The 56,071-nt window shown below is 55.5% G+C and carries 57 protein-coding genes and 2 tRNA genes (2 of these 59 running past the window's edge); 29 read left to right on the top strand and 30 right to left on the bottom strand.

The annotated features are described in order from the left end of the window. Positions 1 to 716, top strand: partial view of a copper homeostasis protein CutC gene (gene cutC / locus F9C28_RS03225; RefSeq protein ID WP_199013797.1) — the 3' portion only. The gene continues 19 nt to the left of window position 1, outside the view; only the last 716 of its 735 coding nucleotides appear in the window; its start codon lies off the left edge, out of view; the stop codon is at positions 714 to 716. Positions 717 to 1,434: 718 nt separating this feature from the next. Here cutC and cmoB read toward each other — a convergent pair. From cmoB to F9C28_RS03250, 5 genes are all read right to left on the bottom strand, one after another. Continuing rightward, positions 1,435 to 2,406 carry a tRNA 5-methoxyuridine(34)/uridine 5-oxyacetic acid(34) synthase CmoB gene (gene cmoB, locus F9C28_RS03230; protein ID WP_199013798.1) on the bottom strand — a complete coding sequence of 324 codons (972 nt, stop codon included), beginning with the start codon at positions 2,404 to 2,406 and terminating at the stop codon, positions 1,435 to 1,437. Next, on the bottom strand, positions 2,403 to 3,146 hold the full coding sequence (gene cmoA, locus F9C28_RS03235; protein ID WP_199013799.1) for a carboxy-S-adenosyl-L-methionine synthase CmoA: 744 nt from the start codon (positions 3,144 to 3,146) through the stop codon (positions 2,403 to 2,405). Before cmoA ends, cmoB begins: the two co-directional genes overlap by 4 nt. A 42-nt stretch (positions 3,147 to 3,188) precedes the next feature. Next, positions 3,189 to 3,584 carry an MAPEG family protein gene (locus tag F9C28_RS03240; RefSeq protein WP_199013800.1) on the bottom strand — a complete coding sequence of 132 codons (396 nt, stop codon included), beginning with the start codon at positions 3,582 to 3,584 and terminating at the stop codon, positions 3,189 to 3,191. A gap of 112 nt (positions 3,585 to 3,696) precedes the next feature. Next, positions 3,697 to 4,512, bottom strand: coding sequence for a DUF72 domain-containing protein (locus tag F9C28_RS03245; RefSeq protein ID WP_233148887.1), 816 nt, complete (start codon positions 4,510 to 4,512; stop codon positions 3,697 to 3,699). Between the two features lie 2 nt (positions 4,513 to 4,514). Further along, the gene (locus tag F9C28_RS03250; protein ID WP_199013802.1) at positions 4,515 to 5,081 is read right to left on the bottom strand and encodes a hydrolase; all 567 of its coding nucleotides are present in this window, start codon (positions 5,079 to 5,081) and stop codon (positions 4,515 to 4,517) included. Between the two features lie 277 nt (positions 5,082 to 5,358). On the opposite strand from F9C28_RS03250, the gene aspS reads away from it, so the two are divergent. From aspS to ruvB, 6 genes are all read left to right on the top strand, one after another. After that, a complete protein-coding gene (gene aspS / locus F9C28_RS03255) occupies positions 5,359 to 7,125 on the top strand; it encodes an aspartate--tRNA ligase (protein WP_199013803.1) in 1,767 nt (588 codons plus the stop codon). A gap of 5 nt (positions 7,126 to 7,130) precedes the next feature. Then, positions 7,131 to 7,574, top strand: coding sequence for a dihydroneopterin triphosphate diphosphatase (gene nudB / locus F9C28_RS03260; RefSeq protein ID WP_199013804.1), 444 nt, complete (start codon positions 7,131 to 7,133; stop codon positions 7,572 to 7,574). Positions 7,575 to 7,597: 23 nt separating this feature from the next. Further along, positions 7,598 to 8,344, top strand: a complete 747-nt coding sequence (locus F9C28_RS03265) for a YebC/PmpR family DNA-binding transcriptional regulator (RefSeq protein ID WP_199013805.1) — start codon at positions 7,598 to 7,600, stop codon at positions 8,342 to 8,344. A 106-nt stretch (positions 8,345 to 8,450) separates the two neighbouring features. Continuing rightward, positions 8,451 to 8,972: a crossover junction endodeoxyribonuclease RuvC gene (gene ruvC / locus F9C28_RS03270; protein ID WP_199013806.1), complete on the top strand. Its 522-nt coding sequence runs from the start codon at positions 8,451 to 8,453 to the stop codon at positions 8,970 to 8,972. A gap of 73 nt (positions 8,973 to 9,045) precedes the next feature. Then, on the top strand, positions 9,046 to 9,657 hold the full coding sequence (ruvA, locus tag F9C28_RS03275; protein ID WP_199013807.1) for a Holliday junction branch migration protein RuvA: 612 nt from the start codon (positions 9,046 to 9,048) through the stop codon (positions 9,655 to 9,657). An 8-nt stretch (positions 9,658 to 9,665) separates the two neighbouring features. Then, positions 9,666 to 10,679, top strand: coding sequence for a Holliday junction branch migration DNA helicase RuvB (ruvB, locus tag F9C28_RS03280; RefSeq protein WP_199013808.1), 1,014 nt, complete (start codon positions 9,666 to 9,668; stop codon positions 10,677 to 10,679). A gap of 64 nt (positions 10,680 to 10,743) precedes the next feature. Here the strand turns inward: ruvB and znuB are convergent, their stop codons facing one another. Further along, on the bottom strand, positions 10,744 to 11,529 hold the full coding sequence (gene znuB / locus F9C28_RS03285) for a zinc ABC transporter permease subunit ZnuB (protein WP_199013809.1): 786 nt from the start codon (positions 11,527 to 11,529) through the stop codon (positions 10,744 to 10,746). Further along, entirely contained in the window at positions 11,522 to 12,280 is a 759-nt protein-coding gene (gene znuC, locus F9C28_RS03290) for a zinc ABC transporter ATP-binding protein ZnuC (protein ID WP_199013810.1), read from the bottom strand. The genes znuB and znuC overlap by 8 nt, the downstream gene beginning before the upstream one ends. 79 nt (positions 12,281 to 12,359) lie before the next feature. Between znuC and znuA the strand changes: the two genes are divergently transcribed. The 3 genes from znuA (at position 12,360) to lpxM (ending at position 15,785) form a co-directional block, all read left to right on the top strand. Beyond that, positions 12,360 to 13,304 carry a zinc ABC transporter substrate-binding protein ZnuA gene (gene znuA, locus F9C28_RS03295; RefSeq protein ID WP_199013811.1) on the top strand — a complete coding sequence of 315 codons (945 nt, stop codon included), beginning with the start codon at positions 12,360 to 12,362 and terminating at the stop codon, positions 13,302 to 13,304. Positions 13,305 to 13,319: 15 nt separating this feature from the next. Beyond that, on the top strand, positions 13,320 to 14,648 hold the full coding sequence (gene mepM, locus F9C28_RS03300; protein WP_199013812.1) for a murein DD-endopeptidase MepM: 1,329 nt from the start codon (positions 13,320 to 13,322) through the stop codon (positions 14,646 to 14,648). A 168-nt stretch (positions 14,649 to 14,816) separates the two neighbouring features. After that, positions 14,817 to 15,785, top strand: coding sequence for a lauroyl-Kdo(2)-lipid IV(A) myristoyltransferase (gene lpxM, locus F9C28_RS03305; protein WP_199013813.1), 969 nt, complete (start codon positions 14,817 to 14,819; stop codon positions 15,783 to 15,785). Positions 15,786 to 15,863: 78 nt separating this feature from the next. Here the strand turns inward: lpxM and pyk are convergent, their stop codons facing one another. Together pyk and F9C28_RS03315 are read right to left on the bottom strand one after the other, a co-directional pair. Beyond that, on the bottom strand, positions 15,864 to 17,306 hold the full coding sequence (pyk, locus tag F9C28_RS03310) for a pyruvate kinase (RefSeq protein ID WP_199013814.1): 1,443 nt from the start codon (positions 17,304 to 17,306) through the stop codon (positions 15,864 to 15,866). 172 nt (positions 17,307 to 17,478) lie between these two features. Next, a complete protein-coding gene (locus F9C28_RS03315) occupies positions 17,479 to 18,363 on the bottom strand; it encodes a MurR/RpiR family transcriptional regulator (protein WP_199013815.1) in 885 nt (294 codons plus the stop codon). Positions 18,364 to 18,732: 369 nt separating this feature from the next. Here F9C28_RS03315 and zwf point away from each other — a divergent pair, with 369 nt between their 5' ends. The 3 genes from zwf (at position 18,733) to F9C28_RS03330 (ending at position 22,959) form a co-directional block, all read left to right on the top strand. Beyond that, positions 18,733 to 20,208, top strand: coding sequence for a glucose-6-phosphate dehydrogenase (gene zwf, locus F9C28_RS03320; protein WP_199013816.1), 1,476 nt, complete (start codon positions 18,733 to 18,735; stop codon positions 20,206 to 20,208). 237 nt (positions 20,209 to 20,445) lie between these two features. Next, positions 20,446 to 22,257 carry a phosphogluconate dehydratase gene (edd, locus tag F9C28_RS03325; protein WP_199013817.1) on the top strand — a complete coding sequence of 604 codons (1,812 nt, stop codon included), beginning with the start codon at positions 20,446 to 20,448 and terminating at the stop codon, positions 22,255 to 22,257. Between the two features lie 60 nt (positions 22,258 to 22,317). Beyond that, the gene (locus tag F9C28_RS03330) at positions 22,318 to 22,959 is read left to right on the top strand and encodes a bifunctional 4-hydroxy-2-oxoglutarate aldolase/2-dehydro-3-deoxy-phosphogluconate aldolase (protein ID WP_199013818.1); all 642 of its coding nucleotides are present in this window, start codon (positions 22,318 to 22,320) and stop codon (positions 22,957 to 22,959) included. An 85-nt stretch (positions 22,960 to 23,044) separates the two neighbouring features. On the opposite strand, the gene purT is transcribed toward F9C28_RS03330, so the two are convergent. After that, positions 23,045 to 24,223 (bottom strand): formate-dependent phosphoribosylglycinamide formyltransferase, encoded by a 1,179-nt coding sequence (purT, locus tag F9C28_RS03335; protein ID WP_199013819.1) that lies wholly within the window; start codon positions 24,221 to 24,223, stop codon positions 23,045 to 23,047. A 133-nt stretch (positions 24,224 to 24,356) separates the two neighbouring features. Here purT and F9C28_RS03340 point away from each other — a divergent pair, with 133 nt between their 5' ends. The 3 genes from F9C28_RS03340 to F9C28_RS03350 all read left to right on the top strand — a co-directional run bounded on the left by F9C28_RS03340 (position 24,357) and on the right by F9C28_RS03350 (position 27,239). Beyond that, complete coding sequence (locus F9C28_RS03340) at positions 24,357 to 24,677, top strand: YebG family protein (RefSeq protein ID WP_199013821.1); 321 nt, start codon at positions 24,357 to 24,359, stop codon at positions 24,675 to 24,677. Positions 24,678 to 24,749: 72 nt separating this feature from the next. Continuing rightward, positions 24,750 to 25,115, top strand: a complete 366-nt coding sequence (yebF, locus tag F9C28_RS03345; RefSeq protein ID WP_408641433.1) for a protein YebF — start codon at positions 24,750 to 24,752, stop codon at positions 25,113 to 25,115. A gap of 66 nt (positions 25,116 to 25,181) precedes the next feature. Further along, positions 25,182 to 27,239, top strand: a complete 2,058-nt coding sequence (locus tag F9C28_RS03350; protein WP_199013822.1) for a prolyl oligopeptidase family serine peptidase — start codon at positions 25,182 to 25,184, stop codon at positions 27,237 to 27,239. A 33-nt stretch (positions 27,240 to 27,272) separates the two neighbouring features. Here the strand turns inward: F9C28_RS03350 and exoX are convergent, their stop codons facing one another. The 3 genes from exoX to F9C28_RS03365 form a co-directional block, all read right to left on the bottom strand. Further along, the gene (gene exoX / locus F9C28_RS03355) at positions 27,273 to 27,941 is read right to left on the bottom strand and encodes an exodeoxyribonuclease X (protein WP_199013823.1); all 669 of its coding nucleotides are present in this window, start codon (positions 27,939 to 27,941) and stop codon (positions 27,273 to 27,275) included. A 23-nt stretch (positions 27,942 to 27,964) separates the two neighbouring features. Beyond that, complete coding sequence (locus F9C28_RS03360) at positions 27,965 to 28,693, bottom strand: carbon-nitrogen hydrolase family protein (protein ID WP_199013825.1); 729 nt, start codon at positions 28,691 to 28,693, stop codon at positions 27,965 to 27,967. Between the two features lie 132 nt (positions 28,694 to 28,825). After that, positions 28,826 to 29,059: a DNA polymerase III subunit theta gene (locus tag F9C28_RS03365; protein WP_199013826.1), complete on the bottom strand. Its 234-nt coding sequence runs from the start codon at positions 29,057 to 29,059 to the stop codon at positions 28,826 to 28,828. Between the two features lie 190 nt (positions 29,060 to 29,249). Between F9C28_RS03365 and F9C28_RS03370 the strand changes: the two genes are divergently transcribed. Continuing rightward, a complete protein-coding gene (locus F9C28_RS03370) occupies positions 29,250 to 30,062 on the top strand; it encodes a Cof-type HAD-IIB family hydrolase (protein WP_199013827.1) in 813 nt (270 codons plus the stop codon). 11 nt (positions 30,063 to 30,073) lie between these two features. Here F9C28_RS03370 and F9C28_RS03375 read toward each other — a convergent pair whose 3' ends face one another. The 4 genes from F9C28_RS03375 to mdtK all read right to left on the bottom strand — a co-directional run bounded on the left by F9C28_RS03375 (position 30,074) and on the right by mdtK (position 33,600). Continuing rightward, on the bottom strand, positions 30,074 to 31,684 hold the full coding sequence (locus tag F9C28_RS03375) for an FAD-NAD(P)-binding protein (protein WP_199013828.1): 1,611 nt from the start codon (positions 31,682 to 31,684) through the stop codon (positions 30,074 to 30,076). A 203-nt stretch (positions 31,685 to 31,887) separates the two neighbouring features. After that, positions 31,888 to 31,964 (bottom strand) — tRNA-Val (locus F9C28_RS03380). Between the two features lie 16 nt (positions 31,965 to 31,980). Beyond that, a tRNA-Val gene (locus F9C28_RS03385) sits at positions 31,981 to 32,057 on the bottom strand. A gap of 169 nt (positions 32,058 to 32,226) precedes the next feature. Continuing rightward, a complete protein-coding gene (gene mdtK, locus F9C28_RS03390) occupies positions 32,227 to 33,600 on the bottom strand; it encodes an MdtK family multidrug efflux MATE transporter (protein WP_199013830.1) in 1,374 nt (457 codons plus the stop codon). Between the two features lie 277 nt (positions 33,601 to 33,877). Here mdtK and F9C28_RS03395 point away from each other — a divergent pair, with 277 nt between their 5' ends. Beyond that, the gene (locus tag F9C28_RS03395) at positions 33,878 to 34,534 is read left to right on the top strand and encodes a riboflavin synthase subunit alpha (RefSeq protein WP_199013831.1); all 657 of its coding nucleotides are present in this window, start codon (positions 33,878 to 33,880) and stop codon (positions 34,532 to 34,534) included. Positions 34,535 to 34,616: 82 nt separating this feature from the next. Here F9C28_RS03395 and cfa read toward each other — a convergent pair whose 3' ends face one another. Further along, a complete protein-coding gene (cfa, locus tag F9C28_RS03400; protein ID WP_199013833.1) occupies positions 34,617 to 35,765 on the bottom strand; it encodes a cyclopropane fatty acyl phospholipid synthase in 1,149 nt (382 codons plus the stop codon). Positions 35,766 to 36,065: 300 nt separating this feature from the next. Beyond that, positions 36,066 to 37,265 (bottom strand): purine nucleoside transporter PunC, encoded by a 1,200-nt coding sequence (gene punC / locus F9C28_RS03405; RefSeq protein ID WP_199013876.1) that lies wholly within the window; start codon positions 37,263 to 37,265, stop codon positions 36,066 to 36,068. A 130-nt stretch (positions 37,266 to 37,395) separates the two neighbouring features. Between punC and punR the strand changes: the two genes are divergently transcribed. Next, positions 37,396 to 38,325: a DNA-binding transcriptional activator PunR gene (gene punR, locus F9C28_RS03410; protein WP_199013835.1), complete on the top strand. Its 930-nt coding sequence runs from the start codon at positions 37,396 to 37,398 to the stop codon at positions 38,323 to 38,325. Positions 38,326 to 38,337: 12 nt separating this feature from the next. On the opposite strand, the gene purR is transcribed toward punR, so the two are convergent. Beyond that, positions 38,338 to 39,363 carry an HTH-type transcriptional repressor PurR gene (gene purR / locus F9C28_RS03415; protein WP_199013836.1) on the bottom strand — a complete coding sequence of 342 codons (1,026 nt, stop codon included), beginning with the start codon at positions 39,361 to 39,363 and terminating at the stop codon, positions 38,338 to 38,340. A 296-nt stretch (positions 39,364 to 39,659) separates the two neighbouring features. Between purR and cydH the strand changes: the two genes are divergently transcribed. Together cydH and F9C28_RS03425 are read left to right on the top strand one after the other, a co-directional pair. Beyond that, on the top strand, positions 39,660 to 39,749 hold the full coding sequence (gene cydH / locus F9C28_RS20450) for a cytochrome bd-I oxidase subunit CydH (RefSeq protein WP_199013837.1): 90 nt from the start codon (positions 39,660 to 39,662) through the stop codon (positions 39,747 to 39,749). Positions 39,750 to 40,032: 283 nt separating this feature from the next. Next, positions 40,033 to 41,199 carry an MFS transporter gene (locus tag F9C28_RS03425; protein WP_199013838.1) on the top strand — a complete coding sequence of 389 codons (1,167 nt, stop codon included), beginning with the start codon at positions 40,033 to 40,035 and terminating at the stop codon, positions 41,197 to 41,199. Between the two features lie 64 nt (positions 41,200 to 41,263). Here the strand turns inward: F9C28_RS03425 and sodB are convergent, their stop codons facing one another. Beyond that, positions 41,264 to 41,845 (bottom strand): superoxide dismutase [Fe], encoded by a 582-nt coding sequence (gene sodB / locus F9C28_RS03430; RefSeq protein ID WP_199013839.1) that lies wholly within the window; start codon positions 41,843 to 41,845, stop codon positions 41,264 to 41,266. A gap of 484 nt (positions 41,846 to 42,329) precedes the next feature. Then, positions 42,330 to 43,241 carry a C40 family peptidase gene (locus F9C28_RS03435; RefSeq protein ID WP_408641434.1) on the bottom strand — a complete coding sequence of 304 codons (912 nt, stop codon included), beginning with the start codon at positions 43,239 to 43,241 and terminating at the stop codon, positions 42,330 to 42,332. A gap of 378 nt (positions 43,242 to 43,619) precedes the next feature. Here F9C28_RS03435 and F9C28_RS03440 point away from each other — a divergent pair, with 378 nt between their 5' ends. Further along, complete coding sequence (locus tag F9C28_RS03440; RefSeq protein WP_199013841.1) at positions 43,620 to 43,958, top strand: Grx4 family monothiol glutaredoxin; 339 nt, start codon at positions 43,620 to 43,622, stop codon at positions 43,956 to 43,958. A gap of 64 nt (positions 43,959 to 44,022) precedes the next feature. Here the strand turns inward: F9C28_RS03440 and rnt are convergent, their stop codons facing one another. From rnt to F9C28_RS03460, 4 genes are all read right to left on the bottom strand, one after another. Beyond that, entirely contained in the window at positions 44,023 to 44,685 is a 663-nt protein-coding gene (rnt, locus tag F9C28_RS03445) for a ribonuclease T (RefSeq protein WP_199013842.1), read from the bottom strand. Positions 44,686 to 44,777: 92 nt separating this feature from the next. Next, positions 44,778 to 45,185 (bottom strand): lactoylglutathione lyase, encoded by a 408-nt coding sequence (gene gloA / locus F9C28_RS03450; protein ID WP_199013843.1) that lies wholly within the window; start codon positions 45,183 to 45,185, stop codon positions 44,778 to 44,780. Positions 45,186 to 45,278: 93 nt separating this feature from the next. Continuing rightward, positions 45,279 to 46,376 carry an alkene reductase gene (nemA, locus tag F9C28_RS03455; protein WP_199013844.1) on the bottom strand — a complete coding sequence of 366 codons (1,098 nt, stop codon included), beginning with the start codon at positions 46,374 to 46,376 and terminating at the stop codon, positions 45,279 to 45,281. A 66-nt stretch (positions 46,377 to 46,442) separates the two neighbouring features. Then, positions 46,443 to 47,039 (bottom strand): TetR/AcrR family transcriptional regulator, encoded by a 597-nt coding sequence (locus F9C28_RS03460; protein ID WP_199013845.1) that lies wholly within the window; start codon positions 47,037 to 47,039, stop codon positions 46,443 to 46,445. Positions 47,040 to 47,217: 178 nt separating this feature from the next. Between F9C28_RS03460 and F9C28_RS03465 the strand changes: the two genes are divergently transcribed. Beyond that, positions 47,218 to 47,457, top strand: a complete 240-nt coding sequence (locus F9C28_RS03465; protein ID WP_199013846.1) for a DUF1289 domain-containing protein — start codon at positions 47,218 to 47,220, stop codon at positions 47,455 to 47,457. Between the two features lie 51 nt (positions 47,458 to 47,508). Then, the gene (locus tag F9C28_RS03470) at positions 47,509 to 48,405 is read left to right on the top strand and encodes an aldo/keto reductase (RefSeq protein WP_199013847.1); all 897 of its coding nucleotides are present in this window, start codon (positions 47,509 to 47,511) and stop codon (positions 48,403 to 48,405) included. Positions 48,406 to 48,419: 14 nt separating this feature from the next. Here the strand turns inward: F9C28_RS03470 and F9C28_RS03475 are convergent, their stop codons facing one another. The 3 genes from F9C28_RS03475 to F9C28_RS03485 are packed head-to-tail and all read right to left on the bottom strand — an operon-like array spanning position 48,420 to position 51,549. Then, positions 48,420 to 50,450 (bottom strand): FUSC family protein, encoded by a 2,031-nt coding sequence (locus F9C28_RS03475; protein ID WP_199013848.1) that lies wholly within the window; start codon positions 50,448 to 50,450, stop codon positions 48,420 to 48,422. Next, positions 50,450 to 51,310 carry an efflux RND transporter periplasmic adaptor subunit gene (locus F9C28_RS03480; RefSeq protein ID WP_199013849.1) on the bottom strand — a complete coding sequence of 287 codons (861 nt, stop codon included), beginning with the start codon at positions 51,308 to 51,310 and terminating at the stop codon, positions 50,450 to 50,452. The genes F9C28_RS03475 and F9C28_RS03480 overlap by 1 nt, the downstream gene beginning before the upstream one ends. Before the next feature lie 2 nt (positions 51,311 to 51,312). After that, positions 51,313 to 51,549, bottom strand: a complete 237-nt coding sequence (locus F9C28_RS03485; protein WP_199013850.1) for a DUF1656 domain-containing protein — start codon at positions 51,547 to 51,549, stop codon at positions 51,313 to 51,315. Positions 51,550 to 51,725: 176 nt separating this feature from the next. Between F9C28_RS03485 and slyA the strand changes: the two genes are divergently transcribed. Then, positions 51,726 to 52,166, top strand: coding sequence for a transcriptional regulator SlyA (gene slyA, locus F9C28_RS03490; RefSeq protein WP_269846406.1), 441 nt, complete (start codon positions 51,726 to 51,728; stop codon positions 52,164 to 52,166). 113 nt (positions 52,167 to 52,279) lie between these two features. Here the strand turns inward: slyA and slyB are convergent, their stop codons facing one another. Beyond that, positions 52,280 to 52,747 carry an outer membrane lipoprotein SlyB gene (gene slyB / locus F9C28_RS03495; RefSeq protein ID WP_199013852.1) on the bottom strand — a complete coding sequence of 156 codons (468 nt, stop codon included), beginning with the start codon at positions 52,745 to 52,747 and terminating at the stop codon, positions 52,280 to 52,282. Between the two features lie 274 nt (positions 52,748 to 53,021). Here slyB and anmK point away from each other — a divergent pair, with 274 nt between their 5' ends. From anmK to tyrS, 4 genes are all read left to right on the top strand, one after another. After that, positions 53,022 to 54,146 (top strand): anhydro-N-acetylmuramic acid kinase, encoded by a 1,125-nt coding sequence (anmK, locus tag F9C28_RS03500; protein WP_199013853.1) that lies wholly within the window; start codon positions 53,022 to 53,024, stop codon positions 54,144 to 54,146. Positions 54,147 to 54,237: 91 nt separating this feature from the next. Beyond that, a complete protein-coding gene (mliC, locus tag F9C28_RS03505; RefSeq protein WP_199013854.1) occupies positions 54,238 to 54,573 on the top strand; it encodes a C-type lysozyme inhibitor in 336 nt (111 codons plus the stop codon). A gap of 58 nt (positions 54,574 to 54,631) precedes the next feature. After that, complete coding sequence (gene pdxH / locus F9C28_RS03510; protein ID WP_199013855.1) at positions 54,632 to 55,291, top strand: pyridoxamine 5'-phosphate oxidase; 660 nt, start codon at positions 54,632 to 54,634, stop codon at positions 55,289 to 55,291. A gap of 133 nt (positions 55,292 to 55,424) precedes the next feature. Continuing rightward, positions 55,425 to 56,071, top strand: partial view of a tyrosine--tRNA ligase gene (tyrS, locus tag F9C28_RS03515; protein ID WP_199013856.1) — the 5' portion only. 628 nt of this gene lie beyond the right edge of the window; only the first 647 of its 1,275 coding nucleotides appear in the window; it begins with the start codon at positions 55,425 to 55,427; its stop codon lies beyond the right edge, outside the window.

Below are 56,071 nucleotides of genomic sequence, written 5' to 3' on the forward strand. Positions count from 1 at the left end.
GCTGTTATGGACTGGATAGTGCGCTAACGGCACAGCAGGCGGGGGCGGACCGGCTGGAACTGTGCAGCGCCCCGGCAGAAGGCGGGCTGACCCCGTCGGCGGGCTTACTCCAGGCCGTGCGGCAACAGGTGACTATCCCGGTGCACCCGATAGTGCGCCCCCGGGGCGGTGATTTTTGCTACACCGGCGCAGAGTTTCAGACCATGCTGGCTGACGTGGCCTGGCTGCGCGATCTTGGCTTTCCGGGGCTGGTGGTGGGGGTGCTGGATGAGGATGGCCAGGTTGATATGGCGCGGATGGCACAAATAATCGCCGCCAGTAATGGGATGGCTGTCACATTTCACCGCGCTTTTGATATGTGCGCGGATCCGTTTTATGCCCTTGAACAACTTACAGATTTAGGTGTTGCGCGCATTTTAACCTCTGGCCAGCAGGCCAGCGCAGTACAAGGAGTTTCACTTCTCAGGGAACTAAATGCCTGTTCCCGTGCTCCAATCATTATGGCCGGTGCGGGAGTACGCCCTGATAATGTCCGGTTGTTTCGCGAGGCAGGCTTGCAGGAGGTGCACAGCTCTGCCGGGCATCAGGTGAATTCACCGATGCGCTATCGCAAAGCCGGGGTGTCCATGTCATCGGGTCCCGGTAATGATGAATATAGTCGCTATTGTGTCAGTGCGAAAACAGTAGCGGCGCTGAAAAACGCCCTCGCGGGATGACGCTTTTTGCCGCGCATCATGTCGCCCAATGTGATGTTTGCATGTACCAGACCCCGGCCTTTCTTGTCGGGGTTCTTTTTATCTGTCGGTTACTGGCCCGGCGTAAGGGAATAACGGATAACTAATAACGCTGTGCGCGGGTATTACCCCGGACAGTTAACTACTGTCTGACTGGCCGTGCGAATAATAACGTAGCGATAGCAATAAAAGGTGAATAATATCATCCAGACGGTTGTGGATGTCCGGGTGTCAGCGATGGTCTGTGGTGGCGATATAATATTTCCGCCTGATGTGGCGTGGGGTGTTTATTGGCTCAGGGTGATGGTGGCGTGCGGAGGGTATCAGGTGGCTAACAGCATTATTTTTATTGTAATTACAGTAAATACATTGAGTTAGGTTGTTTTCTCCATTAAAAACCACGGGGGGTACGCTGTCTGGTAATACGTTGCCCGGTTAACGTGAACAACTACAGGATGGTGTATTTATATTATCTGTTTCGCACAGTAATAATGTAACTGTCGCGACATCGTTAATCAATAATACCCTTAAAGGCGTAATCCAGCGTGGCCGGGAAAAATAAACTGACTGGAAATTTAATAATTATTTATATCCGCCAGACGAAACATGACAAAGGGTATGGTGTAATTCACTCACCCAAGAGGTAGTCAATGAAGTAAATGCCATTTGCCGCCAGTTTCCCTGCTGAGCGGCATTTTTTTTATGGCTTACGGGCAATTAACACCGCGCGTAATGGGGCGGGGTAGCCTTCAATGGTTTTGGTGGCGTCTGCCGGGTCGAGAAAGTCCCCAAGCGATTCCGAGGTCATCCAGGTTGTCCGGCGCTGCTCTTGTTGGGTGGTGTAACACTGGTCGGCGATACGCACATCCACAAAGCCGCATTTCTCCAGCCACTTTTTCAGCGCCAGGGCGGAGGGGATAAAATAGACATTACGCATCTGGGCATAACGATCCCCCGGTACCAGCACGGTATTTTCGTCACCGTCCACCACCAGCGTTTCCAGTACCAGCTCGCCGTCTTTAACCAGTTGATCTTTTAGCTGCCATAAATGATCGAGGGGAGAGCGGCGGTGATACAGGACCCCCATCGAGAACACGGTGTCAAAGGCGTTGAGTGGCGGGAGCTGTTCGATACCCAGCGGCAGAACATGGGCGCGCTGGTCATCCCCCAGCAGCTTACGCACTGCTTCGAACTGGCATAAAAAAAGCTGGGTTGGATCAATACCTACCGCCAGGCTGGCACCGGCACCCACCATGCGCCACAGGTGATAACCACTGCCGCAGCCAACATCAAGAATGGTACGGCCCGCCAGCGGGCTGATATGGGGCAGCACCCGATCCCATTTAAGGTCGGAGCGCCATTCGGTATCAATATGAATGCCATAGAGATCAAACGGCCCTTTGCGCCAGGGCATCAGGTTGCGCAGCAGCTTTTCAATCCCGGTTTTTTGTCCCTCGCTCAGCGGCGTGGCCGCTTCTGCCTGTACCCCGTTCAGTATATCAAGGCGGGCAGGGGTTATCTCCGGCAGGAAGCTGACACTGCGCATCCACTGCTTAAATTGCCCGTGAAGGGCGTCCCGCTGCCAGCTACCCACCTGGGCGGGCAGCGTTTCCAGCCAGTGGGCGAGGGGGCCGGTGGCAATCTGCTGATAAAATTTACCAAAGTCGATCATGACGGTGAACCTGCTTTGATGGCCACCAGGGAACCGAAGTTAAAACACTGGAACCACAGTTCGCTGTGGGTGAACCCCGCCTGACGCAGCCGTTTTTTATGGGTTTCTACCGAGTCAGTCAGCATGACATTCTCCAGCATGCTGCGTTTCTGGCTGATTTCCAGCTCGCTGTAGCCGTTGGCCCGCTTAAAATCATGATGCATATTAAACAGCAGCTCACCTACTTCGGCGTCTTCAAAACTGAACTTCTCCGATAACACCAGGGCGCCACCGGGGTTCAGCCCCTGGTAGACGTTATTCAGCACTTGCTGGCGCTCGGCGGGTTCGAGGAATTGCAGGGTAAAGTTGAGCACCACCAGCGAGGCGTTTTCGATGGTGACCCGGCGGATGTCATCTTCCTGTACCTCAACCGGGGTCTGGGCTTTGAAGGCGGTAACATGGCGGCGGCAGCGTTCCACCATCGCCGGTGAGTTATCCACGGCGATAATCTTACAGCCGGGTTGCTGAATATTGCGCCGTACCGACAGGGTGGCGGCCCCCAGGGAGCAACCGAGGTCATACACCTGGCTGTCCGGGGTGACAAAACGCTCGGCCAGCATGCCGATCATCGAAATAATATTGGAGTAACCAGGGACAGAGCGCTGGATCATATCCGGGAAGACTTCGGCTACTCGTTCATCAAAAGTCCAGTCCCCCAGTTTGTCAATCGGGGCGGAGAAAAGCATATCGCGGTTCGACATAAAACCTAAAATCCGGGAATAACGAAAGTGGAGTATTGTGCGTTAATGGAGACTGAAAACCAACTCCCACGGCATATACCAGAGATTTGACAGTACCATTAGCAGCAGTGCAGCCCAGGTGGCGCTCATTCCGGAGCGCCGCCAGCGTATCAGGCGGTGGTGAAAGCCATAATAATGCATCAGGCGTCCGGCAGTCAGTAATAGACCGCAAACATGGACCATCCATGTTTCGGCACCGTCCATTTCCATCAGTAATAATAACAGTAGCCCAACGGGGATATATTCCACCGCATTGCCGTGGATACGAATGGCGCTTTGTAATTCAGTAAAGCCACCGTCGCCATAGGAGACGTGATATTGCATACGCAGGCGCACCACATCAAAGGAGAACTTTATCAGCAACAGGGCACCCAGCACGGCATAAAGCGCGCTTACCATATTCACTCCGTGTAAACCTGATTCTTTGCCTGCACATCATAGCCGCTCCCCCGCACGCTGTCGCCTGTATGACGATGGATAACGCCCGGTATCAGGTAGCGGCGGTGAACAATTAGAACAGTTGATCCTGCTGAGGAATCGCCGGCAGGGGGCCAATATCGGGGAAGCGCTGCTGTAACGCGGGCCATAAGGTGCGCACCAGCGCCGGCGCCTGGGCAATATCCGGGGTATGTAAAAACAACCAGGGGGAGCCGTTCTGGTACCACTGCCCGAGTTTTTCCAGCCAAACCGCAAACAGCGCCTGATTGCTGGCCATATCGTCGCTGCCGATAAAGCGCACCATCGGCTGATCGGCGGTGGCGATGGCATGCACCGGCAGGCGGGGTTTTTTACGCTGAGCCTCACGCAGGGCTTCACTGTCGGGGCGGGCAAGATGCACTGGCCTGCTGTCGAGGATTACCCGGTTAATCTGGTGCTGATGCAGCCCGCGGTTCAGGGCCTGTTCGGCGTCCCCTTTGGCAAAAAAGGACGGATGGCGGACCTCAACACCGTAGCGAAACGCCCCGGGCAGGCCGTCAAGAAATTGCCACAGGGCCGGGAGGTCCTCCGGGCCGAAGGTGGCCGGTAGCTGGAGCCAGTATTGGCCGGTGCGGGACGCCAGCGGGGCCAGACGGGTAAAAAATTCGCAGGTCAGATCATCACAGTGGCGCAGGGCCGCCTGATGGGAAATGGTGGCCGGGAATTTAAAGCAAAAGCGGAAATTATCGTGGGTCTGTTGATACCAGCGCTGTACCACCTCCGGTGACGGCAGCGCGTACAGCGTGGTATTGCCCTCCACACAGTTAAAGTGGCGGGCATAATCTTCCAGCGAGGTGATCCCCAGGCGCCCCCATTTGGGGTGCGACCACTGGGGCAGGCCAATAAACAGACTCACAGTGCGGCGAGGATCTCAGCGCAACGGCGCACCCGGCCAATGCGCGGGAAAATATTGCTGATGCTGCTCTGGTGCTGTTCGGCACTTGCGGCACTGCAGGCGTCTTCGGCAAATACCAGCGCGAACCCCCGTTCCCAGGCATCACGGGCGGTGGATTCCACCCCGATATTGGTTGAGATCCCGCACAGCACGATGGTGTCAATACCCCGGCGGCGTAACTGAAGCTCTAAATCGGTGCCGTAAAATGCCCCCCACTGGCGTTTGGTGACTTCGATATCGCTGTCTCTTTTACCCAGCGCCACCGGGTAGTGCCACCACTCGGCGGGGAGCGGGGCCGCAGGGGCGGTCATATCGGTGGGCTGTTTTAGTGCCTCGGCATAATCCGGGGACCAGCCCACGCGCACCATCACCACCGGGGCGTGCAGGCTGCGGAATTTTTCCGCCAGCAATGCCGCCTGGCTAACCACCTGTTCGGCGCTGTGGGGGCCTTTGGCAAAAGGCAGGATCCCCTCTTGCAAATCAATGATAACCAGGGCTGAGGTGGCGGGATTCAGTGCTAACATAAAAACTCCGAAACAAAAGTTTGTCTTAACGACCTGTTAATTACACCTTAAACGGGAATAGCATTAGAAGCGTTTACAATTTTTGTTAGTTTTTGTGAGAATAATTACCCCCTGATGCGCAGCAAACGCGCAGTAAGGGTAAGGGCGGACTTATCTCAACGTGGAATTTCCAGTATGATAAGCCCCTTTTTAATTTGTTGTGACATTCAGTGCAGCCGCGGTAAGGCCCTCTGTAGCAACAGAGTTGTGCAGCCAGCGGCTGGCTAAGGGATATCTCATGCGTACACAATACTGTGGGCAGCTCAATCTGTCCCATGTAGGGCAACAAGTGACTCTGTGTGGTTGGGTCAACCGTCGTCGCGATCTGGGTAGTCTTGTTTTCATTGATATGCGGGACCGTGAAGGCATCGTTCAGGTCTTTTTTGACCCGGATCGTCAGGATGTTTTCAAGTTTGCCTCAGAGCTGCGTAATGAGTTTTGTATTCAGGTAACCGGCACTGTACGTGCCCGTGACGAAAAAAACATCAATCGTGATATGGCCACCGGTGAAGTCGAAGTCTTCGCGACCGATCTGAACATCATCAACCGTTCTGAGCCGCTGCCGATTGACTCTAACCATGTCAATACCGAAGAAGCGCGCCTGAAATACCGTTATCTGGACCTGCGTCGTCCGGAAATGGCCCAGCGACTGAAAACCCGGGCGAAAATTACTGCTTTTGTGCGCCATTTTATGGACCGCCACGGTTTTCTGGATATTGAAACCCCGATGCTGACCAAGGCAACCCCAGAGGGTGCCCGCGATTACCTGGTGCCGAGCCGCGTGAACAAAGGTAAATTTTACGCGCTGCCGCAGTCCCCTCAGCTGTTTAAACAACTGCTGATGATGTCCGGGTTCGATCGCTACTATCAGATAGTGAAGTGCTTCCGCGATGAAGACTTACGCGCTGACCGCCAACCTGAATTTACCCAGATAGACGTTGAGACCTCCTTCATGACCGCCGCCCAGGTGCGTGAGATCATGGAAGAGATGATCCGCGGTTTGTGGATGGAAATTAAAGGTGTTGATCTGGGCAAATTCCCGGTGATGACCTTCGCTGAAGCGGATCGCCGTTACGGTTCTGATAAACCGGATCTGCGTAACCCGATGGAACTGGTTGATATTGCCGATTTGCTGAAAGACGTTGAGTTTAAAGTCTTCTCCGGCCCGGCCAATGATGCGAAGGGCCGTGTTGCGGCACTGCGTGTACCGGGCGGTGCCCAGCTGAGCCGTAAACAGATTGATGAATACGGTAAATTTGTTGAAATTTATGGCGCCAAAGGTCTGGCCTACATGAAGGTCAACGAACGCGCCAATGGCCTGGAAGGGATCAACAGCCCAGTGGCTAAATTCCTGACGGCGGAGATAGTGGAACAGATCCTGTCCCGTACTGCGGCCCAGGATGGCGATATTATCTTCTTCGGTGCGGATAAAGGCCGGATCGTTTCCGATGCGATGGGTGCTCTGCGCCTGAAGCTGGGTAAAGATCTGGGCCTGACCGACGACGCCAAATGGGCGCCGATGTGGGTGATTGACTTCCCGATGTTCGAGGAAGATGGCGAAGGTGGCCTGACTGCCATGCACCATCCGTTCACCTCACCGCGCGATATGTCCCCGGAACAGCTGAAAGCACAGCCGGAAACCGCCATTGCTAACGCGTACGACATGGTCATTAATGGCTATGAAGTGGGTGGTGGTTCAGTGCGTATTCATAACAATGCGATGCAGCAGACCGTGTTCGAAATCCTCGGGATTAACGAACAGGAACAGCGCGAAAAATTCGGCTTCCTGCTGGATGCGCTGAAATACGGTACTCCGCCACACGCTGGCCTGGCGTTCGGTCTGGACCGTGTCACCATGCTGCTGACCGGCACCGAAAACATTCGTGACGTTATTGCGTTCCCGAAAACCACGGCTGCCGCGTGTCTGCTGACCGATGCGCCAAGTTTAGCTAATCCGGTTGCGCTAAATGAGCTGGGTATCGCCGTTGTGAAGAAAGGCGAATAACAGACATGGCCTGGAAGCAACCCGTTTCGGTACTGGTGGTGATTTTTGCCCGGGACACGAAGCGGGTGCTGATGTTGCAGCGGCGCGATGATCCTGATTTCTGGCAGTCGGTTACCGGCAGCCTGGAGGCAGGTGAAAGCGCCCTGCAGGCTGCGCAGCGCGAAGTAAAGGAAGAGGTTGCTATTGATATTGCCGCTGAGCAATTACCCTTAGTTGACTGCCAGCGCTGCGTAGAGTTTGAAATTTTTACTCATTTTCGTCATCGCTATGCGCCGGGTGTGGTGCGTAATACCGAATATTGGTTCTGTCTTGCGCTCCCTCACGAACGCCAGATTGAGATCAGTGAACATCTTGCCTGGTATTGGGCTAATGCAGCGGAGGCCGCCGCATTAACCAAATCGTGGAGCAACCGGCAGGCGATTGAAGAGTTTGTAATTGATGTCGCCTGATACAGGCGCTTTTGGAGATATTTATGGCAGGTCATAGTAAATGGGCCAACACGAGACACCGTAAAGCGGCGCAGGATGCCAAGCGCGGTAAAATTTTCACTAAAATCATTCGCGAGCTGGTCACCGCTGCCCGTCTGGGCGGTGGTGATGCGGACGCTAACCCGCGTCTGCGCGCCGCGGTGGATAAAGCGCTGTCTAACAACATGACGCGCGATACCCTGAACCGCGCCATTGCCCGCGGTGTGGGTGGCGATGATGATGCGAACATGGAAACCATCATCTACGAAGGGTACGGCCCTGGCGGTACCGCCGTGATGATTGAGTGCCTGAGCGATAACCGTAACCGTACCGTAGCTGAAGTGCGTCACGCCTTCACCAAATGCGGCGGCAACCTCGGCACTGATGGTTCTGTGGCTTATCTGTTCAGCAAGAAAGGGGTTATCTCCTACGCGCCGGGCGTTGACGAAGATGCCGTCATGGAAGCAGCCCTGGATGCCGGTGCTGAAGATATCGTTAACTACGATGACGGTGCTGTTGACGTGTACACTGCCTGGGAAGAACTGGGCAAAGTGAAAGATAAACTGGATGCCACCGGCCTGGTCGCGGAAAGCGCTGAAGTCGCCATGATCCCGTCAACCAAAGCGGATATGGATGCGGAAACCGCACCGAAACTGATGCGGATGATCGATATGCTGGAAGATTGTGACGACGTGCAGGAAGTTTACCATAACGGTGAAATTTCTGACGAAATCGCAGCAATGCTGGATTGATCCGAATATAACGACAATATCACCTGCGTCAGCGGGGGATTAATGCGTTAATGTGGGCTGCACGCTTTTGGGCGAGCAGCCTTCTTATTTAACGACAGGATGTAATATGGCGATCATACTCGGTATTGACCCGGGATCGCGGATTACCGGTTATGGCGTGATCCGCCAGACTGGCCGGCAGCTAACCTATCTGGGCAGTGGCTGTATTCGTACTCAGGTAGTGGATTTACCCTCGCGCTTAAAACTGATTTATGCCGGGGTGTCAGAAATTATTACCCAGTTTCAGCCTGATTATTTTGCCATTGAGCAGGTCTTTATGGCCAAAAATGCTGACTCAGCCCTCAAGCTGGGCCAGGCGCGCGGCGCGGCGATTGTTGCCGCCGTGAATCAGGAATTGCCGGTGTTTGAATACGCCGCCCGCCAGGTGAAACAAACGGTGGTGGGCATTGGTAGCGCGGAGAAAAGCCAGGTACAGCATATGGTGCGTACCTTGCTCAAGCTGCCTGCTAATCCTCAGGCAGATGCGGCGGATGCGCTGGCCATCGCGATTACCCACTGCCATATCAGCCAGAATGCTATCCAGATGAGTGAGTCCCGGCTCAATCTCGCCCGGGGCCGGTTAAAGTAATTAAGGCTGGATAAACATCCAGCCTTTTTTATATCATAGGCAATTCATCAAGAACCGAATACAGGAACATAACGTGATAGGTCGCTTAAGAGGTATCGTCATTGAGAAACAGCCCCCTCTGGTATTGCTGGAAGCGGGTGGCGTAGGCTATGAAATTCATATGCCGATGACTTGTTTCTATGAGCTACCGGCGCTGGGCAAAGAGGCCACGGTGTTCACTCACTTTGTGGTGCGTGAAGATGCGCAGCTGCTGTTCGGTTTTAGCAGCAAGCAGGAACGCACACTGTTCCGCGAGCTTATCAAAGTTAACGGTGTCGGGCCAAAACTGGCGCTGGCTATCCTGTCCGGTATGTCGGCTCAGCAATTTGTTAATGCGGTGGAACGCGAAGAGCCGGCCTCACTGGTGAAATTACCGGGGATCGGTAAAAAAACCGCGGAACGGCTGGTGGTTGAGATGAAAGACCGCTTTAAAGGGATGCATGGCGATCTGTTTACGCCGGCGGCCGATCTGGTGCTGACATCCCCCGCCAGCGGCGTGGCGGACGATGCCGAAGCCGAGGCAGTTGCTGCGCTGGTGTCGCTGGGGTATAAACCTCAGGAAGCCAGCCGGATGGTCAGCAAAATTGCCCGGCCGGATGCAGACAGTGAAACCCTAATCCGCGACGCATTGCGCGCGGCGTTGTGAGGTAAAGGATGATAGAAACAGACCGTCTGGTCTCCGCGGATACCTTAACGGTAGAGGATGTTGCGGACCGGGCTATTCGCCCGAAACTGCTCAGTGAATACGTTGGGCAGCCCCATGTCCGCTCCCAGATGGAAATATTTATCCAGGCGGCGAAGCTGCGTGGTGATGCGCTGGACCATTTACTGATCTTTGGCCCCCCGGGGCTGGGGAAGACTACCCTTGCCAATATTGTTGCCAATGAAATGGGGGTCAACCTGCGCACCACGTCTGGCCCGGTACTGGAAAAGGCCGGCGATCTGGCGGCAATGCTTACCAATCTTGAACCTCACGATGTGTTGTTTATTGATGAGATCCACCGGTTATCGCCGGTGGTGGAAGAGGTGCTGTATCCGGCAATGGAAGATTACCAGCTGGATATTATGATTGGGGAAGGGCCCGCGGCCCGCTCAATTAAAATCGATCTGCCGCCGTTTACCCTGATTGGCGCCACCACCCGGGCCGGCTCGTTAACGTCGCCGCTGCGGGACCGCTTCGGCATTGTGCAGCGGCTCGAGTTTTACCAGGTGGCGGATTTACAGCATATCGTCGGGCGTAGCGCCAGTTGCCTGGGGCTGACCATGGACGAGGCCGGCGCGCTGGAAGTGGCTAAGCGCGCCCGGGGAACGCCGCGTATTGCCAACCGTCTGTTGCGCCGGGTGCGGGATTTTGCCGAAGTACGCTACAACGGCGAGATTTCTGCCGATGTCGCCGCCCAGGCGCTGGATATGCTGAATGTGGATGTCGAGGGCTTCGACTATATGGACCGTAAACTGCTTCTGGCGGTGCTGGATAAGTTTATGGGGGGCCCGGTCGGGCTGGATAACCTGGCCGCCGCCATTGGCGAAGAGCGGGAGACCATCGAAGATGTGCTGGAGCCGTTCCTGATCCAGCAGGGTTTTTTGCAGCGCACGCCGCGCGGGCGTATGGCCACCCCGAGGGCCTGGCAGCACTTTGGTATTATCCCCCCGGGTAGCGGGGAGTAACCCCGCGTGGATGCACCATAAAAAAAACCGCCATCTGGCGGTTTTTTGGCCTTCAGCGCTGGCATTACACCGGCTGTTTGCGGGCCATACTGATAATAAACAGTACCGCTGCCGCCAGCACCACGGACGGGCCTGCCGGGGTGTCGTAGAAGGCGGAGAACGTCATCCCGCCGCTGACGGCAATCATACCGATAATCACGGCGATACCGGCCATTTGCTCCGGGGTGCGGGCAAAACGGCGGGCGGTGGCGGCCGGGATAATCAACAATGAGGTAATAATCAGCGCGCCGACAAACTTCATTGCCACCCCGATAGTCAGCGCGGTCACCAGCATCAGTAGCAGTTTAACGCGCTGCAATTTCACGCCGTCCACAAAGGCCAGGTCGGCACTGATGGTCATGGCCAGCAAGTTGCGCCACTGCCAGCCCAGCACCGCCAGGACGATAACCACACCAACACCAATCCCCCACAGATCCTGCGGAGTAACGGACAGCAAATCCCCGAACAGATACGCCATCAGATCTACCCGGATACCCGACATCAGGCTCACCACGACCAGGCCAAGGGACAAGGCGCTGTGGGCGAAAATCCCCAGCAGGGTATCAATGGCTAAATGGGGGCGTTTTTCCAGCCAGACCAGCCCGGTAGCCAGCAACAGGGTGACGGCAATCACCGTCCAGAACGGGTTAACATTCAGCAGTAACCCGAAGGCCACCCCCAGTAATGAGGCGTGGGACAGGGTATCACCGAAATAAGACATCCGCCGCCAGACCACAAACGAGCCCAGCGGCCCGGCGGCACAGGCCAGTAACATCCCGGCCAGCCAGCCGGGTAACAGTAATTCAATCATGGGTCCCGGTACCTCTGCGCAGCACGATACGGCCACGTAAATCGTGACGATGGTTGTGGTTATGCCGGTAAATACCGAGCTGTTCCGCACCGCGCAGGCCGAACATGGCCTGGAACTCGGGATGGGTGGAGACCACCTCAGGGGTACCGGAACAGCAAATATGGTGGTTAAGGCACAGCACATCGTCTGTCTTGGCCATGACCAGATGCAGATCGTGGGACACCATCAGCACGCCGCAATTAAGCTCGTTACGTAATTGGTTAATCAGATCGTAGAGCGCCAGTTGGCCGTTAACATCGACCCCCTGGGTGGGTTCATCCAGCACCAGTAACTGCGGCTGGTTCAGTAACGCCCGGGCCAGCAATACCCGCTGGTTTTCCCCGCCGGACAGTTTTTGCATGGGGGCATCCATCAGGTGTGCTGCCTGTACTCGCTTCAGGGCCGGCAGAATATCGGCCTTTTTCACCCCGGGGCGCAGGCGCAGAAAACGTGACACAGTCAGGGGGAGGGTGACATCAAGATGCAGCTTTTGCGGCACATAGCCGATACGCAGTTTCGGATCGCGGGTGATTACCCCGGCATCCGGCTTAATCAGCCCAAGCACAATCCGTACCAGGGTGGATTTCCCGGCCCCGTTTGGCCCCAGCAGGGTCAGAATACGGCCCGGTTGCAGGGTAAGTGAGATATCAGCAAGGACGCGTCGCTGCCCGAAGGAGACCGACACTTTTTCCAGGGTAACCAGATTAGTCATTTACATTTATAGGCTTGAAAGAGTAGGCGAATGTTATAATATCACAGCGCCTACATATTACCGGGGATTATTTCGCATTATGACACAGAAAAATACGTTTCTTTACGCTACGGCCAGCGCAGTCTTGCTGATGAGCGCTTCCTTCGCTGCACAGGCCGCCGTATTAACCTCAATTAAGCCATTGGGGTTCATTGCATCGGCGATTACCGATGGGGTAACGGACACCCAAATACTGCTGCCGGACGGCGCCTCTGAGCATGATTATGCATTGCGGCCGTCTGATGTAAAACGCTTACAGGACGCTACTTTAGTGGTATGGGTCGGCCCGGAAATGGAAAGCTTTATGACCAAATCCGTCGGCCAGATGCCGGCGAGTAAACAGCTTTCACTGGCCGCACTTCCGGCGATTAAACCACTATTAAGAAAAGGCAGTGATGATGACGACCATGATCATCACGACCATGACCATGGTACAGAAAATCGTGACGAAGATCACCATCATGGTGAATACAATATGCACATCTGGATGTCACCCCCTATGGCCCGCCTGTCGGCGGTTGCAATCCACGATAAATTAGTGGAACTTATGCCGCAAAATAAGGCCAAACTTGACGCGAATCTGCATGCTTTTGAGGCAGAATTAGCAACCACTGATCAGCAGATCAAAACAGCGCTGGCACCGTTGAAAGGAAAGGGGTATTTCGTTTTTCATGACGCCTACGGCTATTATGAAGAACACTACGGATTGACGTCTCTTGGACACTTTACCGTGAACCCGGTTATTCAGCCCGGTGCTCAGCGTTTACATGAAATCAGGACACAGTTGGTTGAGCAAAAAGCAGTCTGTGTTTTTGCTGAACCGCAGTTCAGGCCAGCGGTTATTGATGCTGTCGCCAGGGGGACCAATGTGCGCATGGGAACCCTTGATCCGTTAGGGACTGCAATTAAACCCGGTAAAGAGAGTTATATGCAGTTCCTGACCCAATTGGCGGACCAGTATCAACGTTGCCTGAAAGGAGAATAACGAGGAAGTGAATACGTGCAACAGATAGCCCGCGCTGTCGCCCTGGCGTTTAATAATTTGCCAAGACCCCACCGTGTGATGCTGGGGTCCCTTTCAGTTCTTACGTTGGCCGTCGCAGTATGGCGGCCTTATGTTTACCATCCGGACAGCACCCCGCTGGTCCGCGCTATTGAGCGCGACGTCCACGAAACGCGGACCCTGCTGCCCGATGCCAGTGAACCCATCGATCAGACCGCCGACACCGATGACGGCGACGACACCCTGCCGCAGGATGGGCTGGATGATAAGTCCACCGGGGCCGACACCGGCCATGACTATGTGGTCTCCAGCGGCGATACGCTCAGCAGTATTCTTAACCAGTACGGTATCGATATCGGCGATATCAGCCAGCTGGCTAATGCCGACAAAGATCTGCGGAACCTTAAAATCGGCCAGCAGCTGACCTGGACCCTGAACAACGACGGGGATTTACAGCAACTGACCTGGGAGATGTCCCGCCGCGAAACCCGTACCTACCAGCGCACGACCAGCGGTTTTAAAGTGGACCGTGAAACCCAGCAGGGCGATTGGGTAAACCATGTGCTCAATGGCCGGGTGGGCAGTAACTTTGTGGCCAGCGCCCGTAGCGTCGGCCTCACCAGCAATGAGGTGAGTGCGGTGATAAAGGCGATGCAGTGGCAGATGGATTTCCGCAAACTGCGCAAAGATGACCAGTTCGCGGTGTTGATGTCCCGGGAAATCCTCGACGGCAAACGCGAACAGAGCCAGCTGCTGGGGGTGCGGTTACGCGCCGCAGGTAAAGATTATTATGCGATCCGCGCCGAAGACGGCAAATTCTACGATCGCAACGGGTCCGGGCTGGCAAAAGGCTTTATGCGCTTCCCGACGGTAAAACAGTTTCGGGTATCGTCCAGTTTTAACCCGCGCCGTCTGAACCCGGTTACCGGCCGCGTGGCGCCCCATCGCGGGGTGGATTTTGCCATGCCGCAGGGCACGCCGGTGCTGGCGGTTGGTGACGGTGAGGTGGTGATGGCGAAGCGCAGCGGTGCGGCCGGGAACTATGTGGCTATTCGCCACGGCCGCAGTTATACCACGCGCTATATGCATCTGAAAAAGCTGCTGGTGAAACCGGGGCAGAAGGTGAAGCGCGGCGAGCGTATTGCGCTGTCGGGCAACACCGGGCGTTCTACGGGCCCCCACCTGCACTATGAAGTGTGGATCAACCAGCAGGCGGTTAACCCGCTGACGGCGAAATTGCCGCGCAGCGAAGGGCTGGCCGGGAGCGATCGTCGCGATTATCTGGCGCAGGTTTCCCAGGTGGTGCCGCAGTTGACCCTTAACTGACAGGCAGGAATCGTCTGACTCTGTAAAAGCCGGTGCCCTTGCACCGGCTTTTATTTTTGTCTGCCGGCCCGCCTGCCGCTAAAATAGCCCTCAGGTGGTCGCAAAAAATCAGCTGAACCTAGATGCTGAAATAAATAAAGGATTGATCGGCGCAAGCCGGGAATAAGCATGGCACAAGAAAAAAAATCCAACATCGAATTTATCCCGCAGTTTGAGCGTGCGTTTTTCCACCCCAAATATTGGGGCTCCTGGCTGGGGATCGCGGCATTTGCCGGTCTGGCATTGACGCCCGCCGCTTTCAGGGACCCGATTCTGGGCAAGATTGGCCGTATTGCCGGGCGGCTGGCAAAAAATGCCCGCCGCCGGGCGCAAATTAATCTGCTGTATTGCTTTCCTGAACTGACCGAGGCGTATCGGGAAGAGATTATTGATGAGATGTTTGCTACTGCGCCCCAGGCCATGAGCCTGATGGCGGAGCTGGCGATGCGCGGCCCGGCCACGGTACTGGCGAAAGTTGACTGGCACGGCAAAGAGATTATTGATGCCATGCAGCGTAACGGTGAGAACGTTATCTTTCTGGTGCCCCACGGCTGGGGGGTGGATATCCCGGCGATGCTGATGGCGGCCAGTGGTCAAAAGATGTCCGCCATGTTTCACAACCAGAGCAATCAGTTGCTGGACTATGTGTGGAATACGGTGCGTCGCCGGTTTGGCGGCCAGCTACATGCCCGCAATGACGGTATTAAACCGTTTATTAGTTCGGTGCGTAAAGGCTACTGGGGCTACTATCTGCCCGATCAGGATCACGGGGCAGAACACAGCGAGTTCGTGGACTTTTTTGCCACTTATAAAGCCACGTTACCGGCCATTGGCCGGCTGATGAAAGTGTGTCGCGCCCGGGTGGTTCCGCTGTTTCCGGTCTATGACGCCCGCACCCACCGGCTGGCAATTTATGTCCGCCCGCCAATGGATGATTTGCTGGACGCGGACGACAACACCATTGCCCGGCGAATGAACGAAGAGGTGGAGGTTTTTGTCCGGCCCCACCCGGAACAATACACCTGGATCCTGAAATTGCTGAAAACCCGTAAGCCTGGGGAGATCCAGCCTTATAAACGCAAGGATCTCTACCGCTAACCGGCGGATGCGGCAGTATAAAAAAGGGCGCATGTTCAACATGCGCCCTTTTTGCTGTGCCGGTAACAGACCGCGGTATTATTCCACCGTCATGATACGGGTCGTATTGGTGGTACCAATGGTACCCATGACATCACCCTGGGTAACGATAACCAGATCGCCGGTCATCAGATAGCCTTTATCGCGCAGCAGATTAACCGCGTTATGGGCTGCGGCCAGGCCGTCATCATCACCGTCAAAATAGACCGGCGTTACCCCACGGTACAGCGCCGTCAGGTTCAGGGTGCGTTCGTGGCGGGACATGGCGAAGATTGGCAGCCCGGGGCTGATACGGGAAGTCATCAGCGCGGTACGGCCAGACTCGGTCATGGTAATGATGGCGGTCACCCCTTTGAGGTGGTTGGCGGCATACATCGCCGACATGGCAACCGCCTCTTCTACGTTATCGAACTGCACATCAAGGCGGTGTTTCGATACGTTGATGCTGGGGATTTTTTCGGCACCCAGACAGACACGGGCCATGGCGGCCACTGTTTCTGACGGGTACTGACCGGCCGCCGTTTCAGCAGACAGCATCACCGCGTCGGTACCATCCAGCACGGCGTTAGCCACGTCCATGACTTCTGCGCGGGTCGGCATCGGGTTGGTTATCATCGACTCCATCATCTGGGTCGCGGTGATCACCGCACGGTTCAGGCGACGGGCGCGACGGATCAGGGTTTTCTGAATACCCACCAGTTCCGGATCGCCAATTTCAACCCCGAGGTCACCACGGGCAACCATCACCACGTCAGAGGCGAGGATAATATCGTCCATCGCTTCATCGCAGCTGACCGCTTCTGCACGCTCTACTTTGGCAACGATTTTGGCGTCACAGCCTGCATCCCGGGCCAGGCGACGGGCATAGTGCAGATCTTCGCCGCAGCGCGGGAAAGAGACCGCCAGGTAATCAACGCCAATTTTCGCCGCGGTCAGAATGTCCGCTTTGTCTTTCTCGGTCAGGGCTTCGGCTGATAACCCACCGCCCAGTTTGTTGATGCCTTTATTGTTGGACAGCGGGCCACCGACGGTGACCTCGGTGAAGACTTTCATGCCCTGAACTTCCAGGACTTTTAACTGCACGCGGCCGTCGTCCAGCAGCAGAATGTCCCCTGGTACGACGTCGGCAGGCAGGCCTTTATAGTCGATACCGACTTTTTCTTTATCGCCTTCGCCTTTGCCGAGGTTGGCATCCAGCAGGAATTTATCACCAATGCTGAGGAATACTTTGCCTTCTTTAAAGGTGGACACCCGGATTTTTGGGCCCTGTAAGTCGCCGAGAATTGCCACATGGCGACCCAGTTTGGCGGCGATCTCGCGGACTTTATTGGCGCGGATTTGGTGATCTTCCGGTGAGCCGTGAGAGAAATTCATCCGCACAACGTTAGCCCCGGCGGCGATAACTTTCTCCAGATTATTATCGCGATCGGTAGCCGGGCCTAAAGTGGTAACGATTTTGGTTCTACGTAGCCGTCTGGACATGTGTTACTCCATTGTCTGACAAGTTTTGGTGTTGCATGAACAAAACCGGTTAAGGGCAACATGCGGGATGTCGAACCCATCACTAACCGAATGAAAAATCATTTCTTGTATCATGCCCTGCGGCTTTCAGGTGGCAACCGGTAAAGTTACTACCTGAAAGCCCGTAGAGCGTTTAGCTATCTTTTCCTGAAACAGGTTTCTCTGTAACGGACAGCGCTTTATCAAAACGCGATTCTTTGAGTGCTTCCTTGACCCGCTTCAAGTTATCCCTGAATTTTGCGCCGCGGCGCAAGGTGAACCCGGTGGCGAGGACATCAATAACCGTCAACTGCGCAAGCCGGGAGTTCATCGGCATATAAATATCGGTATCTTCCGGCACATTAATGAAAATCGGCAGCGTCACTTCCCGGGCGAGGGGGGTATCCTCCCCGGTAAGCGCAATCACCATCGCGTCATTTTCCCGGGCCAGCTTCGCCAGTTCAACCATATGTTTTGTCCGGCCGGAGTGGGAGATAAGCACCACCACATCGCCGTCGCTGCTGTTCATACAGCTCATTCGCTGGAGTACTGAGTCATCGGAGTAGATAACCGGCACATTGAAGCGGAAAAATTTATTCATGGCGTCGTGGGCCACGGCGGCAGAAGAGCCCAGCCCAAAAAAGGCAATTTTCTTGGCCTGGGTTAATAAATCCACCGCCCGGTTAATGGCCAGCAGATCCAGCGATTGATGCACCAGATCAAGACATGCCATCGCCGATTCAAAGATTTTACCCGTGTAAGCATCAACGCTATCATCTTCATTAACATTGCGGCTGACATATGGCGTACCATTAGCCAGGCTTTGGGCAAGTTGCAGTTTGAAGTCCGGGAAGCCTTTGGTTTCCATGCGGCGACAGAAGCGGTTGACGGTCGGTTCGCTGACGCCTGCCTCGCCGGCCAGGGCGGCAATGCTGAGATGGATGGCCGTTTGCGGTGCGGAAAGAATGGCTTCAGCCACTTTGCGTTCTGACTTGCTCAGGTGTTCCAGCTGCGACTGGATTTGTTCCAGCATATTCATAAGGCAGGATACTCACTCATAGTCATGATTCACTGCTCATCAGCGAATCATCTGACAGACAAGCAAGAATATACTTCTGCCCCCTGGAAAGGGAGGTAAAAACAGCCAAAATATGTTGTTTTTTTTCATAACATGATCGACGTCGGATTTTAGCAACGGAATAACGTTGCACGTGAAAGCCACTATTTGTCATGTATGGTGATTTACATCACGTAAAATGACCGAAAACTCGCTTGTCGCGCGCTGGTAATGCGGTGTCACGGAATTAGGGTTTCATGGCCACCGCAAACCAGATACATTGAGCCGTAATAAAATTACAAGCAGGGCCTGGCAGACAACTGCCGGGATATCCGAAACGAGGAGAGTAACATGGCGGTAATGCAAACAGCCCAGGCATGTGATCTGGTTATCTTCGGGGCGAAAGGCGACTTAGCGCGCCGGAAGTTATTGCCTTCGCTGTATCAACTGGAAAAAGCGGGCCAGATCAACAAAGATACCCGGATCATCGGTGTTGGCCGTGCTGACTGGGATAAGGACGCCTATACCAAAGTGGTGCGTGAGGCGCTGGATACCTTTCTCAAAGAGAAAATTGACGAGTCACTCTGGGAAACCCTCAGTGGCCGGCTGGATTTCTGTAACCTCGATGTCAATGACGTTAAGGGCTTCTCCCGTCTGGCAAAAATGCTGGATCAGAAGAACCGCGTCACCATTAACTACTTTGCCATGCCGCCATCAACGTTCGGTGCCATCTGTAAAGGTCTGGGGGCGGCCAAACTGAACGCCAGCCCGGCCCGGGTGGTGATGGAGAAGCCACTGGGACGATCTCTGGTGACCTCCCAGGAAATCAACGACCAGGTGGGGGAATACTTCGACGAATCCCAGGTTTACCGTATAGACCACTATCTGGGAAAAGAGACGGTACTCAACCTGCTGGCGCTGCGCTTTGCCAATGCGCTGTTCTCCAATAACTGGGACAACAGCACCATTGATCATGTGGAAATCACCGTCGCGGAAGAAGTGGGCATTGAAGGGCGCTGGGGGTATTTCGATACCGCCGGTCAAATGCGCGATATGATCCAGAACCACCTGTTACAGATCCTGTGCATGATTGCCATGGCGCCACCATCTGATCTGACGGCGGACCATATTCGTGACGAAAAAGTCAAAGTGCTGCAATCCCTGCGCCGTATCGATCGCAGCAATGTCCGGGAGAAAACCGTACGCGGGCAGTACACCGCCGGGTTTGTCCAGGGTGAAAAGGTGCCGGGCTATCTGGAAGAAGAGGGTGCTAACAAAACCAACTGCACCGAAACCTTTGTTGCCATCCGGGTGGATATTGATAACTGGCGCTGGGCGGGGGTTCCGTTCTACCTGCGTACCGGTAAACGCCTGCCAACCAAATGCTCCGAAGTGGTGGTGTACTTCAAGAGCCCGGCAATGAATCTTTTTAAAGATTCCTGGGCGGAGCTGCCGAACAACAAACTGACGATTCGCCTGCAGCCGGATGAAGGGGTGGATATCCAAATCCTGAATAAAGTCCCGGGTCTGGACCACAAACATAACCTGCAAACGACTAAACTGGATCTGAGCTATTCGGAAACCTTTAATCAGACCCATCTGGCGGATGCCTATGAACGTCTGTTACTGGAAACCATGCGCGGCATTCAGGCGCTGTTTGTGCGCCGTGACGAAGTCGAAGAAGCCTGGAAATGGGTGGATTCCATCACCGAAGCCTGGACTTTGGATAACGAAGCACCAAAACCGTATCAGGCGGGTACCTGGGGCCCGTTAGCCTCGGTGGCGATGATCACCCGTGATGGCCGCTCCTGGAATGAGTTTGAGTGATCTGTATCAGATAAATGCGGGTAATTATTTTACCGGTAACATGATCTAACACAGCCTCAGCAAAAATATTTTTAACTTAAAGCCCCGTTCTGGATTAACCAGCGGGGCTTTTTTAGTTACACTAGCTGAAGCGATTTTGCCCCTATGGCCCGGTAAACATAGCGCCAAAGGTGTTTTATACTTACTGCTTGTGAGACTGTGCCGTCTGCTTCGGCAGGAATTTTATGAGGATCTATTATGAACCCGAGTTTGTTACGCGTAACAGAACGCATCATTGAACGCTCTCGTCCGACTCGTGAAGCCTACCTGGCGCGCATAGAGAAAGCGAAGACCAACACTGTCCACCGTTCTGAACTGGCTTGTGGCAACCTGGCCCACGGTTTTGCCGCCTGCCAGCCGGAGGATAAAGCCTCTCTGAAAAGCATGTTGCGCAACAACATCGGGATCATTACCGCCTACAACGATATGCTCTCTGCGCACCAGCCCTACGAGCACTACCCGGAGCAAATCCGCAAAGCTCTGCACGATGTCGGGGCAGTAGCCCAGGTTGCGGGCGGCGTACCGGCAATGTGTGACGGTGTTACCCAGGGCCAGGACGGGATGGAGTTATCCCTGCTGAGCCGTGAAGTGATAGCCATGTCTGCGGCGGTTGGCCTGGCCCATAACATGTTTGATGGCGCGCTGTTCCTTGGGATTTGCGATAAAATCGTCCCCGGGATGGCCATGGCGGCGTTCTCTTTTGGTCATCTGCCTGCGGTGTTCATTCCTGCCGGTCCGATGTCCAGCGGCCTGCCGAACAAAGAAAAAGTCCGTATCCGCCAGCTGTATGCGGAAGGTAAAGTGGATCGCGCGGCGTTACTGGATGCCGAAGCGGCGTCTTATCATGCGCCGGGCACTTGTACTTTCTACGGCACTGCCAACACTAACCAGATGGTGATTGAATTTATGGGGATGCAGCTGCCAGGCTCGTCCTTTATTCACCCTGATGCCCAGTTGCGTGCTGAACTGACCGCCGCCGCGGCCCGTCAGGTAACCCGCTTCACCGGTAACGGTAACGAGTGGATGCCAATCGGTAAAATGGTGGATGAAAAAGTCTTCGTCAACGGTATCGTCGCGCTGCTGGCGACCGGTGGCTCTACCAACCACACCATGCATATGGTGGCCATGGCGCGCTCAGCCGGCATTATCATCAACTGGGATGATATCTCTGAAATTTCCGATGTGGTTCCGCTGCTGGCGCGGATCTACCCGAACGGCCCGGCAGACATTAACCACTTCCAGGCAGCCGGTGGTATTCCGGTACTGGTCCGTGAGCTGCTGAAAGGCGGCCTGCTGTTTGAAGACGTTAACACCGTGGCCGGGTTCGGCCTGCAACACTACATGATGGAACCGTGGCTGGATAACGGCAAACTGGCATGGCGTGACGGCCCGCAGGCGTCTCTGGATAAAGACGTTATCGCGTCAATCGAGCAGCCGTTCTCCCATCACGGCGGCACCAAAGTAATGAGCGGCAACCTTGGCCGTGCGGTCATGAAAACCTCTGCGGTACCGGCTGAAAACCAGATTATCGAGGCTCCGGCCGTGGTATTTGAAAGCCAGCACGATGTGGTTCCGGCCTTCGAAGCGGGCGAACTGGACCGCGATTGCGTGGTTGTCGTGCGCCACCAGGGGCCAAAAGCCAACGGTATGCCAGAATTACATAAACTGATGCCGCCACTTGGTGTATTATTGGACCGCCGTTTCAAAGTTGCGCTGGTCACCGATGGCCGTTTATCCGGCGCGTCCGGTAAAGTGCCTTCTGTTATCCACGTAACACCAGAAGCTTACGATGGCGGCCCGCTGGCAAAAGTACAAAATGGCGACATGATCCGTGTTAACGGGCAAACCGGTGAATTGACCTTACTGGTTGATGACGCCGAGCTGGCGAAACGCACAGCGTTCCACCCTGATTTCAGCGCTGAACGCGTGGGGATGGGCCGTGAATTGTTCGGCGCGCTGCGTGAAAACATGTCTGGCGCAGAACAGGGTGCAACCTGTATTAAATTTTGAGTTAACAGCGCCCCGGAGCGGGCGCAATAACCGATTAAAATTCACGGGAGAGAGTCTCTGATGAAAAACTGGAAAACAAGTGCGGAACAGATCCTGAAAAGCGGTCCGGTTGTTCCTGTTATCGTTGTAAAAAAACTGGAACACGCGGTACCGATGGCTAAAGCACTGGTTGCCGGTGGCGTTCGCGTTCTGGAAGTTACCCTGCGTACTGAATGTGCCCTGGAAGCTATTCGCCTTATCGCCAAAGAAGTACCGGATGCCATCGTTGGCGCGGGTACAGTTACTAACCCGCAGCAGCTGGCAGACGTCACCGCAGCGGGCGCGCAGTTCGCCATCAGCCCGGGTCTGACTGACTCTCTGCTGAAAGCGGCAGCCGCAGGTACTATCCCGCTTATCCCGGGTATCAGCACCGTGTCTGAGCTGATGCTGGGTATGGATCACGGCCTGAAAGAGTTTAAATTCTTCCCGGCTGAAGCAAACGGCGGCGTTAAAGCCCTGAAAGCCATTGCTGGCCCGTTCGCGCAGATCCGTTTCTGCCCGACTGGCGGTATCTCTCCGGCTAACTACCGCGACTACCTGGCGCTGAACAGCGTCCTGTGTGTTGGCGGCTCCTGGCTGGTACCGGACGACGCAATGGAAGCCGGTGATTACGATCGCATCACCGCGCTGGCAAAAGAAGCCGTTGCAGGCGCCAAACTGTAAGTCTGGCCCTGAATAAAAAATCCCCCTGTCCAGGGGGGATTTTTTTTGCCCGCGCGCCGTGGGCTGGCGGTTAGCGGGCCGGTTATCAGGGTACGACCTCAACGGTTTCTGCTGCCTGCTTCGCCCGGGCAACCGCGTCGTCAATGGTCTCGCCGCTGGCGAGCGCCACACCCAGCCGCCGGGTACCGTCAATATCCGGTTTGCCGAACAGCCGTATCTGGATACCCGCCCCCAGGGCCTCTGGCACCCGGGCAAATTTGACATTATCGCTGGTCAGGGCCGGCAAGATAACCGCCGAGGCGGATGGCCCATATTGGCGGATACCGCCCACCGGTAGCCCGGTAAAAGCCCGCACGTGCAGGGCAAACTCCGACAGATCCTGAGAGAGCAGGGTGACCATCCCGGTATCGTGGGGACGGGGGGACACTTCGCTAAAGATAACGTCATCGCCGCAGACGAACAGCTCAACCCCAAACAGGCCGTGTCCCCCCAGGGCATTGACCACCTTCGCCGCGATGGCTTCGGCCCGGGTGCGCGCCAGCGGGCTCATCTGCTGGGGCTGCCAGGACTCACGGTAATCGCCATCTTGCTGGCGGTGGCCAATTGGGGCGCAAAAATGGATGCCGTCCACGGCGCTGACCGTAAGCAGCGTGATTTCAAAATCAAAATTAACCACCCCCTCCACAATCACCCGTCCGGCGCCGGCACGTCCCCCTTGCTGGGCATATTGCCAGGCCGCCTCCAGTTGCCCGGCGCTGCGAATAAAGGTTTGCCCTTTACCGGAGGAGCTCATCACCGGTTTAACGATACAGGGCAGGCCAATCTCACTGACCGCCTGGCGGAAGCTGACGTCATCGTCGGCAAAACGGTAGCTGGAGGTCGGCAGCCCGAGGGTTTCCGCCGCCAGGCGGCGAATGCCTTCCCGGTTCATGGTCAGACGGGTGGCGTTGGCGCAGGGCACCACGCACTGGCCGCGGGCTTCCAGTTCGGCCAGCGCATCGGTGGCAATCGCTTCGATTTCCGGCACGATATAATCCGGCATCTCGCGGGCCACCAGCGCTTTCAGGGCTTCGCCGTCCAGCATATTGATAACGTAGCTACGGTGGGCGACATGCATGGCGGGGGCATCCGCGTAGCGGTCCACCGCGATCACTTCCAGCCCGAGTCGCTGGCACTCAATGGCCACTTCTTTGCCTAATTCACCGGAGCCTAACAGCATAACGCGCGTGGCTGCCGGGCGCAGTGCGGTTCCCAACATAGACATAAATTCTGTACCTGCGGTAGTTAACGACCGGCGCAGTATATACGAAAACGATTGCGTATGGGGAGTACACCCCGCTTGAGTCACCACAGATAATTACTTATACTGGATAAAAACACAGTTAATGGAGTGTGTGATGGCAGTTGTTGTTAAGTATGTAGTCACCAGAGAGGGCGAGGAAAAAATGGCTTTCACCAGTAAAAAGGAGGCCGACGCCTACGATAAAATGCTCGATTTGGCGGACACGCTGAACGGCTGGCTGGCCCAGGGGCCGGTTGAGCTTGAGGCCCGGCAACAGGATACCCTGGCCATGTGGCTGGCGGGGCAGCGGGAGACATTAAGTGCGATCCTGAAAACCGGACAGTTGCCGGATGCGGCGTTAACCGCCACCCCTGGCGCTGAGCCTGCGCCGGTCGTGCCTCACCGTCCGGCCACCAAAAAGCCCCGGGCCGCCTGATCCGCGGTTTGCAGTTCGGCGATTTTGTACCAGAGTTTCTGTAAGCGTTGTTGGTATTACAGGAGCCTTGCTATGCGCTACAGGATGCTGATGTCCGCCGTCATGTTACCTCTGTTGGCTTTCCCCGGGTTATCTGCCGCGGCGAGCCCGTCCCGCGATACTCCCCGTGAGGTGACTATCCCCCCTTGTACCGGCGTGGATGCCGCCGGTATTGCCGCCCTGGTGAAACAAGACTATCTGACCAACCGGGTGGTTGCCTGGGCCGCTGATCGGGATATTCTTGGCCAGGACGATCCGGTTGCCTGGGTGAATACGGCGGATATTGTCGGCCAGGGTGACCACTGGCAGGTGCCATTAATGGTACGGGGTAAACAGGGCGATATTCACTACTCGGTGGTGGTGGAATGTAAAACCGGGACGGTGCACTATATGTCTTAAGCGGCCGCGGTATTTGTTGCGGCGACAGATATTCCCGTTAGATATTCCCGTTAATAGTGAAGTGACATGCCACCAAAAGCGAAAAAAATACCCCACACCATGACTTTGCATGGTGACACCCGGGTTGATGACTATTACTGGCTCAGGGACGATTTCCGCACAGACCCCGAGGTACTGGCTTATCTGGAGCAGGAGAACCAGTACGGTAAGCAGATCATGGCCAGCCAAAACCGGCTACGGGACACGCTGCTGCAGGAAATTATTCAGCGTATCCCCCAGCGGGATGCGTCAGCCCCCTGGGAGAAAAACGGCTACCGTTACCGGCATATTTATGAGGCCGGCGGTGAATACCCGGTTTATCAACGCCAGCCCGTGGCGACCAATACCCCCGACGCGTGGCAAATCCTGCTGGACGGTAACCAGCGGGCAGCGGGAAGTGAGTTCTGGGATATGGGCGGGATGAGCATTAGCACCGATAACCGCATTATGGCGGTGGCGGAAGATTACCTCTCCCGACGCCAGTATAGCCTGCGGCTGCAAAACCTGGAGACCGGCAACTGGTACCCGGAAACCCTCAATAATGTCTCATCGAGCTTTGTCTGGGCCAACGATGGCGCCACCCTGTATTACATTCGTAAACACCCGCAGACACTGTTGCCTTATCAGGTCTGGCGCCACCAGGTGGGCCACCCTGCCGACCATGATGTGCTGATATACGAAGAGCAGGATGAGCGTTATTACGTCAGCCTGAGCAAAACCACCTCGCGTAAATATGTGATGGTTTATCTGTCCAGTACCACGGCCAGTGAGATCCTGCTGCTGGATGCGGATGATCCTGATGCCCGGCTGGTCAATTTCCTGCCGCGCAGTAAAGATCACGAATACAGCGTCGATCACTACCAGTACTGGTTTTATATCCGTTCTAACCGCGACGGGAAAAATTTTGCTCTCTACCGCAGCCGGGTGATGGAACCCGCGGCCTGGAAGGCGATTGTTGCCCATCGCCCGGATGTGATGCTGGAAAGCTTCACCCTGTTTTCCCGCTGGCTAGTACTGGAGGAGCGCCAGCAGGGCCTGACCCAGTTGCGGCTGATTAACCGCCAGACCCATGAGGAATCCCGGATTGCCTTTGATGATCCGGCGTATGTGACCTGGGTGTCCACGAACCCGGAACCCGATACCCCGTGGCTGCGCTACGGTTATTCGTCGATGACGGTGGCCGATACGCTATACGCCCTGAATATGGATACCGGTGAGCGGGTGGTGCTGAAACAGCAGGATGTGCCGGGCTATCGCCCGGGTGACTACCGCAGCGAGCGGTTATGGGTCACCGCGGCGGATGGTGCGCAGATCCCGGTGTCGCTGGTCTATCACCGTGAGCATTTCCGCAAAGGGGCCAATCCGCTACTGGTATATGGCTATGGCGCCTATGGCAGCAGTATTGATGCGGACTTCAGCACCAGCCGCCTGAGCCTGCTGGATCGCGGTTTTGTGGTGGCCATTGCGCATATTCGCGGCGGCGGTGAGCTGGGGCAGCAGTGGTATGAGGATGGCAAGCTGGACCACAAAATGAATACCTTTACGGACTATATTCAGGTTTGTGAGTCCCTGTTGGCCCAGGGCTATGGCGCGGCAGAATATCTCTATGGTATGGGGGGCAGTGCCGGGGGGCTACTGATGGGCGCGGTGGTCAACATGCGGCCCGACCTGTTCCGGGGTATTGTGGCCCAGGTACCGTTCGTGGACGTGCTGACCACAATGCTGGATGAGTCTATCCCGCTGACCACTGGGGAGTATGAAGAGTGGGGTGATCCTAATGAAGCCCGCTGGTATCAGTATATGAAGCAGTACAGCCCCTATGACAACGTCACGGCCCGGGAATACCCGCACCTGCTGGTCACCACCGGGCTGCATGATTCCCAGGTGCAGTATTGGGAGCCCGCTAAATGGGTGGCGAAGTTACGTGACACCCGGCTGGGCGACAATCTGCTGCTGCTATGTACCGATATGGATACCGGTCACGGCGGTAAGTCCGGGCGCTTTAAATCCTGGGAGGGGGTGGCCCTGGAGTACACCTTCCTGGTGGCATTAACACAGGGCACGTTACCGGGGCACGAAGACTAACCGGCCTGTGCGGGCCGGATTTAGCCCGGGGGTTTAAGACTGCTGGCGGTCAAGGTAGTGTTTGAGGGTGCCGCGTAATTCTGGTGTCATAGTGGTCAGGTTGTTCCACATCCAGCGCAGATAGCCAGGGTCCCGTTCGGCAATGGTGGCAACGGACTGCCCGCGATACTTACCGAACGGCATCTCTGCCAGCAGGGCCGGGCGGCCAGTGACATCCACCATTTGCTCCGGGTCCCAGCCTGAGACCTCCATAATGCGCAGCATCAGCGCGGCGGTGATATAGCAGTCATACAGCGCCCGGTGCTGGTGCAGCCCGCTGGGGGTCTGTACCTGAAGCTTCAGGCTATGGTACAGCCCCATATTGCTGTATTTGATTCCCGGCCACAGTCGGCGGGCCAGTTTCATAGAACAAATCCAGCTGCCGGGCATTTCCGGCAACACCCGGCTATCAAAACTGGCGTTATGGGCCACATAGTAGTCGCTACCGTAATAACGGGGCAGCACCTCTTCTATCCACGGCTTATCCGCTACCATACTTTCGGTGATCTTGTGAATCGCCATCGCTTGCTGGGAAATAGGGCGATCCGGGCGGACCAGATCGCTCATCGGGTTGACTATTTGGCCGTCAATAATATCGACAGAGGCCACTTCCACAACGCCACCCTGCAAGCCGCAGGTTTCGGTATCGATAATTCGTAGCATTGGGCTCTCCGCTGGCAAAAACGCTAGACTAACGGAATGACCTCGCCCTGCCAACCCCGCTCGCTGCGGCGGCTGATAACCAGCAGCTCGCCTTCATCGGCCCGGACAATCAACTGACCCCGTTCATCCCAGCAGGCGCTGCGTCCGGCGGTGCGGGTACCATTGACGCTCCAGGCATGGTTAGCCATCAGCACCGGCAGGCGGTACTTGTGGGACCAGCGCTGTAAGTGCATCACTTCGTGCTGCCAGGCGATTTCCGAGACGATACGCCCGGTGGTATACAGATCTGCCCCCTGATCGGCGGCGCTGCGTGGCCAGGTCTCATCCTGGCCTTCAGAGTTGATCCCCAGTGCAAAACTACGGCCCTGACGGCCAATAATCGGGGCGCCGTCGCTGATCCCGTCCCAGGCGCCGGCGGGTTTATGGCACGCCATGCGGCTGCCATCGGGCATAAACCCGACTGCACCCGGCAGAATTTGTTCTGCTTCCCGCAGGGGCAGGCCGACAATGACGGTCATCTGGTGCGCCATTGCTGCCGTTTGCAGCACATCAAGGGCCGGGCTATCGAAAGAGAGACCATTAAGGGATTCGGTACAAGGGGAGAGCCCGGTGAGCGAGTATTCCGGGAAAACCAGCAAGTCCACCTGCTCCCGCGCGGCGCGGCGGATAAAGTGCAGGTGGTGGCGGATATTGGCGTCAAGCTCGCCATCATGGCAGCCATACTGGGCTGCGGCGACATTCCATTGCGTCATCAGAGTATCCTTTCTGAGGTTATCTGACACCGGATCCGTGGTGCCAGTTGGCCGTCGGCCTGTGAGTCAGGCCATTACGTTGCGCAAATCATAATAGCAGATAAATGGTTACGGTAAGTCACCAATCTGGCGTTATTTTGATTTTGGTTCGTAAGGCAGCCGTGACAAATTCACCGACGCCAGGCGATGGGCGATTAATCGCTCGCGAAACCAGCCCCGTAACGCCGGCGGTTGTTCCATCTCCACCTGATCGGCGATAACCGGCATATTGTAACGCTCTTTAAAAGCCACCCCTGCGGCAGCAAGATCAACATTCACTTTGTCCATCTCGTCCTGGGACAAATCAGCAAGATTATGGTTGTGCATGGGTCCTCCGGTAGTGCAGGCCAACACGGTACTGATTAGGCATGGTGATGACAAGGGCTGAATGCAATTTATCTTTCCGGCCCGGCTTTCATACGAAAGTTAACGCGACAGCAGAAAGTGTGACCGTTATCATAATGGGCGGCGGGGAATGGATAACGGCTCCCCGGGCTAACGGTATGATTGAGGTGGTATGAAAATTAAACTGATCGCAGTAGATATGGACGGTACGTTCCTTGATGATCGCAAGCAGTACGACAGGCCGCGTTTTATGGCGCAGTACCAGGCGATGGTGGAGCAGGGCATTCGCTTCGTGGTGGCCAGCGGCAACCAGTACTATCAGCTGATTTCGTTTTTCCCAACCCTTCGCCACCAGATTGCTTTCGTGGCGGAGAATGGGGCCTTTATCTACGATGGTGATGAGCAAGTGCGCCACGCCAGTCTGTCCCGGGAGGCCTATTTACATGTGCTGGATGCTCTGGACGCCAGCGGCGCCGATAATTACGTCATTTGCGGCCTGAACAGCGCCTGGTACGCCCGCAATGCGCCTCAGGCATTTATTGATCTGATGTCCCGCCACTACCACCGCCTGCAGCCGGTGGATAACCCCCGGGATATAGACGACACCATTTTTAAATTCTCACTCAATTTACCGGATCAGGATATCCCGGCGCTGATTAACCAGCTCAGCCATACCCTGGATGGCATCATGACGCCGGTGACCAGTGGTTTTGGTTTTGTCGATCTGATTATCCCCGGTGCCCATAAGGGCAGTGGGTTACAGTGCCTGCTGGACCGCTGGCATATTGCGCCGCAGGCGTGTGTGGCTATCGGTGACAGCGGTAACGATATCGAGATGCTTAAGCTGGTGGGGTACCCGGTGGCGATGGCGAATGCCGTTGAGCAGGTAAAAGATATCGCCCGTATCGAAACCCGTTCTAACAATCATGACGGGGTCCTGAGGGTTATCGACGACGTGCTGAACCGGCGCGGGCCCTTTGCCTGATAGCGGGCGGTTCAGAGGTCAATAGCCGCCAGGCGCCAGCGGGGACGAGGCTGGCGCTGGTACAGCGCACCGGCCATTGCCTCGCCAATCTCCGCACAGGCAATAAGCCCCTGGATGAAGGGCCGGTCGTGCATCAGCCAGGGAATGGCCCCGAAGGCTATCCGCCCCTGGGCTTCATCCGGGGCCAGTAAGGTATAGTCGTGGCTGACCGGCGGGATAGCCTCACCGGCAGACTGGATCTGGCGGCGCAGGGAGGGGAAAGGCAGATCCTCAGTTTGCAGGGCCTGCTGTCCGCGGGCATCAATAAAAACATCGAATTGCTCAACTGCTCCCCGGACGGTGATGGTGGTGTGATGCGCCGCCGTGCTGCACCGGTAATCCTCCCCAAGCGCAATCATACTCAGCACCCCCGCATCATGTAGCGCCAGCAGGCGGCGAATCGACTGGGGCGGCACGGCGGCATAGTTGTCAATAAAGACCCGCGCCAGCCCGCGTTCAACGCGCCGGGCATCCTGGTCTGTCAGCCAGGGGATAATTTCCTGGAATGCCTCATGCAGTCGCAGCACGGCATAGCGCCAGGGAACGGTGTAGCGCTGGTGCTTATTGTGTTCCACTTCGCGAAGATTACGCCGGGCCCAGAGAAAGGGATCGTGACGCTGGCGTTCGGCAAACCAGGCGGTTGTGAAGCTGTCGGCATCCAGGGTATGCAGGGATAACCGGGCACTCCAGTCAGGATCGGCGAGGGTTATCTCTTGCACCATCAGCTGGAAAACCCTATCGAGTAACCCTTCTGCACCACTGGCAATTTCGCGGCGCAGGGCGGCGGGGGTTACAATTTGCAGCGGCTGGTAAGGGATCGGGCAGTAGAAATCGGCTTCTGGCAGAATGCCGGTACGCGACATCAGCACAATCTTGAGCGCATGACTGTGGCGGTGCAGCCGGAAGCGCAGATTCGCCTCATCCTGGCTGATAAAATCACCGTGCTGGATAGCCACCGCCATAGCTGCATCTATTCCGCTAAGGGAGGCACCGAGGATCCCAATCCGTCCCGGGGGCACATGGGCCTCCATCAGGCCGGACCACGGGCTGGGGTAGAATGCGCGGGTGGCTTCTGATTTATCCGGCCAGACATGCCCGGTGGCGATAGCCACAAAATCGAACATGTCAGGCTCGGTATTGTCCCTCCGCCAGAGCCTGACCCCCTGCGCGGTGGCCTGTAAATCCGTCACCGGGCACGCTTCATGCACCGCCACCCGATAGCCCAGCGCCCGGGCCTGGGCCACCAGCGCCTGAAACTGATGATGGAAATAGTCACCCAGCAGAATACGCGGCAGAAACTGGCGGACGTGCAGGTTGTCACGCACTACGCCGTAGCGGGACAAATAGGCGTCATCCTGGGTTTTCAGCCATTCGAGGTAGGTTTGCCCCAGGGGCGGGATTTCGATACTGGCGATGTTGGCCAGCATGATATTCGCGTTTTCTTCACGGCTGTAGGGCATCCCGACCCCGGCACTGCTGGCCTGTTCAAAAATGGCAATAGCCACTGGCTGAGCGCGTTTTATCAGGGAATACAGGGTGTAAATTCCTGTCGGGCCTGCGCCGACGATAGCAATATTTTTCATTATTGTTCTCTGGGGCATGTTTGGTGGCGCAATGCACTAGCGCTGAGTAAGTGTGGCTGAGGATCGGCGGCATAGCCAGTATCATGCAGGAGATTAACACGGCATTATCTGCGGGGATAATCAGAATACGGCACGACAGGTAATAGTATGAAAACAGCAATAAAATCGGAAACGAAACAGAAGGGAAATTATAGCGAAAATCATGGTGCGTCCGAGTGGACTCGAACCACCGACCCCCACCATGTCAAGGTGGTGCTCTAACCAACTGAGCTACGGACGCACTGAATAAGAAGAGATGGTGCGTTCAATTGGACTCGAACCAACGACCCCCACCATGTCAAGGTGGTGCTCTAACCAACTGAGCTATGAACGCATTGCTCTGTGACAACGGGGACGAATATTAGCGGCAGGCCCCGGTCCTGGCAAGGGGGAAACGCGAAATTTCTGTAATAATTCACGCGATTGCTGCTGTTACACGCAAAGTGATTGAAAAACAGCCGCCGCTGTGTTGCCATACAGCGTTACACACCGGCGGTCGCAGGTTAGCGCGCAGCGCGCTGCAAAATAAACTGTGACGGCTGGCGTTGTAACCAGCGCATACGCAACATCATCATGATGGCGGCGGAGGTCAGGCCAATAATAAACCCGATCCAGAACCCGGCAGGCCCCATCCGCGGTACCACCCAGTCAGTGAGTGCCAGGGTATAACCACAGGGCAGGCCCAGCACCCAGTAAGCGATAAAGGTCACGTAGAAGATGGCGCGGGTATCTTTGTAGCCGCGCAGCACCCCGCTGCCTATCACCTGAATAGAGTCCGAAATCTGGTAGATTGCCGCCAGCAGCATCAGGTGCGCCGCCAGGGTGACCACATTAGGATCTTTGTTGTACAGCATGGCGATGGGCTCACGCAGGCTGATGGTGAAGATAGCCGTCAGCATTGCCATGCAAACTCCGACACCGAGCCCGGTTCTGGCGGCGGTCTGGGCATTTGCCGTTGACCCCTCACCAAGACGGAAACCCACCCGGATAGTCACCGCCGCCCCGAGAGACATCGGCAGGACAAACATCAGTGAGCTAAAGTTCAGGGCAATCTGGTGGCCGGCCACGTCGACAATACCCAGCGGAGAAACCAGCAGCGCCACCACGGCAAACAGGGTGACTTCAAAAAACAGCGCCAGCGCAATCGGCAAACCAAGCTGCACCAGGCGTTTAAGCAGGGCAAGATCGGGCCCGGTAAACGTTTCTGGCGGGCGGATATCGCGCATAACGTGGGCATGTTTAATAAAGTACAGCATGCAGCCCGCCATCACCCAATATACCGACGCGGTAGCGACACCACAGCCGACACCCCCTAACTCCGGCATACTAAAATGGCCGTAGATGAAAATGTAGTTAATCGGGATGTTCAGCAGCAGGCCGAGGAAGCCCATCACCATACCCGGTTTGGTTTTCGCCAGACCTTCACACTGGTTACGGGCAACCTGGAAAAACAGATACCCCGGAGCTCCCCACAGCAGGGCACGTAAATAGCCCACCGCTTTGTCTGCCAGTTGGGGGTCGATGTTGTGCATCGCATGGATGATATAACCGGCATTCCACAGCACCACCATGACCAGTACCGATACCATTCCCGCCAGCCAGAAGCCCTGGCGAATCTGGGCACCAATGCGATCCCGGCGCCCGGAACCATTTAACTGGGCAATAATCGGGGTCAGCGCCAGCAGCAGGCCGTGGCCAAACAGAATGGCGGGGAGCCAGATAGAGGTACCGATGGCCACCGCGGCCATATCGGTGGCGCTGTAACCACCAGCCATGACGGTATCGACAAAACCCATGGCTGTCTGCGCGACTTGCGCGAGGATAACGGGGATCGCCAGTGCCAGTAACTGACGCGCCTCGGTGAAATACTTCTGCACGTTACACCTATATATTTTTGTTATAAAGAAAGATAAAGCATCTGCCCAATGGGCGGAAGAAAGAATAAAAGAGGGAGATTCGATCTTATTCTAGCGGCAGTTAACCAATACGCCAGCGAAATAGTCTGCGCCAGCACAGAGTGGCTGGCAACCTTTTTTGCCAGCTGTTATTGTGCTTGCTGCGGTATGTCTGGCCCGGGCCGGATTGCGGTATAATGTTCGGATCAATCGCTCTGCTGTAATCGTTACGAGATTGTTATTAAACCAGGAGTTAATTATGTTTACCGGTATCGTCCAGGGCACAGCCCGCGTGGTGTCTATTGAAGAAAAACCGAACTTTCGTACCCATGTGGTCGAACTGCCGGATGCCATGCTACCCGGTCTGGAGACCGGTGCCTCTGTGGCACATAACGGGTGCTGCCTGACCGTAACCGAGATTAACGGCAATCAGATTAGCTTTGATCTGATGAAAGAAACCCTGCGTATCACCAACCTCGGTGAAATAGTGGAGGGGGATAAAGTAAACGTTGAACGCGCGGCCAAATTTAATGACGAAATTGGCGGTCATTTAATGTCCGGTCATATTATGACCACTGCTGAAATAACCAAAATTCTGGCCTCAGAAAACAACCGCCAGATCTGGTTCCGGGTTCAGCACCCGGAATTAATGAAATATATTCTGCACAAAGGATATATCGGCATCGACGGTATTAGCCTGACGGTTGGCGAAGTTACCGCCACGAAATTCTGTGTGCATCTGATCCCGGAAACCTTAGAACGTACTACGCTTGGGGAACGCCGGATTGGCCAGCGGGTGAATATTGAAATCGATCCCCAGACCCAGGCCATTGTTGATACCGTTGAACGGGTACTGGCGACGCGCGGTCTGGCGGGTGGGCTCGGCGGCGCTATTGAGGCGCTACAGCCGCAATGACGGGCACATAAAAAAAGCCCATGCAAAAAATGGGCTTTTTTTACCGGCCCCGAAGCGCGCAGTGGCGCACCGGGGTTTTTATTTAGCGGGCAACCCGCAGGCCGTTTTCCACACCCCGGGAGAACATCACCTGCCAGAGCTGAATATCCCGGGCGCGGAAAGCCCCGGCGCAGGCATTCAGATAATAGGTGAACATCCGTTTAAAGCGCTCGCTGTAGTTGTCGGCAATTTCCGGCCAACTGGCGAGAAAGCGTTTATTCCAGGCCATTAGCGTGGTGTCATAGTCCTGGCCAAAGTTGTGCCAGTCCTCCATCACGAAATGCTTTTCACTGGCGATGGCAATCTGGCGTACCGAGGGCAGGCAACCATTAGGGAAGATATATTTGTCGATCCACGGATCGACATTATTATCGGTTTTTTTCGACCCAATGGTATGCAGCAGGAATAAACCGTCTGGCTTCAGATTACGATCGACAACAGTAAAGTAGGTATCGTAGTTCTTCGGGCCAACGTGTTCGAACATCCCCACGGAAACGATACGATCATACTGGTCATCCAGATCGCGGTAATCTTGCAGCAGAATAGTGACATCCAGATCTTTACAGCGTGCCTGGGCCATTTTCTGTTGCTCTGCCGAGATAGTCACCCCGTGGACGGTGACCCCATAATGGCGGGCGGCAAACTCAGCCAGGCCGCCCCAGCCGCAACCAATATCCAGCACCTTCATCCCTGGCTTCAGCTGTAACTTCTCACAGATAAGTTTTAGCTTCGCCTGTTGAGCCGCTTCCAGTGTGTCAGCGTCTTTCCAGTAGCCGCAGGAATATTGCATAAAAGGGTCGAGCATACGGTGGAATAAGTCATTACCCAAATCATAGTGTTCTTTACCTACGATCCAGGCACGCTTACGGGACTGCAAATTAAACAAGCGCGCACTGAGAATGCGCAGCGTATCCTTCAGGTGTTGCGGGATTTGGTCTTCCAGACCGGCACGCAAAATTTTGGTGAAAAAGATATCCAGCCGTTCGCACTCCCACCAGCCGTCCATATAACTTTCACCAAGACCAAGAGAGCCCTCCTGGAACACCCGTTTAAAAAAATCCGGGTTTTTCACCTGAATGTCGCCCACTGCATTGCCGTTAATGGTGACGCCGGCTTTGCTAAGCATTTCATGGGCCAACCGATACCAGTCATTGTCAGTTACGCTTGTTTCTTCTATACACGATGAACTCATAGCTTCTCCATCACCTTGTTGTGATTAGAACCTCAGAAAAGCGTAGACGCTAATTCCTGGGTGTGAGAAATCTCACGGAAAAATCCGTGCGCCTGGAATCCGACGTAGAACAGAGAAAGGAAAAACTCTCCCCGAAAGGCACGGTCCTTCGCAAAAAAAACGAGAGAATCCGCTCTCGTTGATAGTAAAAAATTATGATATTTCTGATTCAACTGTATAGCAGTATATGCCTGCTTTTTGGGTGATTCAATAAAAAATTGTTAGCGTGCTAACAGGAGAATCACCCGCCTTATCATTGGGTTATTGCCTGTTTAGCTGCTGTTGATATTCTGAATTATCCCGCAGGGTCGCACGTTTCGTTATCCAGTAACCGGCCAGCGCCAGGGGAACGGTTCCCAGCATTACGCTGGTGGTGGTGAGCAGCGGGGTCGCCACCAGCCAGGAAACCAGCATACTGGCCAGGAAACACAACCCCAGCTGTAAGGTATTTTGCAGAGCGGCTGCGCGCCCGGCGGCCCGGGGGAAGGGCAGTAATGCTGCCGCCACCACTATCGGGTAGATAGCCCCATTGACCATAGCCATCACGCAGAACGGGATCAGTAACTCCACCAGGCTTGGGTGGCTACTCAACGCCACCCCAAACACCGCCAGCACACTCAGTGAGTAAACCGCCAGCAGGGCGGGTAATAGCCGTGACCCGGCGCGGCGGCTCAGCAGCACTTTACAGCTATACCCCCCGACGAGAAAGGCGATGGTTTGCGGGACGTAGCTCAGGCCCGTGACCGCCGGGCTATAGCCCATGGCGTGGAGAATAAACGGTGAGCCGGTGAGCCAGGCGAAAAAACTGGCCGAACAGGCGGCATAAATCAGCACATTGCCGTGGAAAAACGGTGACACCAGTAAGGTGATAAAGCGCACGGGGGCATCCGCAGCGGCGGGCCGGCGGCGATGTCCGGGAGGTAAACGTAATGCCGGGATAATCAACACCAGGGTGATGACAAACAGTACCGCGAAGATCCCCTGCCATTCGAAATGGTTCAGTATCCAGCTACCCAGTAGCGGCGCCAGCGCGGGGGACAACCCCACCAGCGGCATAATCGTCGCAAACACCTGGTTCACTTTTTGTGGCGGGTAGTTGTCCGCCACCAGAGCCTGCCAGCTGACCGTGGCGGAACAGACACCGACTGCCTGAATAAAGCGCAGCACCAGCATGAGCCGGGCATCCTCTACCCACAACATGCCCAGACAGCCGAGGGCGAAAATAGTCAGGCCTATTACCAGAACCGGCTTGCGGCCGAAATGGTCGGAAAGCGGTCCCCACACCAGTTGGGCAAGGGCAAACCCGGCGAGAAATACACTCAGGCTGGCGCTGACGGCAGCGGCGCTGGTGCCTAAATATTGTTGAATGGCAGAAAATGCCGGCAGGTACATATCGGTGGCCAAAAAGCCTAACACACTCAGGCCCGCCAGCCAGATAAGAAATCCTTTTGATGGTTGCATCACATACTCTTCTGTCAAATTATTTCAAATGTCGGCAAATAAGGTTAAGCGACAGGAGTGTAGGCAGTGCAACAACGCTTGTGAAACGCTAATATTTGCCAGTTACATTCAAAAAATTTAAAGGCAAATTATGTGGTCCGAATATGCACTGGAAGTGGTTGATGCCGTGGCGCGTAACGGTAGCTTTAGTGGCGCAGCCCAGGAGCTGCACCGGGTGCCGTCGGCAATCAGCTATACCGTAAGGCAACTGGAAGCCTGGCTGGCGGTGCCGCTATTTGTCCGCCGCCACCGGGATGTGGAGCTCACCCCCGCCGGGCGCTATTTCCTGCAGGAGGGCCGGGACGTTATCAAAAAAATGGTTGCCACCCGCCAGCAGTGCCAGCAAATCGCCAACGGCTGGCGCGGGCAACTGGCTATTGCGGTGGATAATATTGTCCGCCCCGAGCGCACTCGCCAGTTAGTGTGTGATTTTTATCGCCATTTCCCGGATGTGGAGCTGCTGGTCTCACTGGAGGTGTTTAACGGGGTCTGGGATGCGCTGGCGGATGGCCGGGTAGAGGCGGCAATTGGCGCCACCAGGGCTATCCCGGTTGGCGGCCGCTATGCTTTTCGGGATATGGGGATGTTGCGCTGGCACTGCGTGGTGGCGAGCCACCATCCGCTGGCGGCCCGGACCGGGCAACTGGATGATGACAGTTTGCGCAACTGGCCGTCACTGGTGCTGGAAGATACCTCCCGTTCACTGCCTAAGCGCACCACCTGGCTGCTGAATAATCAGCGGCGGCTGGTTGCCCCGGACTGGGCTGCCGGTATCGATTGCATTCGGGATGGGCTGTGTATCGGTATGGTGCCGGAACATATTGCCGCCCCGCGTATTGCCAGCGGTGAGTGGCGGGTGCTGGCGCTGGAGAACCCGTTTCCCGATGCCGCCTGCTGCCTGACGTGGCGGCAAAGCGACCCCTCACCGGCATTACGCTGGTTGCTGGCGTATTTAGGGGACAGCGCGACGTTAAATCAGGAGTGGTTACAGGTGCCGGTGGATCCGGCACCTGCGGCGTAGCTTTGGGCAAGATTAGCGGCGATAGTCGAGGAACGGACCGTCCGCCACGGAGCGCCGTTCGACCAGGCGCGGATGTACTTCAATGGTGCGGGAGTCTTCCCGTTTATTGATGATGCGATCGAGCAGCATATTAAACGCGGTTTCGCCCAGGGAATCTTTCGGCTGGTGGATGGTGGTCAGCGCCGGGCTAAAGTAGCGCGAGTGGCGAATATTATCATACCCGATCACTGAAATATCTTGGGGGACGCGCAGGCCCATTTCATCCGCCGCGCAAATGGCCCCCATGGCCATCACATCGCCACCACAGAACACGGCGGTGGGGCGGTGGGATTGTGACAGGATCTGCTGCATTGCCCGGTAACCGGACTCCGGCTCAAAATCGCCCTGGACAATCCAGTTGTCCGGCAGGGTGATCAGCGCTTCTTCTACTGCTTTGCGAAACCCGGCTAACCGGCCAGCCCCGGTATTGCGCTCCAGCGGGCCCGGGATCACGCCAATTTCGCGGTGGCCGCGTTCAATCAGATAGCGCCCGGCCATATACCCGCCCTGGAAAGCGTTATCAATTACTGAGTCGGTAAAGTCTGCTTTGGCTTCACCCCAGTCCATCACCACCATGGGAATATGGCGATACTCTTCCAGCATGGTCAGCAGGGATGCGGGATATTCAGAACACATGACCATCAGGCCGTCTACCCGTTTCTGGGCCATCATGGACAAGTAAGCGCGTTGTTTTTCCTGATTATTCCAGGCGTTTCCCAGGATCAGGGTATAGCCACGGGCAAAGCAGTTTTTCTCAACCGCTTCGATAATCTCAGCAAAATAGGGCGCTTCACTGCTGGTGGCCAGCAGACCGATCGATTTGGTGTGATTCACCTTCAGGCTGCGGGCCACGGCACTGGGGGAATAATGCAGTTCTTTGATAGCCGCCCAGACCGCGTTGCGCGTCTCTTCCGCAACAAAACGGGTTTTGTTGATCACATGTGATACGGTTGTAGTGGAAACGTTTGCGCGTTTCGCTACATCTTTAATTGTCGCCATGAAAGTTGCTCCGGCCCATATCCTAACCCGGTGAAAAAAATCTGGTTAATCGTTTGCGTATACTTACCGACAGCCGCAACAATCGAAGGTTGCGTGTATGCCGGGGAAGTCGACACAAAAATACGGAAGGGCGTAAATAGGTAGTTCATAATAATTTAGCCCGGGATTGTGGCTGATCCGGGCTAAAAGGGGAAGAGGGAAAATGCAGTTTGGTGAAAATTCAGGTAATATTTTTAACGATTGCTATGTAAAAATGATGTCGTCCGCCCGCTGGCGGAAACCACAAGGAGTAAGAGATGAGCACTGAGCTGAGATATTCATTAATCACAACCGTGGTTGCCCTGAGTCTGATTGTTGCTGCAAGTTTTACCGCTATTCTGCACTGATTTGCGCAACCCTTGCGCGGCATGGCGATATCCGGTGCCGCGCATCATCCTTTTATAGTGTGCATAGAGTACACCGTGCTTTTGTTGCGCAACAGTTTGTCGCGATTATTCCTGTATCCGCAATACTCTTTTCTATTAATGTTACTTTTCCTTTTCATCTGTTACTGGGATGATGCACCTCCATTAGTTGGTTATCTTTCGGCGTTTCGCGCGCTTTGCCGGGTTACTCCCGGTAAGTTTTGCCGCCCATGAAGATGCTGTCTCCCTGTAACCGGAGTTATTCATGAAAATCAATTTTCCGCTACTGGCGCTGGCTGTTGGCGCGTTTGGTATTGGTACTACGGAGTTTTCCCCGATGGGATTACTGCCGGTGATTGCCCAGGGGGTTGGGGTCTCTATCCCCACGGCCGGGATGTTAATCAGCGCGTATGCCATGGGGGTTATGGTTGGGGCACCAATCATGACACTGTTGCTGGCGCAGCGCGGTCGCCGCAATGCACTGTTATTGCTGATGGCGATTTTTACCCTCGGTAATGTGCTCTCTGCGTTGTCGCCGGGTTATGCCACGCTGCTGGTATCCCGGGTGATAACCAGCCTGAACCACGGCGCTTTCTTTGGCCTCGGTTCTGTGGTGGCGGCGAGCCTGGTGCCTAAAGATAAGCAGGCCAGCGCCGTGGCCACCATGTTTATGGGGCTGACCATCGCCAATATTGGCGGGGTGCCGGCGGCCACCTGGCTGGGTAACGTAATAGGCTGGCGGATGTCATTTCTCGCCACCGCGGGATTAGGGGTTATCGCGATGATCAGCCTGTGGCTGTCGCTGCCTGCCGGCGGCGCCGGGCAGAGGCCGGATGTGAAGCGTGAACTGGCGGTGTTAATGCGCCCGCAGGTGGTTACCGCGTTGCTGACGACGGTGCTGGGGGCCGGGGCGATGTTTACCCTGTACACCTATATTACGCCGGTGCTGGGGGCTATCACGCACGCCACGCCGGCGTTTGTCACGGCGATGCTGGTGTTGATTGGGGTTGGCTTCTCGCTGGGGAACTACCTCGGCGGCCGGTTTGCGGACCGCTCAGTAACCGGTACCCTTAAAGGTTTCTTATTACTGTTAATTGTCATTATGCTGGCAACCCCCTGGCTGGCGCGCACTGGCGCAGGGGCGGCAGTCGTGATGGTGGTTTGGGGGGCGGCAACGTTTGCGGTGGTGCCACCGCTGCAAATGCGGGTGATGCGGGTTGCCAGTGATGCGCCCGGGCTGTCTTCTTCAGTGAATATCGGGGCATTTAACCTTGGCAATGCGCTGGGGGCCGCTGCCGGTGGGGCGGTTATCTCTGGTGGCCTGGGGTACAGTATGGTTCCCGTGATGGGAGCTATCATTGCCGGGGCCGGGCTGCTACTGGTATTGCTGACCAGCCGGACCAATGTCCAACCGGTGTGTGAGGCGGATTAACGCGAAAAAAACGGAGAGCCCTGGCTCTCCGTTTGGTCGTGACTGACCCAGAACAGCATCAGATTCAGGCGGCGAGGTTTTTAGCCACAAATGCCCAGTTAACCAGCGCCCAGAAGTGGTCCAGATACCCGGCACGGGCATTACGGTAATCGATGTAATACGCGTGTTCCCAGACGTCGACCGTCAGCAGCGGTGTGGCATCAGTCGTCAGCGGGGTGCCGGCGTTAGCCGTGGAGACAATCGCCAGGCTGCCATCCGGGCGTTTTACCAGCCAGGTCCAGCCGGAGCCGAAGTTTTTAATTGCGGCATCGGTAAACTGCTGTTTAAAACTGGCAAAATCACCAAAAGAGGCGGTGATAGCGGCCAGCAGATCCCCGGTCGGCTCGCCGCCGGCCTGCGGCGCCAGGCAGTTCCAGTAGAAGGTGTGGTTCCACACCTGAGCCGCATTGTTGAATACACCACCTTCCGCACTGCGAATAATCTCTTCGAGAGATTTCCCCTCAAAAGCCGTGCCTTTAACCAGATTATTCAGGTTAGTCACATAGGTTTGATGATGTTTACCGTAGTGGTAGTCGATGGTTTCAACAGAGATATGCGGCAGAAGCGCATCTTTTGCGTATGGTAATGCAGGTAATTCAAATGACATTGTTCACTCCTTGTTAACTTCTTGTATTTACTCACTTTAAAAACAGTAAGGTTCCATCAAAATTTAACAGTTACTGCGCAATGTTGCGGCCATTGTTACAGGGCTTTTCTTGTGATGGGAATGTTAACACCGCCGGCGGGCAGTGAAAAGCCTTACACCATAAAAGGTTATCCCGGCGCATTAACTGCCTGGAGGCAATGACAGGAGAATTATCTGCTGGCATCTGTACCCCAGGCTATCATCAATTACACTTGGCGGGTGGGGATGGTTGTCTGGCCCTGGTGTACGCTGGCCGGCGAATGTCAGTGACAATCTCGCAACATTTACTTACCGGTTTGCATCACTATTTTTGCAGGCTGTGGCCCACAGATGGCGCTATTCCAGGCAGGATGTGGCCGGGCTTGCCGGATACGGTTGGTAAATAGTTGTCGGGCGAGGGGAGGGGAAAATAAAACGACCTGTCGCGCAAGACAGGTCGTGGTCATTAACGGATGTTATCGGCGGTCATCACCCGGCGTGCGCCGACGTAATGGCGCTGCCAGTAATCATCACTGAGGGAGGTGATGACAATATCGCGGCCGGTACGCGGGGACTGAATAAACTTACCGTTGCCGACGTACACCCCAACATGGTCAGCGGCCCGGTGGCTGTGGGTGCGGAAGAACACCAGATCGCCACTGACCAGCTCGCCTTTGTTGATAGGCGCCGCATCACGCAGGTGGTACATTTCGTTTGCGGTACGCGGCAGGCGGAAGTTCACCAGATCTTTATAGGCATAATAAATCAGCCCACTGCAATCAAAACCGGTTTTCGGTGTTGCGCCGCCCCAGCGATACGGTTTACCTAACTGATTCATCAGTTTATTCATTGCTGTCTGCTGAGCAGACAACACCCGCCCTTTCGGGATGTTATTGATCGGCGTATCCGCCAGATCATAAGTATCTATGCTGTCTCCAGCATCAAAACCAGCGCTGTTACCCCGGGTATGCACCTTGATACAGCTTGGTTTTTTATAACCTTTACGGGTGATGCATTTACGCATCAGTGAACCAGATTCACCTGATCCTGCCAGGCGGGTAATAAACTGGTCCATTTCATCGTTACGCATACTCTGGCCGAGTTTGGTGTAACGCTTACTGCGGGCGACAAGATCGGACTTAACCGTCCTGCGCTCAGTGCGGCTCTTTGCTGCTGTGCGAGTCGCTGTCGATTTCTTCTTCGCCGAGGCGTGCTGCTTGCTACTGGATGATTCCTTGTGCTTGCTAGTAGTATGCTTTGCCTTACTGGTGTGCGCTTTGTGTGTTGCCGCGCTGCTGGCGTGCGGTGACGCCAGTGATAATTGTGAGTAGGGCAATGTAAAGAGCAGAGCACAGAGCGTGAGAGATGATTTTGTTATCCGCGCCACTCGTTTGGATCCCCTGATAAGATTCAGTCAAATTTGCCTGAACATGAATTCGTAAAACCCGAAGATTCTAATCCATAAGAACCAGTAAAGTTAATAGCCTTTTTCAATTACGGTTAAGATTCATGGTCAGGCGCAAATTTTTTATACAGAATAAGGACCTGGCAGAAAAATATTGCGTTAAATTGTTACTAATTATTGGCAACATTTATCCAGCATAACCGGTATTATAAATACGGGTTCTGTATTACGCCAATCTCATGACCACACTCATGATAACAGGGGATACCCCTAAAATTAATGGTGTTTTCCCGCTGGCGGGGAACCGTTACAATAGACGGCTAAGCCGTAGTAGCACTGAGGAAGCAAGACATGAGCACGACAATTGAAAAAATTCAGCGCCAGATCGCTGAGAACCCGATCCTGCTGTACATGAAAGGGTCCCCGAAACTGCCAAGCTGCGGTTTTTCTGCCCAGGCTGTTCAGGCGCTCTCTGCCTGTGGTGAACGTTTCGCTTATGTAGATATCCTGCAAAACCCGGATATCCGCGCCGAATTACCGAAATACGCAAACTGGCCGACGTTCCCGCAATTGTGGATCGAAGGGGAGCTGGTTGGCGGCTGCGATATTATTATTGAAATGTACCAGCGCGGTGAGCTGCAACAGCTGATCAAAGAAACCGCCGCGAAGCACAATGCTGACGCCGAATAATCGTTAGTTGCTGAATGCAAAAAAACCGCCGTAATGGCGGTTTTTTATTGGCTGAATCACCGGCTCAGGCACAGTCTGCCGGGCTGTCTGCGCTGACCATGACCGGCCATCCGCCCATGCGTTTCCAGCGGTTAACGATTTCGCAAAACAGCAGTGACGTCTGCTGCGTATCATACAGCGCAGAGTGCGCCTGGCTGGCGTCGAAGGGGATCCCGGCGGAGATACAGGCTTTAGCCAGCACCGTCTGCCCCAGCGCCAGGCCACTCAGGGCGGCGGTATCGAAGGTTGCAAACGGATGGAAAGGGTTGCGTTTCAGGCTGGCGCGTTCCGCGGCGGCCATTACAAAGCTGTGATCAAACGTGGCGTTATGGGCCACAATAATCGCCCGGTTGCAGCCGCTGTCTTTGACCCCTTTACGGACCATTTTAAAAATAGCGTGCAGAGCGTCATGTTCGCTCACCGCGCCGCGCAGCGGGTTGTGGGGATCAATACCGGTAAACGCCAGCGCTTCCGGGTTCAGGATTGCGCCTTCAAAAGGGGAAACATTGAAGTGCAGGGTCTGGTCCGGGGAGATCCAGCCATCGCTGTCCATTTTCAGCGTGATGGCGGCAATTTCGAGTAGCGCATCGGTTTTGGCATTAAAACCTGCGGTCTCTACGTCAATGACCACCGGGTAAAAGCCACGAAAACGGTCACACAGACCATTAAGTTGAACGGTATCAGACATCAGCGTCTCTATATTACGGGGAAAGTGCAGCGCGCATTATGGCAAATTTCGCGGAGTGATGCAGTAAAACGGCGCGTAAAGCGCCGTCCAGCTTAGTTGCCAAGGCCTCTGCCAGCGTCTTTCTCTTCAATCAGTTCAATTTTGTAGCCATCTGGATCTTCCACAAAAGCAATGACGGTGGTTCCCCCTTTGACCGGGCCCGCTTCACGGGTGACATTGCCTCCGTTCTGGCGGATACGCTCGCACGCGGCGGCGGCGTTATCCACACTCAGGGCGATATGGCCATACGCGGTACCCAGGTCGTAACGGTCAACGCCCCAGTTATAGGTCAGCTCGATCACCGCCGTGTCGGTTTCTTCACCATAACCGACGAATGCCAGGGAATATTTGTATTCCGGGTTTTCGCTGGTGCGCAGTAATTTCATGCCCAGCACGTTAGTGTAAAATTCGATGGCGCGCTGCAAATCGCCCACGCGCAGCATAGTATGAAGTAAGCGCATAATAGCCTCTCAATGCGGTATTGTGATTCTGAGGGTCATCAGTATAGCGGCGATGGTTCGCCGCTATCAATGGTAGTGGCCGGAATGGGCCGTTTACAGGGTCGGATAGTCAGTATATCCCTGTGCACCGCCGCCGTAGAAAGTTTCCGGGTGCTGGGTATTCAGCGGCGCATTGCTGTGCAGGCGGGCCACTAAATCCGGGTTGGCAATCCAGTCGCGACCAAAGGCGACGGCATCAATATAACCGTTGGCGATCATCTGTTCGGCTTTCTCCCGGGTATAGGCACCGGCACCGACAATCACGCCGCGAAACCGGGCGCGCACCTGAGCGCGGAAGGCATCGCTGTAAGGTTTACCCCCGGCCCAGTCCGGCTCTGAAATATGCAGATATGCCAGGCCGCGTTGGCCAAGTTGCTCAACCAGATACAGCGCGGCCTGCTCTTGATCTTCACCGTTATCCAGCCCGTTAAACGGCCCCAGCGGTGAAATACGGATCCCAATCCTATCGGCACGCCAGGCGGCAATGGCGGCATCAACCACTTCCAGCACAAAGCGTGTGCGGTTTTCGATGCTGCCACCGTATTGATCGCTACGCTGGTTAGACGCCGGGGAGAGGAACTGGTGCAGCAGATAGCCGTGCGCCGCATGCAGTTCAACCAGATCAAACCCCGCCTCCCGGGCATTCCCCACCGCATGGGCGAAGTCCGCCACGATCCCCGGGATCTCGTCAGTGTCGAGGGCCCGCGGCATTGAGGTATCAACGCGAACCGCAAGGCCATTTTCATCCCGCAGGGTGGTGCGTCCTGCGGCCTTTATTGCCGAAGGGGCAACCGGCGCGCCACCACCGGGCTGGAGGCTGGCGTGGGAAATCCGGCCGGTATGCCATAACTGCACTGCCATATGGCCTTGTTCATCGTGTACGGCGGCGGTTATCTTCTTCCAGGCGGCAATCTGCTCTGCGCTATGCAGGCCCGGAGCACCGGCATACCCTTTGGCCTGGGCAGATACCTGGGTGGCTTCGCTAATCAGTAACCCGGCGCTGGCCCGCTGGCGGTAATACTCAACCATCAGTGGGGTGGGGATATCCCCCGGCTCTTTATTACGCAGCCGTGTCAGGGGAGCCATAAAAACCCGGTTAGGGACGGTAACTGCACCCAGTTGTAATGGGGTAAATAAAACGTCTGTAGACATAACTGACTCCGCAATAAATATGAGTAGACCGGTCGTCTTGTGTCGGGGTAAAAAAAGAGCCCGCTGTCAGGCGGGGTCCTGAAGTATCTGTTCGGCATGGGCCAGTGCACTTTCCAGCGCCCTACTGTGATGGGCTATTTTGGCCTGCAAATTGGCACCCAGCCATAAGGAATAGAGGGTGTTAGCCAGTTGGGGCGCATCATAGCGGGCCGGGATGCTGCCTTCATCAATACCCTGCTCAATGGCCCAGGCCAGCAGGGCGGTAATCCGGCTAACGCCTTGTTCCAGCTGCTGGCGCGTATCTTCAGAAAGATCACACACCTCCGCCGAGAGCTTTACCGTCAGGCAACCGCTGATCATACCGCTCTCCCGGAACTGCACCAGGGCATGGCGGAAGTAGCCCAGTACCCGCTCCCGGTAATTTCCCTGGCCGCCGGTAAAGTGCTGGTTTAATAGCCGATAATAGGTGGCGTAGTGGTTTTCCAGCATGGCTACGCCAAAGGCTTCCTTAGAACGGAAGTAATGATAAAACGAACCTTTGGGCACGCCTGCGGTGTGCAATAACTCACTCAGCCCCATGGCAGTGAAGCCTTTATGGAGAGAGAGCTGTTCCCCGGTGAGCAGCAGATGCTCCCGGGTTGGGGTTTCGCGCTGTGTGTTCATGGCTGCACCATAATAGACCAGTCGGTCTAATGCAAGGGATTTATTCGGACACGGGCAGGCACTACGGGAGCCGGGTAGGGGGATTAATGGCGAATCAGCGGCATTTTCGCGCTGAAAGGCTTGCATCCCGGGGCGCCAGCAGCTTCACTTGTAGCTAACATGTTAACAGGAGTCTGCAGTGGCACAGCAATTGGAGTTTTTCCCGATTCAGAGTCCCTGTCGGGGCATTTGCCAGAGTGATGAGCGCGGTTATTGCCGGGGCTGCCAGCGCAGCCGCGAGGAGCGCTTTCAGTGGCTCACCATGACGGACGATCAAAAGCAGGAGGTGCTGCGCCTGTGCCGCCAGCGCCAACTGCGCAAACAACGCGCAAACAAACCGGATGCAACGCAGGAACCGCAACAACCCTCACTGTTTTAATCATCCCGGCCGCTATACTGGCTGCCAATCATTTTGACAGGAATTCATGTTATGGTTCAACGTATTGTCATGGCGCCGCAAGGGCCGGAGTTTTCACGTCTGGTGATGGGCTACTGGCGGCTGATGGAATGGAATTACAGCCCGCGCCAGTTAGCGAGTTTTATGGAGCAGCATCTGGATCTGGGGATAACCACGGTGGACCACGCGGATATCTACGGTGGTTACCAGTGTGAAGCGGCATTCGGTGAGGCGTTGCGTCTGGTCCCGCACTTGCGCCAGCGTATGGAAATCGTCACCAAATGCGGGATTGCCACCACGGCACTGCCGGGGAACCCGATAGGTCATTACATTACCGACCGCGACCATATTATTGCCAGCGCAGAGTCTTCCCTGCAAAAGCTGGCCACTGACCACATTGATTTGCTGCTGATCCACCGTCCGGACCCGCTGATGGATGCCGATGAGGTGGCCGAGGCATTCCTCGCCCTGCACAAAAGCGGCAAGGTGCGCCACTTCGGGGTGTCGAATTTCACCCCCGCGCAGTTTACCCTGTTGCAGTCCCGGGTACCCTTTACACTGACCACTAACCAGGTCGAGATTTCACCGCTGCATCAGCCGGTATTGCTGGATGGCACCCTTGATCAGTTACAGCAGGCGCGCATTCGGCCGATGGCCTGGTCCTGCCTGGCCGGGGGCCGTTTGTTTAGCGATCCGGCCTGCCAGCCCCTGCGGGATGAGCTGGCCGCCGTGGCCCGGGAAATTGGCGCAGAGACCATTGATCAGGTGGTTTATGCCTGGGTACTGCGTTTACCGTCCCAGCCGCTGCCGATTATTGGCTCCGGCCGCATTGAGCGCGTGCGCGGGGCGATTGATGCGCTGTCGCTGCAACTCTCCCGCCAGCAGTGGTTCCGGATCCGCAAAGCGGCGCTGGGCTACGACGTACCCTAATAACCCGCCCGGCGCTACGGGGCCGGGGTTAGCGGTTTAGCCTCCCCGCCTGGGGGGGCAAGCTCCAGCTGTTGTAACGCGCAATACAGCCGCCAAATCACCCCGGCCAACTCCCGGGCATTGTGATTATGGTGGTGGGCGAGGCTGGCGGAAATGCGCTGTAATTCTGCCAGGGCGCCGGACAACGGGCGGTGGCGGATCCCCTCGGGGCTCATTACATCGCGCAGCAGGGCGATACAGTTGTCCTGCACCAGGCCCAGCGGATCGTTCTTCACCGGCTGGTGGCGCAACTGCCAGACCACATGGGAACAATTCAGCAATACCGCCCCCCAGCGTAGTACCCAGCGCCGGGTTTCATCGTCTTTGCTGCTACTTAACTGGGCAATGTGATGGTAGACCAGTGATTCAAACTGTTGCTCGTTATGGTGCGGCACCCGGCTGAGCTGATCGATAAATCCTTTACGTAATGCCCGGATATGCCGCCGGCCTTTGCGCCGATCCGAACTGGGCGCCAGTACGGAATAGGCTATCCATGTCAGCCCCACCCCGAGTACTTTCGCCAGATTATCGTTCAGGAAACTGCCGTAGTCATATACCGGCGGATTGGTGACGGAAATAAACGACCCCATAAAGACAATCAGCTGCCCCCACAGCCCGGCATATTTGGGCATTTGTTGTTTTAGCAACTGCATGGTGGTGAGCACCACAAACAAGAAAATTAAAAACTCCCACAGCTCGGTTATCTGCACCATCAGGCCAAATTTTACGCCGAAGGCAAACAGCGACAGTAATCCCAGGGTCCGTAACAGCAGGGTCACGGAGCTGAGTGGGCTGGCGGCGGTAGAGTAAAGCACACAACAGATGGCGGCCAGGGTCAGCGCCGCCGGTGCCGAAGACCATTGGGTAGCAATGCACCAGGCACCGGTGATGGCTACCACCACAAAAGTACGTAACGCCCCCCAGAGCGCTTCGGCATTATCGGTGTGTCGGGTCAGTGATGACGCCCGCGGGGTGGTGACGCTGTCAGCCAGTGGCGCGCTTTCCAGGTGGTGAAGCCAGCGGCTGCTGTCCAGGTAGGCCCAGCAAAAATAGCGCAGCCGCTCGCGAAATGCCCGGCAGCGATAATCATCGCGCTGGGTGGGCCCCAGCTCTGCCAGCAGGCGGGCGACGCGGTATTTACTGGCCTCCGGGCGGGCAAGTTCTGCCAGCAACCGGTCTAGCAGCGGCCACAGTTGCTCCGGCGGATTAGGCCAGTTAAGTAAGATGCGCCGTATCCCGGATATGACGCTGGTGAGCCGTAACTGCTGGTGGAGTAAATAGTTGAGTAAGTCATTTTGCTGGCGGAAGCGATAATGGCTCCAGAAGGCCTGGATACGCAGCAGGTTCATGGTGAGGATTTGGCTGATAACCGATTCGTGTGCCGAACGGATGGTGTCCGTGGTCTCCTGGCGCCAGAGCAGCGTCGCGTGCTCCAGCAGGCGGGCGTGCATATTCTTGAGGGAGCTAAGCAAGGTGCTGCCGTCTGACAGCGACGGTAATATCATCATCATCATGCCGCCACACAGCAGGCCGAGCATCACTTCACACACCCGGGCCTCGGCAATCATCCAGATCTCGCTGATATCGTCCAGATTGATGGTCGGGAAGGCGATAATCGCCGCGGTATACCCCGCGAGGGCAAAAGCGTAGGCCACGTTGTTCTGATACTGGCTGGAGACCCAGGTACACAGGGCCAGCCAGCCCGCCATCGACAGGGTAAACAGCCAGGGGTCATTCAGGGTGTGCCCGGCAATAATCAGTGCGGCGGTCGCCCCGAGGATGCTGCCCGCAGCCCGGCCAAAGCTTTTACTGATAACCCCACCGACGGTGGGGAAGCTGACCACCGCGGCGGATGTCATTGCCCAGTAAGGCTCGTCCAGCTCCAGCCAGTAGGCAATGGTGAGGGCGAGGCACATGGCCAGGGTATTGCGCAGGGCGTAACGCCACTGTGGCCAGTTTGCCTTCCCCCAGGGGGTTGCCTGCCAGCGCAGGTCCGGAATGGTCATCAGGGATGGCTAATGGAGATGGTACAGGTGGTGCCGGAGACCAGGGTGGCATCTGCCGGAACCCGATCAAGACGGATGCGTACCGGTACGCGCTGGGCAAGGCGCACCCAGGGAATATTGGGTTTCACATCCGGGATCAGATCGCTGCTGTTTTCGGTGCTCTGGTCGAAAATGGCCCGGCCAATACTGTCAACGGTGCCGGTTATTTCGCTGCCGCCGTTGTACAGGATGATCCGCGCGCTGTCGCCGACGCGGATATTATGCAGTTTGGTCTCTTCAAAATACCCCAGCACATAAAACGAATGGCTGTCGACCAGGGCAAACACCGGCTGCCCGGCCGTGGCAAAATTACCTTCCCGGGTGGTCAGGTTAGTGACCCAGCCATCTACCGGTGCACGCACGGTGCTTTGCTCCAGCTGCCAGCGCGCCTGGCTAAGCACCGCCTGGGCGGCAGCTTCGCTGGCGATGGCGGCCTTTAGCCCCAAATTTGCGCTGTCGAGATCTTCTGCTGAAATATAGTTTTGCGGGAGATTTTGGCGGCGTAAGGCTTCATGCCGCGCTTTGGCCGTATCGGCATGCGCTTTTGCCAGCATTGCCTCGGCATTGAGCACGGCGATTTTCAGCGGCGCCTGGTCGAGGGTAAACAATACGCTGCCCGCGTGGACAAACTGATTATCTTTGACCATCAGCTGGGTAATGGTTCCGGACACTTGTGGCGTGATGCTGACCTGCTCGGCGCGTACTTTACCGTCGCGGGTCCAGGGGGACTGCATATAATAATTCCAGGCCATCCAGCCTGCCACCACGGCGATAGCGAAGACCAGCACGGTGGAGAAATACTTTATTGTTTTCAATTTCATAGTTAAAACACCACCAAAAAGGCCAGCGCACTGCTGACACAGATCACAAACAGAGAGAGATCCAATAGCGTGGGGTGCCACACCTCACCAGAATATATCCACTCCCGGAATAAACGGTGTAATATCAACCAGATAAAAAAACCTAAGCACACCGCCTTAAAGGCAGGGGGAAAGTAGACCGTGGCACCAAACAGTAGGTCCTGTAGGGGGAGTCCAGTGTGATATGTTGACGGTATCAATTAGGTTATTCCTTTAAATTACATGCATTCTCTGCCGTTTCCTGCCGCCTGGTTGTAGAATGTCACTGTTGGTGTTTGCGTAACGTCAGTAAATGTAAGGTGTTTGTGTTTTTTAATAAAACCTGAATTAATAGTCTAAATTTAGCATAATAACTTAGCAATCTAATTATAAGGAGATGAAATTGGAATCGCCACTGGGATCAGATTTATCGCGCTTAGTGCGCATATGGCGTGCGCTTATTGACCACCGGTTAAAGCCGCTGGAGCTAACGCAAACGCACTGGGTTACGTTGCACAACATCCATCAACTGCCGCCGGAGCAGTCGCAAATTCAGCTGGCCAAGGCGATTGGTATCGAGCAGCCGTCTCTGGTGCGAACCCTGGATCAACTGGAAGAGAAGGGATTGATTTCGCGGCATACCTGCGCGAACGATCGCCGGGCTAAGCGGATCAAACTCACGGACAAAGCGGCGCCGATCATCGTCGAGATGGAAACCGTCATCGACAAAACGCGCGGTGAGATCCTTAACGGATTTAGTGAAGAAGAACAGGCGATATTGACCGAGATGATTGCACGCCTTGAGCGCAATATTATCCAGCTGCAGGAAAAGGACTAAGCAGGTTCTACGCTATACCGAAGGGAACTACCGGCGGCGCAACGCAAAAAAACAGTGAAAAACGACGCCCCGGAAAAACCAGGCAGCCAGTGGCTGCCTGAATAGTTTTTGGCTTAGCGTGGAGATACGGTGATCTCACGACCATTGCTGGCCATAACCACACGCTGCCCGGTAGAGAAGTGGGTATCACCCTGTTTCTGCACCACCATAATGGTGTTACCGTCGTCTTTACGAATTTCCAGCTCAACGCCCTGGGTTTTGTTAATCGCACCCTGAACGCTCTGCCCGGCAACCCCACCGGCAACGGCACCCGCGGCTGTTGCCAGCGAACGACCGGTACCGCCACCAACGGTATTACCAAGGAAGCCACCCAGCACTGCACCACCCAGAGCACCGATGACGTTGCTGTCATCACCTGCCTGGATCTGTACCGGACGAATGTGAACGATAGTCCCGTAAGTGACGTTCTGGACCTGTTTTGCCTCAGAAGCCGAATAGACATCCCCGGACAAGGTGCTGGTATTTGCGCAACCAACGAGCGATAAACCTACTAATGAAATTACCAGTGCGCGCGACATCATTTACGACTCTCCTGTTCATACATAAACGCTTTCTCAAGCATTCACCGCAGCTGAATTGACCTGTATTAGAGCGTTTGGCCAATACATTGTTCAACCTGCCTAGGGCAAAGATAATAAAATAATACCGCTGAATGACGCATCAACCAACGATGCGGTATGAAGAAAACTGTTTTATTTTCTTATGATTGTTAATAAGTATTAATAAATCATAGCACTATCGACAAGATTATGCTGTAGTAACCTCCAGACAGGGCATATACATAAGGAACAACGGATGAAATCAGGTCGTTATATCGGCGTGATGTCGGGGACCAGTCTGGATGGTGTTGATGTGGTTCTGGCAGCTATCGATAGCTCGCTGGTTGTGCAACAAGCCAGTTATACCCATCCCATTCCTCTGCAAGTGAAGCAGGATATTCTGGCAATTTGCCAGGGGCAGCCTTTAACGCTCTCACAGCTTGGTCAGCTTGATACACGCCTGGGGCGGCTATTTGCTCAGGCGGTCAATGCGCTGATGCAGCGCGAAAATCTGACCCGTGATGATATTGTGGCCATCGGCTGCCACGGGCAGACTGTCTGGCATGAGCCGGCGGGGGATGCGCCGAATACGCAACAAATTGGCGATAACAACCAGATAGCGGCCCTCACCGGGGTGACCGTGGTCGGGGATTTCCGGCGCCGGGATATGGCGCTGGGCGGCCAGGGCGCACCGCTGGTGCCGGCGTTTCATCAGGCGCTACTGGCGGACCCGCAAGAACGCCGGATGGTGCTGAATATTGGCGGCATTGCTAATCTCTCTCTGCTTATCCCGGGTACCCCGGTGCGGGGCTTTGATACCGGGCCGGGCAATATGCTGATGGACGCCTGGATTTGGCGCCAGCAGGGTAAAGCCTACGACAAAGACGCCCAGTGGGCCTGTAGTGGTCAGGTGATTATCCCGCTGTTACAGCAAATGCTGAGCGATCCCTATTTTACCGCCCCGGCGCCGAAGAGTACCGGACGGGAATATTTCAATTACAGCTGGATTGAGCGCCAGCTCCAGGCGTTCCCGGTGCTGGCGCCTCAGGATGTGCAGGCGACTCTGGCGGAGCTGACGGCGGTGACCATCGCGGAGCAAGTGATGCTAAGCGGTGGCTGTGAGCGTTTGCTAGTCTGTGGGGGTGGCAGCCGCAACCCGCTGCTGATGGCCCGGCTGTCCGGCCTGTTGCCGGGTACCGAAGTGGCCCCGACGGATGCCTTTGGCATCAGCGGTGATGATATGGAAGCCCTGGCATTTGCCTGGTTAGCCTATCGCACCTTGTCCGGCCTGCCCGGTAATTTACCTTCCGTTACCGGTGCGACCCAGGCCAGCGTATTGGGGGCAATATACCCCGCGAACCCGCCGCAAAATCAGAGTTAACTGACTCACTGGCCTGGTTCTTATTCGTACACTGAGGGAGAGACCAGGGGGCCGTGGCCTCCCTGGATGTGACATCGCAGGATGGATTCCAATGACAAAAAAACTCTTACTTGTGCTACCCCTGATGCTGACTGGCTGCAGCTACTACAACAGCCTCTACAATCGCTTTGTGGACAATATGAACACCGATACATTGCAGTATCAGTGTGATGAGAAACCGCTCACCGTGCACCTGAACAACGCCAGACAGGAAGTGAATTTTATTTATGATAATAAAAATCTGGTGCTGAAACAGGGGATGTCTGCCTCGGGAACCCGATATTCCGACGGTATTTATGTTTTCTGGTCTAAAGGTAATGACGCCACGGTCTACTATCAGGACCGGGTTGTCCTGAACAACTGCCAGCTCCAGACCGCTCAGCGTTGAGATTTCAGACGGTGGAGCGCAAAATAGGCTCCACCTTTTGATTACTGATAACGCACCTATGTCCGACATTGATGAGAATCTGCAACACATTGCCCATTTACGCCGGGAATACACCAAAGGTGGATTGCGCCGTAGCGATCTGACCAACAACCCACTGGATCTTTTCCAGCACTGGCTGTCTCAGGCCTGCGAAGCCAAACTGGCGGACCCTACCGCGATGGTGGTGGCCACCGTTGATGAACACGGCCAGCCTTACCAGCGGATCGTGCTGTTAAAACATTACGATGACAAAGGCATGGTATTTTATACCAACCTCGGCAGCCGCAAAGCCCGGCATATCGAAGGAAATTCCCGGGTCAGTTTACTGTTCCCCTGGCATACCCTCGATCGCCAGGTGATGGTACAAGGCCGTACGGAACGCCTTTCCACCCTTGAAGTGATGAAATACTTCAGCAGCCGTCCCCGGGACAGCCAGATAGGGGCCTGGGTGTCTAAACAGTCCAGCCGTATCTCCGCCCGCGGGATCCTCGAGAGTAAATTCCTCGAACTTAAACAGAAGTTCCAGCAGGGGGAGGTTCCGCTGCCGACATTTTGGGGCGGGTTCCGCGTCAATATTGACCAAATGGAATTTTGGCAGGGCGGTGAACACCGTCTGCATGATCGTTTTTTGTACCAGCGCGATGGTAAAGACTGGAAAATCGATCGTCTGGCCCCCTGATCGGCTGTTTTGATGTGTTAAGCGCTGGCACTCCGCGGGCTGGGGCTTTATTCTATGTATCTTTACATTTATTCCGCCAGCGCGGCGGAAAACCGTGTACCGGTAGAGGTGCAGTCGTAAACTCATGGAGAATTTGATGGCAAGTAATCTGATTCAACAATTGCAAGAGCGGGGCCTTATCGCCCAGGTAACGGATGAGGAAGCATTAGCAGAGCGTTTGGCTCAAGGGCCTATCGCACTCTATTGCGGCTTCGATCCGACTGCCGACAGCTTGCATTTGGGCCATCTGGTTCCGTTACTCTGTCTGAAGCGCTTTCAGCTTGCTGGCCACAAACCAGTAGCGCTGGTGGGGGGCGCCACCGGCATGATCGGTGACCCGAGCTTTAAAGCCGCCGAACGTAAACTGAACACCGAAGATACCGTAAAAGAGTGGGTGGATAAGATTCGCCGCCAGGTTGCACCGTTCCTGGACTTTGATTGCGGTGACAATGCGGCCATTGCGGCCAACAACTATGACTGGTTTGGCGGCATGAATGTGCTGACCTTCTTGCGTGACATCGGGAAACACTTCTCGGTGAACCAGATGATCAACAAAGAAGCGGTAAAACAGCGCCTGAACCGTGACGATGTCGGGATCTCCTTTACGGAGTTCTCTTACAACTTACTGCAGGGCTATGATTTCGCCTGCCTGAACAACCTCCATAACGTGGTGCTGCAGATTGGCGGCTCTGACCAGTGGGGCAATATTACCTCCGGTATCGATCTGACCCGTCGCCTGCA

Origin of the sequence: Shimwellia pseudoproteus (genome assembly GCF_016415625.1) — a bacterium.
GTDB classification, from domain to species: Bacteria; Pseudomonadota; Gammaproteobacteria; order Enterobacterales; family Enterobacteriaceae; genus Shimwellia; species Shimwellia pseudoproteus.

Excerpts from the sequence above, each read along its gene's own strand:
- F9C28_RS03440 (WP_199013841.1), top strand. The coding sequence starts at position 43,620 with ATGAGCACGACAATTGAAAAAATTCAGCGCCAGATCGCTGAGAACCCG.
- purR (WP_199013836.1), bottom strand. The coding sequence starts at position 39,363 with ATGGCGACAATTAAAGATGTAGCGAAACGCGCAAACGTTTCCACTACA.
- znuB (WP_199013809.1), bottom strand. The coding sequence starts at position 11,529 with ATGATTGAATTACTGTTACCCGGCTGGCTGGCCGGGATGTTACTGGCC.
- aspS (WP_199013803.1), top strand. The coding sequence starts at position 5,359 with ATGCGTACACAATACTGTGGGCAGCTCAATCTGTCCCATGTAGGGCAA.
- F9C28_RS03350 (WP_199013822.1), top strand. The coding sequence starts at position 25,182 with ATGCCACCAAAAGCGAAAAAAATACCCCACACCATGACTTTGCATGGT.
- lpxM (WP_199013813.1), top strand. The coding sequence starts at position 14,817 with ATGGCACAAGAAAAAAAATCCAACATCGAATTTATCCCGCAGTTTGAG.
- ruvB (WP_199013808.1), top strand. The coding sequence starts at position 9,666 with ATGATAGAAACAGACCGTCTGGTCTCCGCGGATACCTTAACGGTAGAG.
- F9C28_RS03365 (WP_199013826.1), bottom strand. The coding sequence starts at position 29,059 with ATGCACAACCATAATCTTGCTGATTTGTCCCAGGACGAGATGGACAAA.
- edd (WP_199013817.1), top strand. The coding sequence starts at position 20,446 with ATGAACCCGAGTTTGTTACGCGTAACAGAACGCATCATTGAACGCTCT.
- cydH (WP_199013837.1), top strand. The coding sequence starts at position 39,660 with ATGAGCACTGAGCTGAGATATTCATTAATCACAACCGTGGTTGCCCTG.
- rnt (WP_199013842.1), bottom strand. The coding sequence starts at position 44,685 with ATGTCTGATACCGTTCAACTTAATGGTCTGTGTGACCGTTTTCGTGGC.
- zwf (WP_199013816.1), top strand. The coding sequence starts at position 18,733 with ATGGCGGTAATGCAAACAGCCCAGGCATGTGATCTGGTTATCTTCGGG.
- gloA (WP_199013843.1), bottom strand. The coding sequence starts at position 45,185 with ATGCGCTTACTTCATACTATGCTGCGCGTGGGCGATTTGCAGCGCGCC.
- nemA (WP_199013844.1), bottom strand. The coding sequence starts at position 46,376 with ATGTCTACAGACGTTTTATTTACCCCATTACAACTGGGTGCAGTTACC.
- cmoA (WP_199013799.1), bottom strand. The coding sequence starts at position 3,146 with ATGTCGAACCGCGATATGCTTTTCTCCGCCCCGATTGACAAACTGGGG.
- pyk (WP_199013814.1), bottom strand. The coding sequence starts at position 17,306 with ATGTCCAGACGGCTACGTAGAACCAAAATCGTTACCACTTTAGGCCCG.
- sodB (WP_199013839.1), bottom strand. The coding sequence starts at position 41,845 with ATGTCATTTGAATTACCTGCATTACCATACGCAAAAGATGCGCTTCTG.
- F9C28_RS03360 (WP_199013825.1), bottom strand. The coding sequence starts at position 28,693 with ATGACGCAATGGAATGTCGCCGCAGCCCAGTATGGCTGCCATGATGGC.
- mliC (WP_199013854.1), top strand. The coding sequence starts at position 54,238 with ATGACAAAAAAACTCTTACTTGTGCTACCCCTGATGCTGACTGGCTGC.
- F9C28_RS03460 (WP_199013845.1), bottom strand. The coding sequence starts at position 47,039 with ATGAACACACAGCGCGAAACCCCAACCCGGGAGCATCTGCTGCTCACC.
- F9C28_RS03375 (WP_199013828.1), bottom strand. The coding sequence starts at position 31,684 with ATGAAAAATATTGCTATCGTCGGCGCAGGCCCGACAGGAATTTACACC.
- F9C28_RS03425 (WP_199013838.1), top strand. The coding sequence starts at position 40,033 with ATGAAAATCAATTTTCCGCTACTGGCGCTGGCTGTTGGCGCGTTTGGT.
- punR (WP_199013835.1), top strand. The coding sequence starts at position 37,396 with ATGTGGTCCGAATATGCACTGGAAGTGGTTGATGCCGTGGCGCGTAAC.
- F9C28_RS03370 (WP_199013827.1), top strand. The coding sequence starts at position 29,250 with ATGAAAATTAAACTGATCGCAGTAGATATGGACGGTACGTTCCTTGAT.
- F9C28_RS03475 (WP_199013848.1), bottom strand. The coding sequence starts at position 50,450 with ATGACCATTCCGGACCTGCGCTGGCAGGCAACCCCCTGGGGGAAGGCA.
- nudB (WP_199013804.1), top strand. The coding sequence starts at position 7,131 with ATGGCCTGGAAGCAACCCGTTTCGGTACTGGTGGTGATTTTTGCCCGG.
- cmoB (WP_199013798.1), bottom strand. The coding sequence starts at position 2,406 with ATGATCGACTTTGGTAAATTTTATCAGCAGATTGCCACCGGCCCCCTC.
- F9C28_RS03315 (WP_199013815.1), bottom strand. The coding sequence starts at position 18,363 with ATGAATATGCTGGAACAAATCCAGTCGCAGCTGGAACACCTGAGCAAG.
- exoX (WP_199013823.1), bottom strand. The coding sequence starts at position 27,941 with ATGCTACGAATTATCGATACCGAAACCTGCGGCTTGCAGGGTGGCGTT.
- slyA (WP_269846406.1), top strand. The coding sequence starts at position 51,726 with ATGAAATTGGAATCGCCACTGGGATCAGATTTATCGCGCTTAGTGCGC.
- anmK (WP_199013853.1), top strand. The coding sequence starts at position 53,022 with ATGAAATCAGGTCGTTATATCGGCGTGATGTCGGGGACCAGTCTGGAT.
- ruvC (WP_199013806.1), top strand. The coding sequence starts at position 8,451 with ATGGCGATCATACTCGGTATTGACCCGGGATCGCGGATTACCGGTTAT.
- punC (WP_199013876.1), bottom strand. The coding sequence starts at position 37,265 with ATGCAACCATCAAAAGGATTTCTTATCTGGCTGGCGGGCCTGAGTGTG.
- cfa (WP_199013833.1), bottom strand. The coding sequence starts at position 35,765 with ATGAGTTCATCGTGTATAGAAGAAACAAGCGTAACTGACAATGACTGG.
- F9C28_RS03330 (WP_199013818.1), top strand. The coding sequence starts at position 22,318 with ATGAAAAACTGGAAAACAAGTGCGGAACAGATCCTGAAAAGCGGTCCG.
- znuC (WP_199013810.1), bottom strand. The coding sequence starts at position 12,280 with ATGACTAATCTGGTTACCCTGGAAAAAGTGTCGGTCTCCTTCGGGCAG.
- F9C28_RS03265 (WP_199013805.1), top strand. The coding sequence starts at position 7,598 with ATGGCAGGTCATAGTAAATGGGCCAACACGAGACACCGTAAAGCGGCG.
- yebF (WP_408641433.1), top strand. The coding sequence starts at position 24,750 with ATGCGCTACAGGATGCTGATGTCCGCCGTCATGTTACCTCTGTTGGCT.
- znuA (WP_199013811.1), top strand. The coding sequence starts at position 12,360 with ATGACACAGAAAAATACGTTTCTTTACGCTACGGCCAGCGCAGTCTTG.
- F9C28_RS03250 (WP_199013802.1), bottom strand. The coding sequence starts at position 5,081 with ATGTTAGCACTGAATCCCGCCACCTCAGCCCTGGTTATCATTGATTTG.
- F9C28_RS03470 (WP_199013847.1), top strand. The coding sequence starts at position 47,509 with ATGGTTCAACGTATTGTCATGGCGCCGCAAGGGCCGGAGTTTTCACGT.
- slyB (WP_199013852.1), bottom strand. The coding sequence starts at position 52,747 with ATGATGTCGCGCGCACTGGTAATTTCATTAGTAGGTTTATCGCTCGTT.
- F9C28_RS03340 (WP_199013821.1), top strand. The coding sequence starts at position 24,357 with ATGGCAGTTGTTGTTAAGTATGTAGTCACCAGAGAGGGCGAGGAAAAA.
- pdxH (WP_199013855.1), top strand. The coding sequence starts at position 54,632 with ATGTCCGACATTGATGAGAATCTGCAACACATTGCCCATTTACGCCGG.
- purT (WP_199013819.1), bottom strand. The coding sequence starts at position 24,223 with ATGTCTATGTTGGGAACCGCACTGCGCCCGGCAGCCACGCGCGTTATG.
- F9C28_RS03480 (WP_199013849.1), bottom strand. The coding sequence starts at position 51,310 with ATGAAATTGAAAACAATAAAGTATTTCTCCACCGTGCTGGTCTTCGCT.
- F9C28_RS03395 (WP_199013831.1), top strand. The coding sequence starts at position 33,878 with ATGTTTACCGGTATCGTCCAGGGCACAGCCCGCGTGGTGTCTATTGAA.
- F9C28_RS03240 (WP_199013800.1), bottom strand. The coding sequence starts at position 3,584 with ATGGTAAGCGCGCTTTATGCCGTGCTGGGTGCCCTGTTGCTGATAAAG.